The sequence below is a fragment of the Bradyrhizobium sp. genome, assembly GCF_036009065.1.
Classification (GTDB): domain Bacteria; phylum Pseudomonadota; class Alphaproteobacteria; order Rhizobiales; family Xanthobacteraceae; genus Bradyrhizobium.
Genome location: NZ_DASYMN010000102.1, coordinates 1 through 57,185 on the forward strand (window position 1 = coordinate 1; position 57,185 = coordinate 57,185).

The 57,185-nt window shown below is 62.3% G+C and carries 54 protein-coding genes, 1 tRNA gene and 1 pseudogene; 14 read left to right on the top strand and 42 right to left on the bottom strand.

Annotated elements, in window-relative coordinates; all coding sequences use genetic code 11:
* On the bottom strand, positions 1-656 hold a 656-nt coding region (locus VGP39_RS05925), incomplete at its 3' end, for an ABC transporter ATP-binding protein (RefSeq protein ID WP_327567172.1).
* A 248-nt stretch (positions 657-904) separates the two neighbouring features.
* The gene (locus VGP39_RS05930; RefSeq protein WP_327567173.1) at positions 905-1,795 is read right to left on the bottom strand and encodes a PhzF family phenazine biosynthesis protein; all 891 of its coding nucleotides are present in this window, start codon (positions 1,793-1,795) and stop codon (positions 905-907) included.
* A gap of 49 nt (positions 1,796-1,844) precedes the next feature.
* On the opposite strand from VGP39_RS05930, the gene VGP39_RS05935 reads away from it, so the two are divergent.
* The 7 genes from VGP39_RS05935 (at position 1,845) to VGP39_RS05965 (ending at position 8,608) form a co-directional block, all read left to right on the top strand.
* Positions 1,845-3,653 carry an IlvD/Edd family dehydratase gene (locus VGP39_RS05935; protein WP_327567174.1) on the top strand — a complete coding sequence of 603 codons (1,809 nt, stop codon included), beginning with the start codon at positions 1,845-1,847 and terminating at the stop codon, positions 3,651-3,653.
* Positions 3,654-3,775: 122 nt separating this feature from the next.
* Positions 3,776-4,510, top strand: a complete 735-nt coding sequence (locus VGP39_RS05940) for an SDR family oxidoreductase (protein ID WP_327567175.1) — start codon at positions 3,776-3,778, stop codon at positions 4,508-4,510.
* A gap of 201 nt (positions 4,511-4,711) precedes the next feature.
* The gene (locus VGP39_RS05945) at positions 4,712-5,458 is read left to right on the top strand and encodes an SDR family NAD(P)-dependent oxidoreductase (protein WP_327567176.1); all 747 of its coding nucleotides are present in this window, start codon (positions 4,712-4,714) and stop codon (positions 5,456-5,458) included.
* 260 nt (positions 5,459-5,718) lie between these two features.
* Positions 5,719-6,402 carry a site-2 protease family protein gene (locus tag VGP39_RS05950; protein WP_327567177.1) on the top strand — a complete coding sequence of 228 codons (684 nt, stop codon included), beginning with the start codon at positions 5,719-5,721 and terminating at the stop codon, positions 6,400-6,402.
* A gap of 63 nt (positions 6,403-6,465) precedes the next feature.
* Positions 6,466-6,870, top strand: coding sequence for a hypothetical protein (locus VGP39_RS05955; RefSeq protein ID WP_327567178.1), 405 nt, complete (start codon positions 6,466-6,468; stop codon positions 6,868-6,870).
* 5 nt (positions 6,871-6,875) lie between these two features.
* Positions 6,876-7,268, top strand: a complete 393-nt coding sequence (locus VGP39_RS05960; RefSeq protein WP_327567179.1) for a GFA family protein — start codon at positions 6,876-6,878, stop codon at positions 7,266-7,268.
* Positions 7,269-7,384: 116 nt separating this feature from the next.
* Positions 7,385-8,608 carry an ABC transporter substrate-binding protein gene (locus VGP39_RS05965; RefSeq protein ID WP_327567180.1) on the top strand — a complete coding sequence of 408 codons (1,224 nt, stop codon included), beginning with the start codon at positions 7,385-7,387 and terminating at the stop codon, positions 8,606-8,608.
* 395 nt (positions 8,609-9,003) lie between these two features.
* Here the strand turns inward: VGP39_RS05965 and VGP39_RS05970 are convergent, their stop codons facing one another.
* The 13 genes and pseudogenes from VGP39_RS05970 to VGP39_RS06030 all read right to left on the bottom strand — a co-directional run bounded on the left by VGP39_RS05970 (position 9,004) and on the right by VGP39_RS06030 (position 20,734).
* Positions 9,004-9,798 (bottom strand): energy transducer TonB, encoded by a 795-nt coding sequence (locus tag VGP39_RS05970; RefSeq protein WP_327567181.1) that lies wholly within the window; start codon positions 9,796-9,798, stop codon positions 9,004-9,006.
* 15 nt (positions 9,799-9,813) lie between these two features.
* Positions 9,814-10,290 carry a TonB system transport protein ExbD gene (gene exbD, locus VGP39_RS05975; RefSeq protein ID WP_327567182.1) on the bottom strand — a complete coding sequence of 159 codons (477 nt, stop codon included), beginning with the start codon at positions 10,288-10,290 and terminating at the stop codon, positions 9,814-9,816.
* A gap of 3 nt (positions 10,291-10,293) precedes the next feature.
* Entirely contained in the window at positions 10,294-11,262 is a 969-nt protein-coding gene (exbB, locus tag VGP39_RS05980; protein WP_327567183.1) for a tonB-system energizer ExbB, read from the bottom strand.
* Positions 11,259-11,447: pseudogene (locus tag VGP39_RS05985) on the bottom strand (PKHD-type hydroxylase); the annotation flags it as partial. The pseudogene VGP39_RS05985 and the gene exbB, both read right to left, overlap by 4 nt.
* Before the next feature lie 250 nt (positions 11,448-11,697).
* The gene (locus VGP39_RS05990; protein WP_327567184.1) at positions 11,698-14,061 is read right to left on the bottom strand and encodes a TonB-dependent siderophore receptor; all 2,364 of its coding nucleotides are present in this window, start codon (positions 14,059-14,061) and stop codon (positions 11,698-11,700) included.
* A 456-nt stretch (positions 14,062-14,517) separates the two neighbouring features.
* A complete protein-coding gene (locus tag VGP39_RS05995; RefSeq protein ID WP_327567185.1) occupies positions 14,518-15,690 on the bottom strand; it encodes a sensor histidine kinase in 1,173 nt (390 codons plus the stop codon).
* Positions 15,690-16,754 (bottom strand): cobalamin-independent methionine synthase II family protein, encoded by a 1,065-nt coding sequence (locus tag VGP39_RS06000; protein ID WP_327567186.1) that lies wholly within the window; start codon positions 16,752-16,754, stop codon positions 15,690-15,692. Before VGP39_RS06000 ends, VGP39_RS05995 begins: the two co-directional genes overlap by 1 nt.
* Before the next feature lie 96 nt (positions 16,755-16,850).
* A complete protein-coding gene (locus tag VGP39_RS06005) occupies positions 16,851-17,831 on the bottom strand; it encodes an alpha-hydroxy acid oxidase (RefSeq protein ID WP_327567187.1) in 981 nt (326 codons plus the stop codon).
* The gene (locus VGP39_RS06010) at positions 17,747-18,172 is read right to left on the bottom strand and encodes a hypothetical protein (RefSeq protein ID WP_327567188.1); all 426 of its coding nucleotides are present in this window, start codon (positions 18,170-18,172) and stop codon (positions 17,747-17,749) included. The genes VGP39_RS06005 and VGP39_RS06010 overlap by 85 nt, the downstream gene beginning before the upstream one ends.
* Before the next feature lie 65 nt (positions 18,173-18,237).
* Positions 18,238-19,050: a class I SAM-dependent methyltransferase gene (locus tag VGP39_RS06015; RefSeq protein WP_327567189.1), complete on the bottom strand. Its 813-nt coding sequence runs from the start codon at positions 19,048-19,050 to the stop codon at positions 18,238-18,240.
* Between the two features lie 237 nt (positions 19,051-19,287).
* Positions 19,288-19,503, bottom strand: a complete 216-nt coding sequence (locus tag VGP39_RS06020) for a hypothetical protein (RefSeq protein ID WP_327567190.1) — start codon at positions 19,501-19,503, stop codon at positions 19,288-19,290.
* 10 nt (positions 19,504-19,513) lie between these two features.
* Complete coding sequence (locus VGP39_RS06025; RefSeq protein WP_327567191.1) at positions 19,514-19,705, bottom strand: hypothetical protein; 192 nt, start codon at positions 19,703-19,705, stop codon at positions 19,514-19,516.
* Positions 19,706-19,954: 249 nt separating this feature from the next.
* Positions 19,955-20,734, bottom strand: coding sequence for a hydratase (locus VGP39_RS06030; protein WP_327567192.1), 780 nt, complete (start codon positions 20,732-20,734; stop codon positions 19,955-19,957).
* Positions 20,735-20,817: 83 nt separating this feature from the next.
* Between VGP39_RS06030 and VGP39_RS06035 the strand changes: the two genes are divergently transcribed.
* On the top strand, positions 20,818-21,783 hold the full coding sequence (locus tag VGP39_RS06035) for a glyoxylate/hydroxypyruvate reductase A (protein ID WP_327567193.1): 966 nt from the start codon (positions 20,818-20,820) through the stop codon (positions 21,781-21,783).
* Positions 21,784-21,839: 56 nt separating this feature from the next.
* Here VGP39_RS06035 and VGP39_RS28120 read toward each other — a convergent pair whose 3' ends face one another.
* The 3 genes from VGP39_RS28120 to VGP39_RS06045 are packed head-to-tail and all read right to left on the bottom strand — an operon-like array spanning position 21,840 to position 22,790.
* Entirely contained in the window at positions 21,840-22,169 is a 330-nt protein-coding gene (locus tag VGP39_RS28120; RefSeq protein WP_414644577.1) for a formylglycine-generating enzyme family protein, read from the bottom strand.
* Entirely contained in the window at positions 22,105-22,458 is a 354-nt protein-coding gene (locus VGP39_RS06040; RefSeq protein ID WP_327567230.1) for a formylglycine-generating enzyme family protein, read from the bottom strand. Before VGP39_RS06040 ends, VGP39_RS28120 begins: the two co-directional genes overlap by 65 nt.
* Entirely contained in the window at positions 22,395-22,790 is a 396-nt protein-coding gene (locus VGP39_RS06045; RefSeq protein ID WP_327567194.1) for a formylglycine-generating enzyme family protein, read from the bottom strand. The genes VGP39_RS06040 and VGP39_RS06045 overlap by 64 nt, the downstream gene beginning before the upstream one ends.
* 195 nt (positions 22,791-22,985) lie before the next feature.
* Here VGP39_RS06045 and VGP39_RS06050 point away from each other — a divergent pair, with 195 nt between their 5' ends.
* The gene (locus tag VGP39_RS06050; RefSeq protein ID WP_327567195.1) at positions 22,986-25,421 is read left to right on the top strand and encodes a hypothetical protein; all 2,436 of its coding nucleotides are present in this window, start codon (positions 22,986-22,988) and stop codon (positions 25,419-25,421) included.
* Positions 25,422-25,428: 7 nt separating this feature from the next.
* Here VGP39_RS06050 and VGP39_RS06055 read toward each other — a convergent pair whose 3' ends face one another.
* Positions 25,429-25,887 carry a MarR family transcriptional regulator gene (locus tag VGP39_RS06055; protein ID WP_327567196.1) on the bottom strand — a complete coding sequence of 153 codons (459 nt, stop codon included), beginning with the start codon at positions 25,885-25,887 and terminating at the stop codon, positions 25,429-25,431.
* Positions 25,888-26,052: 165 nt separating this feature from the next.
* Between VGP39_RS06055 and VGP39_RS06060 the strand changes: the two genes are divergently transcribed.
* Positions 26,053-27,234, top strand: coding sequence for an efflux RND transporter periplasmic adaptor subunit (locus VGP39_RS06060; RefSeq protein WP_327567197.1), 1,182 nt, complete (start codon positions 26,053-26,055; stop codon positions 27,232-27,234).
* Positions 27,231-30,389 carry a multidrug efflux RND transporter permease subunit gene (locus VGP39_RS06065; protein ID WP_327567198.1) on the top strand — a complete coding sequence of 1,053 codons (3,159 nt, stop codon included), beginning with the start codon at positions 27,231-27,233 and terminating at the stop codon, positions 30,387-30,389. The genes VGP39_RS06060 and VGP39_RS06065 overlap by 4 nt, the downstream gene beginning before the upstream one ends.
* A 40-nt stretch (positions 30,390-30,429) precedes the next feature.
* Here the strand turns inward: VGP39_RS06065 and VGP39_RS06070 are convergent, their stop codons facing one another.
* On the bottom strand, positions 30,430-31,659 hold the full coding sequence (locus tag VGP39_RS06070) for a Fic family protein (RefSeq protein ID WP_327567199.1): 1,230 nt from the start codon (positions 31,657-31,659) through the stop codon (positions 30,430-30,432).
* A 173-nt stretch (positions 31,660-31,832) separates the two neighbouring features.
* Here VGP39_RS06070 and VGP39_RS06075 point away from each other — a divergent pair, with 173 nt between their 5' ends.
* Both VGP39_RS06075 and VGP39_RS06080 read left to right on the top strand, forming a co-directional pair.
* On the top strand, positions 31,833-32,420 hold the full coding sequence (locus tag VGP39_RS06075) for an invasion associated locus B family protein (protein ID WP_327567231.1): 588 nt from the start codon (positions 31,833-31,835) through the stop codon (positions 32,418-32,420).
* A 240-nt stretch (positions 32,421-32,660) separates the two neighbouring features.
* Positions 32,661-33,134, top strand: a complete 474-nt coding sequence (locus VGP39_RS06080; protein WP_327567200.1) for a VOC family protein — start codon at positions 32,661-32,663, stop codon at positions 33,132-33,134.
* A 34-nt stretch (positions 33,135-33,168) separates the two neighbouring features.
* Here the strand turns inward: VGP39_RS06080 and VGP39_RS06085 are convergent, their stop codons facing one another.
* The 9 genes from VGP39_RS06085 to VGP39_RS06120 form a co-directional block, all read right to left on the bottom strand.
* The gene (locus tag VGP39_RS06085; protein WP_327567201.1) at positions 33,169-34,719 is read right to left on the bottom strand and encodes a L,D-transpeptidase; all 1,551 of its coding nucleotides are present in this window, start codon (positions 34,717-34,719) and stop codon (positions 33,169-33,171) included.
* Between the two features lie 111 nt (positions 34,720-34,830).
* Entirely contained in the window at positions 34,831-35,028 is a 198-nt protein-coding gene (locus VGP39_RS28065) for a BrnA antitoxin family protein (RefSeq protein ID WP_349256803.1), read from the bottom strand.
* Positions 35,029-35,681: 653 nt separating this feature from the next.
* Positions 35,682-36,227 (bottom strand): hypothetical protein, encoded by a 546-nt coding sequence (locus VGP39_RS06090; RefSeq protein WP_327567202.1) that lies wholly within the window; start codon positions 36,225-36,227, stop codon positions 35,682-35,684.
* A gap of 368 nt (positions 36,228-36,595) precedes the next feature.
* A complete protein-coding gene (locus tag VGP39_RS06095; protein WP_327567203.1) occupies positions 36,596-37,315 on the bottom strand; it encodes an ABC transporter ATP-binding protein in 720 nt (239 codons plus the stop codon).
* A complete protein-coding gene (locus tag VGP39_RS06100) occupies positions 37,312-38,079 on the bottom strand; it encodes an ABC transporter ATP-binding protein (protein WP_327567204.1) in 768 nt (255 codons plus the stop codon). Before VGP39_RS06100 ends, VGP39_RS06095 begins: the two co-directional genes overlap by 4 nt.
* A complete protein-coding gene (locus VGP39_RS06105) occupies positions 38,069-39,070 on the bottom strand; it encodes a branched-chain amino acid ABC transporter permease (protein WP_327567205.1) in 1,002 nt (333 codons plus the stop codon). The genes VGP39_RS06100 and VGP39_RS06105 overlap by 11 nt, the downstream gene beginning before the upstream one ends.
* The gene (locus tag VGP39_RS06110) at positions 39,070-39,933 is read right to left on the bottom strand and encodes a branched-chain amino acid ABC transporter permease (protein WP_327567206.1); all 864 of its coding nucleotides are present in this window, start codon (positions 39,931-39,933) and stop codon (positions 39,070-39,072) included. Before VGP39_RS06110 ends, VGP39_RS06105 begins: the two co-directional genes overlap by 1 nt.
* A gap of 97 nt (positions 39,934-40,030) precedes the next feature.
* Entirely contained in the window at positions 40,031-41,284 is a 1,254-nt protein-coding gene (locus tag VGP39_RS06115; protein ID WP_327567207.1) for an ABC transporter substrate-binding protein, read from the bottom strand.
* 115 nt (positions 41,285-41,399) lie between these two features.
* Positions 41,400-42,122, bottom strand: a complete 723-nt coding sequence (locus VGP39_RS06120; protein ID WP_327567208.1) for a spermidine synthase — start codon at positions 42,120-42,122, stop codon at positions 41,400-41,402.
* Positions 42,123-42,349: 227 nt separating this feature from the next.
* On the opposite strand from VGP39_RS06120, the gene VGP39_RS06125 reads away from it, so the two are divergent.
* Positions 42,350-42,423 (top strand) — tRNA-Gln (locus VGP39_RS06125).
* A gap of 36 nt (positions 42,424-42,459) precedes the next feature.
* Here VGP39_RS06125 and qhpG read toward each other — a convergent pair.
* The 13 genes from qhpG to VGP39_RS06190 form a co-directional block, all read right to left on the bottom strand.
* The gene (gene qhpG, locus VGP39_RS06130; protein WP_327567209.1) at positions 42,460-43,890 is read right to left on the bottom strand and encodes a flavin-dependent monooxygenase QhpG; all 1,431 of its coding nucleotides are present in this window, start codon (positions 43,888-43,890) and stop codon (positions 42,460-42,462) included.
* A gap of 7 nt (positions 43,891-43,897) precedes the next feature.
* Complete coding sequence (locus VGP39_RS06135; protein WP_327567210.1) at positions 43,898-45,169, bottom strand: radical SAM/SPASM domain-containing protein; 1,272 nt, start codon at positions 45,167-45,169, stop codon at positions 43,898-43,900.
* A gap of 141 nt (positions 45,170-45,310) precedes the next feature.
* The gene (locus VGP39_RS06140; protein WP_327567211.1) at positions 45,311-46,522 is read right to left on the bottom strand and encodes a LodA/GoxA family CTQ-dependent oxidase; all 1,212 of its coding nucleotides are present in this window, start codon (positions 46,520-46,522) and stop codon (positions 45,311-45,313) included.
* Positions 46,523-46,579: 57 nt separating this feature from the next.
* A complete protein-coding gene (locus tag VGP39_RS06145; RefSeq protein WP_327567212.1) occupies positions 46,580-47,590 on the bottom strand; it encodes a ferritin-like protein in 1,011 nt (336 codons plus the stop codon).
* Between the two features lie 493 nt (positions 47,591-48,083).
* Positions 48,084-49,040, bottom strand: a complete 957-nt coding sequence (locus VGP39_RS06150; protein ID WP_327567213.1) for a catechol 2,3-dioxygenase — start codon at positions 49,038-49,040, stop codon at positions 48,084-48,086.
* Positions 49,041-49,056: 16 nt separating this feature from the next.
* Entirely contained in the window at positions 49,057-49,947 is an 891-nt protein-coding gene (locus VGP39_RS06155; RefSeq protein WP_327567214.1) for a hypothetical protein, read from the bottom strand.
* Between the two features lie 22 nt (positions 49,948-49,969).
* The gene (locus VGP39_RS06160; protein WP_327567215.1) at positions 49,970-51,229 is read right to left on the bottom strand and encodes an MFS transporter; all 1,260 of its coding nucleotides are present in this window, start codon (positions 51,227-51,229) and stop codon (positions 49,970-49,972) included.
* A gap of 234 nt (positions 51,230-51,463) precedes the next feature.
* On the bottom strand, positions 51,464-52,519 hold the full coding sequence (locus tag VGP39_RS06165) for a HupE/UreJ family protein (RefSeq protein ID WP_327567216.1): 1,056 nt from the start codon (positions 52,517-52,519) through the stop codon (positions 51,464-51,466).
* Positions 52,516-53,037, bottom strand: a complete 522-nt coding sequence (locus tag VGP39_RS06170; RefSeq protein WP_327567217.1) for a hypothetical protein — start codon at positions 53,035-53,037, stop codon at positions 52,516-52,518. Before VGP39_RS06170 ends, VGP39_RS06165 begins: the two co-directional genes overlap by 4 nt.
* A complete protein-coding gene (locus tag VGP39_RS06175; RefSeq protein ID WP_327567218.1) occupies positions 53,034-54,596 on the bottom strand; it encodes a Gldg family protein in 1,563 nt (520 codons plus the stop codon). Before VGP39_RS06175 ends, VGP39_RS06170 begins: the two co-directional genes overlap by 4 nt.
* Complete coding sequence (locus tag VGP39_RS06180; protein ID WP_327567219.1) at positions 54,593-55,294, bottom strand: ABC transporter permease; 702 nt, start codon at positions 55,292-55,294, stop codon at positions 54,593-54,595. The genes VGP39_RS06175 and VGP39_RS06180 overlap by 4 nt, the downstream gene beginning before the upstream one ends.
* The gene (locus VGP39_RS06185; protein ID WP_327567220.1) at positions 55,291-56,046 is read right to left on the bottom strand and encodes an ABC transporter ATP-binding protein; all 756 of its coding nucleotides are present in this window, start codon (positions 56,044-56,046) and stop codon (positions 55,291-55,293) included. Before VGP39_RS06185 ends, VGP39_RS06180 begins: the two co-directional genes overlap by 4 nt.
* 121 nt (positions 56,047-56,167) lie before the next feature.
* Complete coding sequence (locus VGP39_RS06190; protein WP_327567221.1) at positions 56,168-57,034, bottom strand: N-acyl homoserine lactonase family protein; 867 nt, start codon at positions 57,032-57,034, stop codon at positions 56,168-56,170.
* Positions 57,035-57,185 lie beyond the last annotated feature (151 nt).

Consider the following 57,185-nt stretch of genomic DNA (forward strand, 5'->3'; position numbering starts at 1 on the left):
AGCGGCGTGCCGATCTGCTCGACGATGCCGTCATGCATCACCACGATCTTGTCGGCCATGGTCATGGCCTCGATCTGGTCGTGGGTGACGTAGACCGTGGTGGTCTTCAGCCGCTGGTGCAGTTCCTTGATCTCGGTGCGCATCGCAACCCGCAGCTTGGCGTCGAGGTTGGAGAGCGGCTCGTCGAACAAAAACACCTGCGGATCGCGGACAATGGCGCGGCCCATGGCGACGCGCTGGCGCTGGCCGCCTGACAATTGCCGGGGATAGCGGTCCAGCAGCGGCGTCAAAGCGAGGATTTCGGCGGCGCGCTTGACGCCTCTGTCGATTTCTTCCTTGCTGGCGCCGCGCAGTTTCAACGAAAATCCCATATTGTCGGCGACCGTCATATGCGGATAGAGCGCATAATTCTGGAACACCATGGCGATGTCGCGCTCTTTGGGCTGGACGTTGTTGACCACGCGGTCGCCGATCGAAATCGTCCCGGAGGTGATGTTTTCCAGTCCCGCCAGCATCCGCAGCAAGGTCGACTTGCCGCAGCCGGACGGGCCCACCAGCACGACGAACGCGCCGTCCTCGATCGGGACGCTCACGCCATGCAGGACCTCAAACCCCCCGAACGATTTCCGCACGTCGTGAATCTGCACTGACGCCATACAATTCGCCTCCCAAGCGCTCGCGACCATCCGGCTAAAAGCCATGGCCCTTTTTTATTTGACCGGGTCATATCAGACTTTTTGGAAAATGTCGTTGGATCAAAGTCGTAGGGGGTTACCTCCGCCGCCGTTGCGAAGGCGGCGGTGATGCAAACATCGGCCGCCTCCACGAACATTACGCACAAAAACAAGGCATGTGCGCTGCGGGAGAAACAATCAACAAGCCGATAACCCGGTATCCCCCGCGCTCAGGCCAGCAGCTCTCCTCTGAGGACCGTTACGGCGCTGCCGCTGATGAGAACGCGATCGCCATCCAGCCGCACATTGACGAAACCACCTCGGGGCGAGGCTTGAAACGCTACAAAGCGAGTCTTGCCCGGGAGCTTGTCGCGCCAGTAAGGACCGAGCGCGCAATGCGCCGTACCGGTCACCATGTCTTCGGCAACGCCAACTCTCGGACCAAAAAACCGCAGCACGTAGTCGTAGCCGTCCTGCTCAGGGCGAGCGGCACGCGCAGTGACCACAAATCCTCGGGTTTCGATTTCGGCGAGAGTCGCAAGATTTGGCTTCAGCGCGCGGAGCGCTTCCTCGCTGCCGACCTCAACGACGTAATCAAGGCGGTTGCGTCCCACCCAGACCAGGTCGGTGCCGAGCCCGGCAGTGAGCGCAGGGGGAATCTCATTGAGCGGCGCGGCAATTTCCAGCGGAAAGTTCATCTCGATTGAGCCGTCAGGTTGGCGTACGGCCGTCAGTTTTCCACTTTGCGTGTGAAACAGCGCCGGAGCGCCCTCGGCGATTTGCCCGGTTTCAAAGAGAACATGGGCAGTCGCAAGCGTCGCATGGCCGCATAGGGCTACCTCATTGCCCCCAGCGGTAAACCAGCGCAGATCGTAGCCATCCCGATCCGTGCGCGGCTGGGCAAAAGCTGTATTGGGGCAGGCCATCTCGCGCGAGACGCGCGCCATCCATGTCTCATCCGGCGCGGTTGAACTGATGCAGACCGCGGCCGGCGCGCCAGCATAAGGGGTTGTCGTGAAGACATCGACCTTAACGACCGGTTGCGATGGGGAACTCATGGCCGACCTCCGTTTCGGGACCCAGTTGTTCCGTTGCGAACCGGGCGGCGGCATGGCAAACATCTTCCGCCAATACAATCAAAAATAAGGCGCGTGCGCTGCGGGAGAAACAATGAACAAGCCGATAACCGGGCTCACCCGGCGCAAACTCCGTTCCAGCGAGTGGTTCAACAATCCCCATAATCCGGGAATGACCGCGCTCTATCTGGAACGCTACCTGAATTACGGGCTGACCCGTCACGAATTGCAGTCCGGCAAACCGATCATCGGCATCGCGCAGACCGGCAACGACCTGTCGCCATGCAACCGCCACCACATCGAGCTCGCGCACCGGGTGCGTGAAGGCATCCGCGAGGCCGGCGGCATCGCGATGGAATTCCCCACCCATCCCATTCAGGAAACCGGCAAGCGCCCCACCGCGGCGCTGGACCGCAACCTCGCCTATCTCGGCCTGGTCGAAATCCTGTTCGGCTATCCGCTGGATGGCGTGGTGCTGACCACCGGCTGCGACAAGACCACCCCCGCCTGCATGATGGCGGCGGCGACGGTCAACATTCCCGCGATCGTGCTGTCGGGCGGGCCGATGCTGAATGGCTGGTTCAACGGCGAACGCACCGGCTCGGGCACCGTGGTCTGGAAATCGCGCGAGGAAATGGCCGCCGGCAAGATCGACTATGATGAATTCATGGACATCGTCGCATCCTCGGCGCCGTCGGTCGGCCACTGCAACACCATGGGCACGGCTTCGACCATGAACTCGCTGGCCGAGGCGCTCGGCTTTTCGCTGCCCGGGTGTGCTGCGATCCCCGCGCCCTATCGCGAGCGCGGCCAGATCGCCTACGAGACCGGAAAACGCGCCGTCGAGATGGTGTGGGAGGATCTGAAACCGTCCGACTTCCTCACCCGCAAGGCGTTCGAGAACTGCATCGTGGTCAATTCGGCGATCGGCGGTTCCACCAACGCGCCGATCCACATCAACGCGCTGGCGCGGCATATCGGCGTCGAGCTTTCCATCGAGGACTGGCAGAAGGTCGGCCACGACGTTCCGCTGCTGGTCAACATGCAGCCCGCCGGCTTCTATCTCGGCGAGGAGTACCACCGCGCCGGCGGCGTTCCGTCCGTGGTGCGCGAATTGATGAAGCACCATCGCATCCATGAGGACGCGCTGACCGTCAACGGCAAGACCATGGGCGACAATTGCCGCGGAGCGCACGTCCCCGACGATGACGTGATCCACAACTACGACAAGCCTTTGGTGAAGGACGCCGGGTTCATTGTGCTGCGCGGCAACCTGTTCGACTCGGCGATCATGAAGACCAGCGTGATCTCCAAGGAATTCCGCGATCGCTACCTTTCCAACCCAAAGGACCCTGAAGCCTTCGAGGGCCGCGCCATCGTGTTTGAGGGGCCGGAGGATTACCACCATCGCATCGACGATGAATCGCTCAACATCGACGAACACTGCATGCTGTTCGTGCGCGGCGTCGGGCCGATCGGCTATCCCGGCGGCGCGGAGGTGGTCAACATGCAGCCGCCCGCCGCGCTGATAAAAAAAGGCATCACCGCGTTGCCGTGTATCGGCGACGGCCGTCAATCCGGCACCTCGGGATCGCCGTCGATCCTCAACGCTTCGCCCGAAGCCGCCGCGAACGGCGGTCTCGCTGTGCTCAAAACCGGCGACCGCGTCCGCGTCGACCTTACAAAGGGCGAAGCCAACATTCTGATCTCCGCCGAGGAGCTGAAGCAGCGCTTCGCCGACCTGAAAGCGATGGGCGGGTTTCCGTATCCGAAGAACCAGACGCCGTGGCAGGAGCTGTACCGCGGCAACGTCGGCCAGCAATCCACTGGCGCCTGCCTCGAATTCGCAACCCGCTACCGCGACATCGCCGGCACCGTCGGCGTGGCGCGGGATAATCACTAGGCAACTTCGTCATTGCCGGGCTTGACCCGGCAATCCATCCTCTTCGAAGACTCTTGCGAAGATTGATGGATACGCGGGTCAAGCCCGCGTATGACGCATCGAACAATAAACGGAGGAAATAGATGTCCAACCGCCTGAAAGGCAAACGCGCATTCGTGACTGCGGGCGCGGTGGGGATCGGCCGCGCCTGCGCCACAGCCTTTGCGCGCGAGGGCGCGGAAGTGTTCGCCACCGACATCGACGAGGAAAAACTGGCGCTGCTGAAAAAGGACGGCATCTCCGATGTCGCAAAGCTCGACGTGCGCGACAGCACCGCGGTCGAGGCCATGGCCAAGCGCGTCGGCAAGGTCGACATCCTGCTCAATGCCGCCGGCTTCGTGCATCACGGCACCGTGCTGGAATGCTCCGATGCCGACTGGGATTTTTCCTTCGACCTCAACGTCAAATCGATGCACCGGACCATCCGCGCGTTCCTGCCGGGCATGCTGGAGGCCGGCCGCGGCTCGATCGTCAACATCTCCTCCGCCGCCGGCGTCTTCAAGGCCGCACCCAACCGCTACGTCTACGGCGCGACCAAGGCCGCGGTCGCGGCGCTGACCCGGGCGGTCGCCGCCGATTTCATCACCAAGGGCATCCGTTGCAACGCCATCTGCCCCGGCACCATCGAGACACCGTCGATGCTGGACCGCGCGGCCGCCACAGGGCCTGGCGGGCGCGAAATGTTCGTCAGCCGGCAGCCGATGGGACGGCTCGGGACCGCGGACGAGATCGGATCGCTCGCAGTGTACCTCGCGAGCGACGAGAGCGCATTCACCACGGGCGTCGCCCACATCATCGACGGCGGCTGGACGCTGTGATTGAGGCACGTGCCCCGGACGCAGCGCAGCGCGCAGCCCTTGCGAAGCGGTGCGCTGCAGAGCCATAAGCGCGTTTACGCGCGTCTTCGACGCGCTATGGCCCAGCTTGCCTAACCGGGGTCCCGGTTCTGCGGAGCGGCATCAGGAATGCCGCACCGCGTCCGGGACAGGAGAATTGAATGCAACAATAAGGACTTCACCATGAACAAAATCGACCTCAACAACCGCTGCGCCGTCGTCACCGGCGGTGCTCAAGGGTTTGGGCGCGCCATCACCGAGCGTTTCGTGGCGTCCGGAGCCAAAGTCGCGATCTGGGATCATGACCAGCCATTTGCGGAGAAGACCGCGAAAGAAATCGGCGCCGGCGTGACGGCGTTCAAGGTCGACGTCTCCGATCTCGCCGCTGTCGAAAAAGCCCGCGACGCCACCCTTGCCACCCTCGGCAAGATCGACATCCTGGTCAACAACGCCGGTATCGCCGGCATCAACAAGACGGTGTGGGAAACCGACCTCGACGAATGGCGCAAGGTGCTGCGCATCAACCTCGACGGCCCCTTCATCTGCTGCAAGGCGATCGTGCCGTCGATGGTGAAACAGAATTACGGCCGCATCGTCAACATCGCCTCGATCGCCGGCAAGGAGGGTAACCCCAACGCCGCGCACTACTCGGCCTCCAAGGCCGGACTGATCGCATTGACGAAATCGCTGGGCAAGGAGCTCGCCGGCCACGAGATCGCCGTCAATGCGGTCACGCCGGCTGCGGCAAAAACCGCGATCTTCGACCAGATGACGCAAGAGCATATCAATTTCATGCTCTCCAAGATTCCGAAGGGCCGCTTCGTGCTGGTGGAAGAGCTGGCGGCGATGGTAGCGTGGCTGGCATCGGAGGATTGCGCCTTCTCCACCGGCGCGGTGTTCGACATTTCCGGCGGCCGCGCAACGTACTGATCCGGTTCGAAAGCCTGAAGAACCGGGGATTCCCGAGGCTTGAAGCGGTGCAACGACGAACAGCATGACGAACAGCAGCCGGTCAGCGCCGTCAGAAGCGGATCACTCCAGCGTTCCCGCAAAACAGCGATGCGATCATTCGTATGGCGGCCGGCCCGATTTCATCGTTGAATACAGTCACACAGCGCGTTGGCCGGGTCAATTCGTGCTAACCTTGCCGCGGTGCACCTACCCGCCAATTGAACTGAACGGACAATCGATTGCCTGACATCAGCATCTACGACGTATCGGTTTGGGTATTGCCGCTGGTCATCGCCATCACCTTTCACGAGGCCGCCCACGGTTTCGTCGCGCACCGCCTCGGCGACAACACGGCCCTTGAACTCGGCCGCGTCAGTTTCAATCCGCTCAAGCACATCGACCCGTTCGGCACCCTTATATTGCCGGCTGTGCTGTTGCTGTCGCACTCGCCGTTTCTGTTCGGCTATGCCAAGCCGGTGCCGGTGAATTTTCGCGCCCTGCGCCATCCGCGGCTCGACATGGTCTGGGTGGCCCTCGCCGGGCCGGCGACGAACATCCTGCTGGCTGCACTGGCGGCATCGGCATTTCATCTCTTGAACCTGGTGCCCGACGGCGCCGCGCGGTGGGTTGCCGACAATCTCAAAAATGCGCTGGTCATCAATGTCGTCCTGGCGGTTTTCAACATGCTGCCGATCCCGCCGCTGGACGGCGGGCGGGTCGCGGTCGGATTGCTGCCGAACGTGCTGGCGGTCCCGCTTTCCCGGCTGGAGCCGTACGGAATGCTGATCCTGATTGGAATTCTGATCGTTCTTCCGCTCGCCGGTACGCAGTTCGGTCTAAATCTTGATGTTATTTCAGCGACACTTCGCACGTCGACCGGCTATGTCCTGAGGCTGTTGCTACTGCTGACCGGCAACACGTGAGTCCCATCATCTCCATGCCGCCCGAAAGAATTTGAGGCCGTTTTGATCAAAGCACCGGATAAAATGATCGCACGCCGCGCCGACACCAAGGCGCGCGCGGATTTTGCGACCTGGAAAATGATGGCCAAGCTGAATGGCGCCTCGGCGCTTCCTGCCGAAGCCCAGCGATTCCTGGGCAGATACAACACGTTTCTCACCGAGATGACGGAATCCGAAGCGACCGACGCCACCATCAACCTTGTTTACAAAAGCTATTATGCGGAAATGGGCGGCGTCGGCACGCCGCCGGATGTTCGAGCCGGCCCGAACGATCCCGTGACCGACAACGTCACGGCCTTCAAACGGCCGCCCGCTTCGTGGCCAAAGCCGGCAAGCGCCGCTGCGCAAGCAAGGCCCCGGCTCCCGGTCGCGCTGATCTTCGCTTGCCTTGCCGCCGTCTATGTCGGATTTCGATATTTTTGGCGGTGACGCGAATGATCCGGGAAGGCGGTTGTCTGTGTGGAGCGGTTCGGTTCAAGGCCGAAGGTGAGCCGGTCAACGTCCGCATCTGCCATTGCCGCTTGTGCCAGAAGGCGATGGGCTCGCCGTTCTTTGCGCGCGCGCTGTTCGATCAGAAAATGCTGACGGTTGAAGGCGACACCGCCCGCTATGCCTCGTCGGAAGCTCTCGACCGGGTTTTTTGCAAAATCTGCGGCACCCGGCTGTTTGGCTGGCGAAAAAACGGAACGGTCGCGGGCGTCGCGCTTGCTGTTTTCGACGACCGCAACGCATTCGTGCCAACCGAGCATATCTGGGTCGCGGAAAAGATCGATTGGGTCAGGCTCGAGGATGGGCTGCCGCAATATCCGGGAACGGTCCCCTCTTAAAGCGTGACGCCTCCCAACCTTCAGTTCGGGCAATTTGCCGCAATGACTGTACCGGCTGCCTGATGTTGGGCATGATGGCTGCCGGGACAAACATTCATCAGATCATTGGAGAGAACATGAAACGATCGATCGCAGCTTTGGTACTGACCACGAGTCTTGTGGTCGCCGGCAGCGCGCTGGCGCAAGGCAAGCTCGACAAGGTGGTAAAAGTCGGAAGCCTCGGCGACCAGTCCAGCCTTTATGCGGATATCGGCGGGCCGGGCTCGGCCGTTACCGCCCAGATGGCGATCGAGGATTCCGGATTGCTGGCCAAGGGCTGGAAGATCGACCTGATCACGGCCGATCACCAGAACAAGCCCGACATCGGCACCAACATCGCCAAGCAATGGATCGACGTCGAGAAGGTCGATGTCGTGGTCGATCTTGCCAGCTCCGGCGTCGGGCTGGCAGTCGCCAACGTCGCGAAGGAGAAAAACATTGTCAATCTGAATTCCGGCTCGGCATCGTCCGATCTCACCGGCCTGCAGTGTTCGCCGAACACCGTGCACTGGGTTTACGACACCTACATGCTGGCGAACGGCACCGGCAAGGCGCTGGTCAAATCGGGCGGCGACAGCTGGTTCTTCCTGACCGCGGATTACGCGTTCGGCATGGCGCTGGAGCGCGACACCGCGGCGGTGGTCAAGGCCAATGGCGGACAGGTGCTCGGCGGCGTTAAGCATCCGCTCAATAACTCCGACTTCTCCTCGTTTCTGCTGCAGGCGCAAAGCTCGAAGGCGAAGATCGTCGGCCTCGCCAATGCCGGCGGCGATACCACCAACGCGATCAAGCAGGCCGCGGAGTTCGGCATCGTTGCTGGCGGGCAGAAGCTTGCCGGAATGCTGATGTTCATCACCGACGTGCACGCGCTCGGGCTGAACGTCTCGCAGGGCCTGAATTTTACGGAAACGTTCTACTGGGACATGAACGACAAGACCCGGGCCTTCACCAGGCGCTTCAATGAGAAGTACAAGAAGAGCCCGCCGACCATGGTCCACGCCGGCGTGTATTCCTCGCTGATCCATTACTTCAAGGCGCTCGAAGCGCTCGGCGGCAATCCGCATGACGGCGCAGCGGTGGTCGCCAAGATGAAGGAAATGCCGACCGACGATCCGTTGTTCGGCGCAGGCTCTATCCGCGCCGACGGCCGCAAGATTCACCCCGCCTATCTGTTTGAGGTAAAGAAGCCCGCGGAATCGAAATACCCGTGGGATTACTACAAGCTGGTCGCTACCATCCCGGCCGACGAAGCGTTCATCCCGCTGGAGAAGAGTGTCTGCCCGATGGTCAAGAAGAGCTGAGGCTCGTCCGGCTGTCGTTGAAATCCGTCATGGCCGACGCAAATATGCGTCGGCCATTGCGTTCGAATCGGGCCTCGTTGCCACGGAGCAACATGATGGATCAATCGCCGCGGATTGAAGCCGTCTCGGTAGCACAACCCGCCACATTGCGGTTGCGATGGCGGGGAAGACGCGCCGGCGACAGCGTCGATCTTACCGGCTGGATAGCTACCAGCGGACCGACGCTTGCTCCTCTGCGCGAGGCCCCGGTCTTTGCCAAGGCATCGGTCGGAATTACGGGGCCGCGGTGGTGTGGGAGGATGGCGACCTGGCTATTGATGCTGCGCATCTGAAGTTGCTGGCCGATGAAGAAAAAACCTCCGTCCACGACGGATGAACCGGTTAGGCTGCGCCGCTCAACTCTTTCCCTTGACCCTGAAGATCACCGGCAGGGTGAAATTCAGGCCTTCGTCGGCGACCAGCGGCGGGGGCTGCGGCACCGGGTCGGAGCGTTTGACCATGGCCAGCGCTGCCTCGTCGAACGCGGTATCGCCCGATCCTTTGACGATGCTGGTCGAGAGCACGCGGCCGGTGCGATCGAGCACGAAGGCGATCAGGATCTCGGCGGTCTTTTGCTGGCGCTGCGCGGGGTAACGCTTGTGCTTGTCGAGATGGGCGATCAATTCCTTGGTCCAGGTCGCGCGCATGCGCCGCGCGCTTTCGCCGGTGCCTGAGGCGGGCGCGACCGAGCGCGGGCCCTCGGGAATGGCTTCGGAGCTTGGCGTTGCCGTGGCTTCGGCCGCGACCGATTCCTGTGAGGCCTGGGTCTGCACCGCGGCGACCTCCTGCTCTTCCTTCTCCGGCTCCTTGATGTCGTTGGTGGTGACGACGCGGTCCGGTTCTTCGGTCTCGGTCGGCACCGCCTTGGGCAGATCGGTATCCGTGACCACCGCCTGCTGCTCGGCGAGCGCCGGGGAAGCGACGGAAGCGTCGGTATCCGGACCCGGCGGCAGATCGGTCGCCTCCTGCCGCGGCGCCATCATCTCCAGCCCGATCTCGATTGCCGGCGCGCCGAGCGAGTCGTCGGGATCGTCGGTCTGCAAATGCGCGATCGCAAGCGCGGCGCAGCCGACATGGAGCGCGAGCGCGGCAACGCCTGCGAAAATCCAGAGCCGCCGGGACGGCCTTTGTTCGGTGTCGAGGTCAGGCATCTAGGTCGGCGCCATTCAAGGCTTTGGATTTTCGGCAGCCGGAGGCGGTTGCGGCGCGCCGTCGGGTAGGCCTTCGAGCGCCACCAGCTTGATCTTGGAATACCCCCCCGCGCGCAGGATTTCCAGCACGTCCATCATCTCGCCGTAAGGAACCGCGCGGTCGGCGCGGAGAAAGATAAAGCGGTCCTTGCTGGCGTCGGCCGCGGCGTCCAGGGTGCGGACCAGATCGACCCGCTTGACCATGGTCTCGCCGATCGCAACCGCGAGATCGGATTTGATCGAGACGTAGGTCGGCTTGTCCGGTTTCTTCTGCGGGGTTGCGGTCGACGACGGCAGATCGACGGGCAGGTCGACGGTGGACAGCGGCGCCGCCACCATGAAGATGATCAGCAGCACCAGCATGACGTCGATGAACGGCGTCACGTTGATCTCGTGCGCCTCGGCGAACTCCTCGTCGTCGTCAAAACCGCCTTCTGCGATCGATGCACCCATTGGCTACTCCGCCGCCCGCGAATGCGTGCCGGAACTGACATGGGTACGGTCGAGATCGCGCGACAACAGCCGCCCGGCGGCGCCGGAGGCCCGGCTCACCAGTTCGAGATAGGTTTTGGTCACCCGCGCAAAGTGATTGTAGATGATGACGGCCGGGATCGCCGCGACCAGGCCGATCGCGGTGGCCAGCAGCGCCTCGGCGATGCCCGGCGCCACCACCGCGAGGTTGGTGGTCTGCGCCTTCGAAATCCCGATAAAGCTGTTCATGATGCCCCAAACCGTGCCGAACAGCCCGACGAAGGGCGAGGTCGCGCCGATGGTGGCGAGCAATCCCATCCCCAAGCGAATCCGCCGCGCCTCGGCGCGCATGATCTCGGCAAAACTCGACGCCGCGCGTTCCTTGATGCCGGTGTCGGACGAAATTCCCGCCGACAGCCGCGCCTCGCGCATTGCGGCAGCAAGAAACGATGACAGCACGCCCCGCTTGGCGCCGAGCGCGAATTGCGCCTCGGCCAGCGAACGGGAGTCGCTGATCTTGCCGAGCGCGGTCCTGAGCTTGCGCCGCGCCACCGCAAGCTCGATCATTTTGGCGATGAAGATCGTCCAGGTCAGCAGCGATGCGAAGGCAAGACCGATCATCACCGCCTTGACCAGGATGTCCGCCGACAGGAACATCGACCACGGCGACAATTCGCGCAGCGCTGCCGCCTCGGCTTTCAGCGGTCTGCTGCCGCTGTTGGTGAGAGATGCTGCGGATTCGCTCGCCGAAGGTGCCGGCGCCGGCTGAGCGACCGCGGGAGCTGGCTCCTGCGCCGCCGGCGCGGCGGGCGCCTGAATGGCGGGTTGGGTGACCGCGGGCATTTGCGCTGCCGGCGCGGGCGCCGTCCGCTGCGCAACCGATGGCGGCGCGAGCGACAGCATTGCAAGCGCGAGAATCACACCACAGGTCGCTCGAAAAACTGACACATTCATGCTTCGGCCCAGGTGCGGGATAGGTTATGATAGATACCGGTCAATTTGACCGTTTCAGGGTCATCTCGCCCAGGCCGCTCTACAACCGGCTCTTCGATGTCGACATCGAAGAGAACGCTGCGGGCGTGAGCATTCGATACCATGCTCTGCACCCTGAAAAAAGCCGCAACACGTAACCCTCGCGTGAACACCTGCAAACCGGAACCTGGACCAGGTATGAGATGACGCGCCGGCGATTTGGTTCCTTAAGACCTAAATACCCCGCAACCCGGTCGGCACCAACTGCATTGCTCCGCGGCCTTTCTAGAACTCCTAAAATCTGGCGATCGCCGAAAGCCGCACGGGTCAGCGGCTGGCCGGGCACCATGCTGTTGTCGCCGCCCGGCCGCCGCCCGATAGCTCTTGTCGAGTTCGTGGAAATCGTAATGATCCTCGCTAGAAATTGGCTGTTGCGGACAGGCGAAACACGCGCGGCGACCCGGGGGTGATATTGTTGTTGCCGTCCGCGGTCGCAATGTAGCGGCGATCGAAGACGTTCTCGATGTTCAATTGTGCGCGCCACATCGCGTTGAAGCGATAATAGACGGCCGCGTCGACGCGGGTGAACTCCGGCAAGATGACCGTATCATCCGATGAAGCGAAGAAATTGGTGTAATGAATGACGCCGACGCCGGCTCCCCAGGCCGGGTTGAACTGATATCTGTTCCACAGCGCGAAGGTGTTGAAAGGCACCAGCCCGACACGGTTGCCCGCGACGATCGTCGGCGAGGTGCTGCCGACGATCCGCGCATCGGTATAGGCATAGCCGCCCGTGATCTGCCAGGCATCCGTGACATACCCGGTCAGCGACGCCTCGAAGCCGCGCGTTCTTGTTGCGCCGCTCAGGATAAAGAAGCCGGCGTTGTTGGGGTCCGGAAGGCGCTGATTGGTGCGGTTCAGCTCGTACACGGCGGCGGCAAATTGAAGCCGGGGGAAGATGTCATATTTCAGTCCGACTTCCTTGTTCGCAAACTTTTCCGGCTCGGCAAGGACCAGGCCCGGAGAAAGCGCGCTGAACTGGTCGCCGGCGCTCGGCAGGTAGGAGACGCTGTAGCTGGTGTAGACGGCGAGATTTTCCATCGGTTTCAGCACCACGCCGGCGCGCGGGGAAACCAAATTGTCATCGCGGCCGAGGCTGATGCCGGTTCGGCGGTCGCGCGACTCCAGCCCAAAATGATCGAAGCGGACGCCGCCGATCAACTGCAGGTACCGGGTAATTTCTATCTGGTCCTGCACATAGACGGCGCCCAGATCGAGTTTGTAAGTGTTGTTGGCGCCGGTCGCGATGTTGCGGAAGCTCACCGGCACCAAGGACACCGGATTTCGCGGGTCGACCGTGATGGTGTTTGTCAAATTGTTGAAGAATCCGTCTTGCCGGAAATTCAAGCCATTCTGCCGTCCGACCTCGCCGCCGAACACGACGGTATGACGAATCGGGCCGGTGCCGAACCTGTAGGTAAGATCGGTCTGGTTGAACAGATTCTGCCGGTCGGTTTCGTTGTTGTACGCGGTCAGGTTGCTCGAAGTGCCCGCGACATTGACGGCGCCTGCATCGGCGCCGCCGCCGGGAAAGATGTTCTGGTAGAACTTGTCGTATCTGGCAAACTGGGACGCGTTCCTGATCGTCAGTCCGTTCTCGAAATCGTGCTCGACCACGGCATTTGCTATGTCGACGTCGGCAAGCGCGTAGTTGAGATCCGGATTGCCGAAGAACGTCGACGGCGACGTATTGTAAGGCATACGGGGGGAAACCCCGCCCGGCAGAATCTGCGAAGGAATGCCGCGGTCGGTGACCCGGCGGTCGTGCAGGTGCTCGTAGCTCAGTTTGACCACCGTGGTGTCGTTCGGTGCGAAGGTCGCGGTGGGATTGATTGCCCAGCGTTCCAGATTGACGAAATCCCGGTAGCTTTGGGTGTTCTCGTACATGGCGTTGAGCCGGAATGCCCAGTTCTCGTTGACCGCCTGACCGACGTCCGTCGTGACGCGGCCGCCGGGATAGGAGTTGCGGCCGACCGTTACCTCGCGAATGGTGGTGCCGTCGGCTTCCTTGAGCACGCGATTCACCACGCCGCCGCCACCGCCCCGACCGAAGATCAGCGCGTTCGGCCCCTTCAGGACTTCAAGGCGCTGCAGATTATAGAAGTCGCGGAAATACTGAACGTCGTCGCGAATCCCGTTGGTGTAGAAGTCGGCGTTGCTGCGTTGACCGCGGATGACCAGGTCGTCGCGGTTCGATTCGCCTTGATGGTAGATCACGCCGGGGACGTAGCGGACGGCCTCGCCGATCGACGTGAAGGCCTGGTCCTTGATGAATTCCTTGGTCAGCACCGAAACCGACGCCGGTATGTTGAGCAGCGCGGTGTTGGTCTTGGTTGCGCTCGACGTGCTCCCGGTGACGTAGCCGGTCTGTCCTGTCCGGGCGTCCTGCGGATTGACGCTGGGTTGCCGCGGCGCCTGCACCTGCTGCTGCACGGCAGGTCGCGTGGTCCGCGCCGCCCTCCGCGCACTGACTGGACGATGCTGCCGGGCGCGGCGCACACGCGGAGCGTCCGGAGCACCTACATACACCGGCGGCAGCGATGAGACTCGGGGCTTGGCGTCTTGCGCGGCCGTCGGCGTCACGCCGAGCGCTGCTGCGACTCCGAAGGCGACGATGCTTGTGGAGACGGATAGCGTCGCCCGCGAACACGCCGCCAAAACCTTGCCGGAATAGCCGGCGGCAACCGGCCGCGACGACCTCGTTATTTTTGCTGTGCTCATGACGCGCCCCTGAATTCAATTCGCTCACACCGTCACTTAGTGGTGACGCCCCAGGGTTTGGTATCGAGCGCGAAATTTCGGGTCAACGCGAATTGGTCCAATAACGGCGCGGGTTTGTTTGAATCTCTCCAGATCAAAACGGTTCTAATATTGATTCTAGAGCATGCGCCTCGTGGCGCAAATGATTGTGCTTTGACGTGATTTTATGGACACAGATTGAAACCATTCTAAGCCATTTCAGGACAATTTCGTGCGCGCAGAATCAATCGCCGCTCAACGGCTTCACGGGAGACGAGCATTCGTCATTGCCGGCCGTGACCGGCAATCCATCCTCGTTGACCTCGTCATTCCGGGATGCGCCCGCTTGGGCGCAGACCTGGGAAATCCAGCACCATGCACTGTTCTGAATTCCGGATTCGTCCGCGCATGACGCAGAATTGGTTGCGATGCTCCCCTTCAATCGCCGGCTTGCACTTCGCTCACCACATTGGCTGCAGGAATCGAGGCGCTCCAGTTCAGCCCTTCCGCTGCAAACTCCATGGCGACCCTGGCGCCCAGCGAGCGCTCGACCATTTCGCCGATGACGACGTGGCCGAAACCTTTGCGCTGGGGTGGCGTGACCTGCGGCCCGCCCTGCTCGACCCAGTTCAACAATAGCGGTCCCGCCGCGCCGGCATCGCCGTCGAACGTCCAGGATACGCTTACCTTGCCTGCCGGCACCGATAGCGCCCCGTATTTGATGGCGTTGGTCGCCAGCTCATGAATCGCAAGGCCGAGCGCTTGGGCTGCCTCCGCCGTAACCACAATTTCGGGCCCCGCAAGTTCAATGCGCGAACCTTTAATCTCGGCAAACGCAACCAGTTGCTGGCGCACCAGCTCTGCGAGCGGCGCGCCCTGCCAGTTCTTGGCTACCAGTACGTCGTGCGACGCGGCGAGGCCCTGCAGCCGCCGTTCGAAACGGCGTTCGAACTCTTCCATGGAGCCTGCGGTGCGCGCGGTGCGGCGGGCGATCGACTGAATCACCATCAACAGGTTTTTCGAGCGATGCGATATTTCGTGCATCAGGAACTGGATGTGGTCCTCGGCCGCCTTGCGGTCGGTGACATCGGTCACGATGCTCACCATGCGCTGCGCTTTGCCGTCGGGCCCACGCGCGATCACCTGGCCGCGCCCGCGCAACCAGAGCACGGTGCCGTCTGGGTGAACCGTGCGGTATTCGGACGTAAACGTATCTTGCTTGTCTGCCAATTGGTGGAACGTGTGCATCAGGTGACGGTCCTCGGGATGCAGCGCTCGTTGATACTCGTCGTTCTCGCCGCCCACCTGACCGCGGCCATCGGGCAGTGAAATTCCAAACAGCGCCATGCCCTCTTCGGTCCAGAGCCGCGTCCGGTTGACCAGGTCGGTTTCCCAGGTGCCCATCCGGCCAGCCGCCAATGCCGTGCGGTACCGCGCCTCGCTTTCGCGCAGACTCCGGTTGGCTTCGGACAATTCCGCGGTCTTGCGTTCCAGCGCCTCCTTCGACTCCAGCAGGTCCCGGTCGGCGCGCTGCCGCGCCAGCAGAATGCTCTGGGCGTTCTGCAGCGCCACCGAACGAAGCAGCTTTTCCTCGTCGTCGTCCGATGGCATCAGCGGCCCGCAATCCTGTCCGCAGCAAGCTGCGTTCCAAGCACGCGCGAGCGGATTTTCGCGAACGCGGTGTCGCGGCTGGTGGAGGTGTCGTCGCTGAACGGCGAGAAGCCGCAATCGTCCGTGGTGCCCAGTTGCTCGACTGGAATGTACTCCGCGGCCTGCAAGATCCGGCCGCAGACCTGTTCGGCGGTCTCGAGTTGCGGGTCGATCGGCGCGACCACGCCGACGAATATTCGTTGATCTGATTTCATGTGCTTGCGGATGATCTTCAGAACCCCCGGACGATCCGGCTCGCCCGCCAGCGCAATATAAAAATTTTTGGCGCGCAGTTCGAACAGGCTCGGCAGCAACTCGGCATAGTTGACATCGCTGCTATGGGTAGAGTCGCGGTCGCCGCCGGGGCAAGTATGAATACCGATGCGCCGGCGTTCTTCGGCGGAAAACCGCGACAGCGCCAGGTTGTTCAGATCGATAAAACTGTTGAGCAGGTGTCCGGTGGGATCGAGCTTGATCGCCAGGCGTGCTTCGGTGAAATCGATCTGAACCTTGTGCGCGCCCTTGGATAGGCAGGCGCGCACCTCGGTCTCGTGCTCGCGCAGCAGATCGTCGATAAATTCCTCGCGCGTATAGCCGGGGATGCCTTGCGCCGGATACATCAGGCTCAAGGCCGACGGCGAGATCACCGCCTGCTTGACCGGGACATGGGCGTAACGCTGGGCCACGTCGAGGAAGCGGTCGGCCGATACCTTGTAGCGAAACGGCCCCGAGGTCAGGCGCGGCATATGGCGCGTATGACCCGCGGCGAAGGGAATCCTAAAACCGTCCGGTGCGGTGTTGCCTAGACCGTCCACGCAGTAGGTCCAGAAATTGTGATATTTGCGCTGCTCGCCGTCGGTGATAACGGGCGAGCCCGTGGCCTCGAACCGCGCGATGGTGTCGGCAATGGCGTCCTCGTAGAGCGGGTCTAGCCCAGGGTCGGTATGGTTTCCCGCCGCTGCAATCGCCTCGATCAGGCGCGGCGGCCGCGGAATACTGCCGATCGGTTCGGTAGGAATGCTCATCAGCCCCCCTGCTGGCGCGGACAATGCGATGCCGACCGCAACCCAGCCTTTTTTAGATTACACCGATTAAGTCAAGATAAGCAGGAAATTTCAGAGTTACCGCGTCGCAGCAGGTTGCGGCGATGAGGCGCGAAAAGCCACGCGACTTACCAGACCCGCCTCACCATCGCAGGCGTCAGATCCTTGAGCGATGGCGCACCGACCTGCGCCATCGTCGCGCGCATCTCGGCGCGCAGGATGGTGAGCACGCGCTCGACGCCGGGCTGGCCGAAGGCGCCCAGTCCCCACAGATGAGGCCGGCCGATGCATACCGCCCTGGCGCCGATCGCCAGCGCCTGACGATGTCGCTGCCGCGTCGAAAACCGCTGTCGACCAGAACCGGCATGCGGCCGGCGGCCGCAACGATATCCGGCAGCACGTCGATGGTGGCGCCGACGCCGTCCCCACCCGACCGCCGTGGTTGGAAACGATGATGGCGTCGATCCCCGCCTCCGTTGCGAGCCTTGTATCCTCATGTGTGAGAATGCCCTTGAGCACGATTTTTGTCTTCACCGTGTCGCGCAAGCGCTTGATCGACTCCCAGGTGATGTTGGTGACGGCGGTGCCGCCGACGCCGCCGAGCGCGATGCCGGCAAAATTCGGCTTGCGGCTGAGATAATCGTTGCCGCCATGGCAGCTTCCGCAGTCCCGCGTATCGGTGCGCCGCAGCCGGGTAAAGGTCTCCCACTTCGCTGAGGATCGCACATCCAGCGTCACCACGATCACCGGCGCGCCCGCGCGCTCGGCACGCCTGGCGAGCGCCTCGCCGATCTCCCAGCGCTGCGTCGTATAAAGCTGAAACCACACCGGCGCGCCGCGCGCGGCAATCGCATCCTCGATCGATGTGGTCGCCACCGTGGAAAGAATTTGCAAATGGTTGCCGGTCCTCGCCGCCTTGGCGACGGCGACCTCCGCATCGGGATGAAAGGCGCGGTTGCTGCCCGTCGGTGCAATCACGATCGGACTGTCGTAGCTGATGCCGAGGATGTCGGCGCTGGTGTCGATCTTGCTGACATCGGTGAGTCGCCGCGGTCGCAACTCGAATCTCGAAAACCCTGGCGGTTGGCGCGCAACGTCAGTTCATCGTCGACGCCGGTGGCCATGTAGCCGAAATGCGCCGGCGGAACGTTCTTCTTCATGACCGGCTCGAAGTCGAAGACGTCGAGCGCCTGGGCGGGATCGGCGATCAGCTTGTCGAGTTCGCGCGGCGCCCAGTCCACCGGATCCTCCGGCCGCTGCCCCTGCGCCAGTGCGCCGTGCGCGATCAGCGGACTCGCCGCCAAAAATTGCAGCAGCGGCGCCGGCTGGCGATCTGAAGGTTTGGCCGCGACATCGTGAACCTCAGCAATGCGAGGAGAGCGCGTTGCCGAGCCTGCCACACACCGACGCCGGTACAAACCGGTATTTGACTGCAGCAGCGCGCGCGAACTTCGCGCAAGACCGTTCAGCGGACCGCCGTGATCACGTGCGCCCTGATCCGCCCTTCAACGGGGCCGCTGCCAAACCTGAGCGCCTGCGCCTCGGCGCAGGCTTGCGTGGCCGCCTCCAGGCCAGATGGATCACGCGCCTCGATTTCATTTCGCAGTGGCGTTCCCTGGCAATAGGCGATCGCCGGATCGCGCGGCGATGGAGCCCTGCTGATGGCGCCACGCGTCTCGATCGAGACCGGCGCAAAACCGGCCATGGTCAGCTCTTCGCGGAGCCTTGCCACATCGTGATAGCCGTGCGGGGTGCGGGTCATGAAGCGCGGCGGGTCATTTGGAAAGATCGTCGCCAGTGTTTCGGTGACGACATCGGCGAATTCGTTTTCGGCGATCCGGTCCCACACATTGAAGAAAAAGTGGCCCCCCGGTTTCAGCACGCGGCGCGCCTGCCCGTAGCCCAAAACCTTGTCGGGAAAGAACATCGCGCCGAACTGGCACGCCACCGCATCAAAGGTTTGATCTTCAAACGGCAGCGCCAGCGCATCGGCCTGCCGCCATGTGACCCTGCCCGAGGCCTGTTGTCGCGCCGCAGCGTGATCCAGCATCGGTTGGTTCAGATCGGTCGCCACGATGCGGGCCTGCGCGGGCAGCGTCGATGCAATCGCCCGGGTGAGAACGCCAGTCCCCGCAGCGGTTTCCAGCACGTCCTGCGGCTCGACATTAGCGAGCCGCCCGGCGAGGTCGCGCGCATAGGATTCAAAGATCAGGGGAACCAGGAATCGATCGTAAATCTCCGGGATCGATCCCGCGAACAGCTTGTCCGCCGCTGCCATCGTGCTGCTCCAGTTCGACTGACACAGAGTACCGGTCTACTTCCGCTGAAGATGCCACGAACCATGCCGGCCGTCACCGGGAGCAATATCGCGCAATTCGGCCTACGCGGCGGTCGCGCCACGACCTCCGACACAGGATACGCTCCCCATACCTGTTGGCCCGGCTGCGCCTTTTGGCGCTTCCTGCGTTGCCGAGCAGGAGCCGTAACGGAGCGCGGCACTTGTAACGGTCCACGGTCACCGCGGCGAGATCTGCAGTTCCAGCAGCGCCATCCGTTCGAGCGTTTTCGGATCGGTTTCGCCCTGCTGGGCGGTTCGCAGGATGGTCTCGGCAATCGACTGCACGCTGGCGGAGGAGACCGGGTGCGGAAGGGTCGCGACGGCGCCGTCCATCGCCGTTTTCATGATGCCTATGGTTTCGGGCGGGAAAGATGCGTTGGCGAAGTCTTTCATGGGGTCAGCCTCAATGTTGTTTCGGACGCGGCTCGCGGCGATCTTCCGCTGCCAGCCGTTCCAGCAATGTCTGCAAGCCGGGCATCACCGGGGTGCGCTCGGCGTTCAGCGAGATGCGAAGTCTGTCGCCGATCTCCCTGCGGATGGCGGCGTTATGGGCGCGGTCGATTTGAACGTCGCCTGGATGAGCGAAAATTGCCATGTGCGTTTCGTTTCAATGTTTCGCCGGCAAAATAGCCGGTCCGCGGTCGACGCGTTCGCCGGATGCGCCTTCAACCGCAAAAACTTCAACCGAACGCCATGCCACCGGCTTGAGATGTCGCTTAAACACGCACTCGGGAATCGATTGACAACGGTCGACGTGGCGAAGCGTTCCTCACAACGCCTGCTATTCGCCCGCAGGTTCCCCTATGGAACAAGCACCATGGCGCTCCAGTTCAAATGTCATCGCTCAAGCGAGCGCGACCGAAACTTTACCGAAGGCGCCGAAGTCGGCTTCGATCAGGTCGCCCGATTGAATTGGAAGCGGCGCGTGGCACGTGCCTGTTGTCACCACCTCGCCCGCCTTCAGCGTGACGCCGAGCGTTCGCAGCTCATTGGCCAGCCAGGTCAGCGCGACGCGCGGGTCGCCGAGCACATTGCCCCCGTAGCCGGCAAAACGCTGGCCGCGCAGCGTGACCACCGGCTTTTCCCTGACGAGGTCGACCGAGCGCCAGTCCGCGGTCGATGGCGCGCCAAGCACGAACAGGTGCGCGCAGGCGTTGTCCGCGATGAGTTGCGCTTCGCCGGCGCTGGCGAAATCGGCGAAGCGGGAATCCGGCAGTTCGATCGCGGGATGAAGGGTTTCGACTGCGCCCAAGACATCTTCGATCGAATAGGGAGTCGATCGGGGCGGCAGGCTGCGTCCCATCCGAAACGCAAATTCCGGTTCCCCTACCCGCATGTCGTTGCCGGCCATCGATGCAGTGCCGCCGTTGGCAACCACCCGCTCGGCAAAGATACCGCCGGCCAGCGGGCCGGCGACATTGATGTGCCTTTGGCCGGCTTCGCTGGTGGCCGCGATTTTCCAGCCGAACAAGCTTCCGTAGCCCTGCATCGCGGCCTGAATGGCGTAACCATCGGCGCGATCGCGAGGGCGTTGCGACGGCGAGAGATCGCGTATCTTTGTGCCGGCCTGCCAATGATCGTACAGGGTCCTTGCCGCACCCGCCGTCTGAGTTTTATCGAGCATGCCTTCAAAACTCCGAATGATTGGCGGGATGCGAAGTTATCTGCGATTATATTCGCTTCGGTCGGAAAAGCGGAAGTTTTTGAATGAGCAAGGGCGCGCTGGCTTTATTGATCCACGGCGGCAGCGAGAACTGGTCGCCGCCGCGGTGGAGGGAGCGTTTCCGCAGCGTCTGCGGCGACCGGCGCGTCGCTTTGTTGCCCGGCGATGCGATCGATCCGGTCGACGTCCGCTACGCGGCGGTATGGAAACCGGCGCCGGGCGCGCTTGCGGCATTCCCCAACCTGCGGGTGATTTTCAATCTCGGCGCCGGCGTCGATGCCTTGGTCGCGGACCGCAGCCTGCCGAAGGTGCCGCTGGTGCGCGTTGCGATCGGCGATCTGACCAAGCGAATGACCGAATACGTTGTGCTGCACGTGCTGATGCATCACCGGCAGCAATTGTATCTGTTGGACTGCCAGCGGCAAAGGCGGTGGCAGCCGCGGGCGCAATGGCCGGCCCGCGAAATCCGGGTCGGAATCATGGGGCTTGGAACGCTCGGGCTGGATGCCGCTGCGGTGCTTGCCGGGCTGGGCTTTCGGGTGGCCGGATGGAGCGCCACCGCCAAGCGAATCGAAGGCATCGACAGCTATCATGGCGGTGACGGTCTTGAGCCGTTTCTGAAGCGCACCAGCATTCTGGTCTGCCTGCTGCCGCTGACGCCGCAGACCCGGCATATCATCAACCGGCGCACGCTCTCGATGCTCGATTGCACCGGTCCGCTGGGCGCGCCGGTGCTGATCAATGCCGGCCGCGGCGGCCTGCAGGACGAGGCCGATATTCTTGCCTGCCTGAACGACGGCACGCTCGGTGCGGCCACGCTCGACGTATTCGAAGCCGAACCGCTGCCGGCGGACAGTCCGTTGTGGCAGCACCCCAATGTCATCGTGACGCCGCACAACGCCGCCGATACCGATCCGGAGGAAATATCGAAATATGTGGCCGCGCAAATCGCGCGGTTCGAGGCCGGCGGCGAGTTGGAGAATGTGGTCGATTTGAGCAGGGGGTATTGAGGCGCTGCTTCGAAATCAGAGATTACCCGTCACGAGGCAACAACGAGCGCAAGACCTCAGCGGGGTAACAGCGTTCTGGCAACACGAAAGCCGAACGTATCGACGCGATTGTCCGGAGGATCCCTTTCGCGCCTGGCCGAGCGAAGGGTGTGAGGCGCGTTGTTGAAGGCAGCGCCGCGCAGAACGCGAAGACTGCAGTCTCCCGTCGTCCTTGCCGTGCCATCCCCGGGGTTTTCGGCATTTTTTTCGTTCCAGCAATCCTCCGTCCATTCCCAGACGTTGCCATGCACGTTGTAGAGTCCCCACGGATTGGCGCTGAAACTATCGACCGGAACCGTCGCCTTTCGCCGCCCGCCTTTGGCCGCCGGCATAGACGAAGTTGCCATTGTAGTTGGCTTGGTCGGTTGAAATCGCCGCGCCCCACCAGAACGGGCCAGTCGATCCTGCCCGGGCGACGTATTCGCGCTCGGCCTCGGACAGCAGCCCATAATTTTTCCCCGTGAGCGACGACATCCAGGCGGCATAAGCCTTCGCATCGTTCCAGTTGACACAGACGACGGGGTGGCGGTCGTGCTGCAAAAAGCCGGGCGAGCGCCAATTGCGGTCAGCGTTCAGCTTACGCTCGGACAGCGATAACAGCCGCCGTCGGTGTTGTGACCTGTCGCTGCAACAAATGCCGCGAACTCGCCGCGCGTCACGGCAAAGCGCCCGACCGCAAACGGCTTGGCAATGCTCACCGGCATTTGGTCTTCGCGTCCGGTCGCCACTTCCTCGTCCGGCCGTGCGCCCATCCTGAAGCTGCCGGCGGGGATGACGACCATTTCCGGACAGTCGGGACAATCCCTGTAGGATTGGCCTGCGCCGGGCTTGAGGCAACGTCGTTCGCTTGCTCCGATCTCGACTTCGACTCCATCGCAGCGCTGCGCTGCGGCGGCACCGATCGAAAGCACCCCGATCACCCAGGCAACGGTCAAGCGCGCTAAAGCCAGGTTCGCCTTTTGCTCCATCGCATTTTCTCCATGGATGCGATCTCGACATGCATGCTACCTCGATTCATGCGAGCTCAACCCGGCTATTTGATCGCAATGTCGCCGGGGCTTGCCCAAAACCTTGTTTCACGCCAACACAACGGGATATTAGGAAGTTTCCGTCAGCGTTCGCCGGGAGCGGCATCGCGCGAAAAATTCATTGAGGACAGTCTCTTGCAAACATCGCCCCGAATTCCAGGCCGCTATTATTTCGCGATTTTCGTGCTGGCCTCCGCCACGCTGTCCTACCAGATCCTGATCACCCGCTTCTTCAGCGTCATGCTGTATTATCACTTTGCGTTCGCCGCCATCTCGCTGGCGATGCTCGGGCTGACGCGCGGCGCGATGGAGGTGTACGGCAAACCAGCGCGCTACGCGCCCGAACGCGTAAGCGTGGAATTCGCACACCACGCATCGTGGTTCGCGATGTCGGGCGTTGGCGCGATGATTGGCTTTCTGTGCGTGCCGCTGGTGATGCCCGCGGATTACGTGCCGGCGGCGCTGGCGATCGCGACCTTCGCCTTCGTCATGCCGTTCACCGAAAGCGGCGTCTGTATCACGCTGCTGCTGACGCGCCTGCCCTATGGCGGCGGATGGCTTTATGCGGCCGACCTTGCAGGCGCCGCACTCGGATGCCTCGGGGTCATCTTCGTGTTGCTCGCCGTCGATCCGGTGAGCGCCACGCTGTGGATCGGAGCCTTTGCCGCCGCCGCGGGCTGGATGGTGGTGCGCAACAGGGACGATCTCCGCACCCTGCGCTTAAGCGGCGCGGTGGCGCTGACGCTGGCTGCCGCAGCCACGGTACATACCGGACTTGACGTCGCCGGCAAAAGCCATCTCGGCGTGTTCTGGGCCAAGGGCACCGAGCAAAAAGGAACGCTGTTCGAGCGCTGGAACACCTATTCGCGCGTCAGGGTCACGCCGTACGGCAACAGCACGCCGTTCGGCTGGGGCCTCGCTCGCACGCCGGAAACGAAGATCGAACAGAAACATCTCGACATCGACGCGGATGCGGGCACGGTGATCACCCGGTACGACGGCGACCTTGGCAAGCTCTCCTACCTGAAGGACGACGTCATCAATGCCGCCTATCTGGTGCAGCCGCCGGCCGACGTCGCGGTCGTCGGCGTGGGCGGCGGACGCGACATTCTTTCCGGACTCTATTTCGGCGCCAAGCGCATCCGAGGCATTGAGATCAACCCCGCGATCTTCGAAGTCCTCACCGACAAGTTCGCCGATTTTTCCGGCCATCTCGACCGTGTGCCGGGCGTGTCGTTGGTCAATGCCGAAGCCCGCAGCTACATCAACCATTCGAAGGACCGCTACGACCTGGTGCAGATTTCGCTGATCGACACCTGGGCCGCAACGGCCGCCGGCGGGCTGACGCTCACGGAAAACCGGCTTTACACCGTGGAGGCGTGGGAGGATTTCTACCGGGCGCTGAAGCCCGGCGGGATGCTGTCGGTATCGCGCTGGTTCGATCCGGACGGCCACCGCGGCGAGTTCTATCGCCTGGTGGCGATCGCTGCGAGCGCGCTGCAGCGCACAGGCGTGCCGGCGGCCGAACTGCCTCGCCATGTCGTCGCCCTGAACGTCGGCGGCATCGTGACGGTGATTACCCGTCCCGACGCTTTCACCGATGCCCTGTGGCACCGTGCGCGAACCGCGCTGCTGGGCCAAGGCTTCAAGATCCTGCTGGGGCCGGATGTCGCCTTCGACACCGTCACGTCGACGTTGCTGTCCGGCAAGGCGGACGCGGCATTCTTCGCGTCCCTGCCGGAAAATATCGCGCCCTCGACCGACGACAATCCGTTTTTCTTTTATACCGCGCGCTTCGGCGAATTTGTCGCGCAGCCCGCACTGGCTTTCACCTACAACAACGCGGCGATCAACATGACGCTGCTGCTGATCATGGTGGCGCTTTGCGCGTGCGGCGTTTACATCGCCCTTCCCTTCATCCGTCTCGCGCGGCGGATGCCCTTGTCGGTGCTGACGCCGCCGGTGGCGTATTTCAGCGCGATCGGCATGGGCTTCATGCTGATCGAAATATCGCAGATGCAGCGGCTGATGGTGTTCCTGGGACATCCCGTCTACGGACTGAGTGTCGTGCTGTTCACGATTCTGCTGTTCAGCGGGATCGGCAGCGCCACGGTCGGCGCGCGCGCCCCGCGGCGCAGCGCGATCATCACCAGAATTGCCGCCCTGCTGACAACGCTGGTGGCGGCGGGGCTGCTCACGCCCCCGCTCACCGATTGGGCGCGGTCGGAATCGACCGACATGCGCATTCTGTTGTCCGTAACTCTGCTGGCGCCGCCTGCGTTCTGCATGGGGATGATGTTCCCGCTCGGCCTGAGTATCTGGCGCCGTCATTCCGAACTGCTTCCGTTCTTCTGGAGTGCCAATGGAATTACGTCGATGTTCGCATCGGTACTGGGCATGGCTCTGTCCATCGAATTCGGCATCGCCAGGACATACGCGCTGGGCGTCTGCTTCTATGTCGTCTGTGCGGTCATGATCGTCGCAAGCCGCCAGGCGAGCCGGTTGGGCGTGTCAGGACTCGCGCGCCCGCGTGACGTCGCCGCCGATCCAGGCGCATCGTCGGCGACGTAGATCGCACCTACTTGACCGCGATATCGGGACTCTCGGCAAATCCCTTGATGCGGTCCTTGATGTCGACGAGCGTCTTGAGACTGGTCTCGATCGCAGCGTCGGGAATTTCCCGCAGCACATCGGTCGCGATGGCGTCGCGCAAACTGTCGAGATCGTCCACCAGCTGACGGCCGGCGCCGGTCAGGAACAGGCGGTTGGTCCTTCGGTCTTTGGGGTCCGGACGCCTCTCCAGCAGACCGTGCTCGACCAGGCGGTCGAGCAGACGGACCAGCGAGATCGGTTGCAGTTCGAGGACATCGGCGAGATCGACCTGCGACAATCCTTCCTGCTGCCGCAATCGGAACAGTACGATCCACTGCGCGCGGGTGGTGCCGCGGCCTTTGGCGCGATGGTCGATATAGTTGCGCAGCAGGCGCGAGCTTTCGACCAGTTGCGCGATCAGCTGCCGTTTCAGGTCGAGCGACATATCGGCGGAAGTCCTTCTGGGCCGTGCGGCCTTCCCCAAGCTTTCCAAATGTTCACAATTTTCAAGTTATAGTGTGTGTACACATTAAGTGCACGCGTATTATATTTGCAAGCATCAGGAACCGGTCTGCAGAGCCATTTACTTATTTCCGAACCCCGAGTTGACATGACCAGGTCGCGGACGATGCGTTGGGTTTTGCTGGCCGCCATACTGGCGGCGGCGGGCGTTTTCGGCTGGCAGCGATTTTACGGCATGGACCAGGCGGCGCAGGCGGAGAACGCCCAGAAATCCGCCGTTACCGCGCGCAATGCCGCCGTTCCGGTCACTGTTGCCACCGTCGAGAAGACCGATTTTCCGGTGTGGCTGACCGGACTCGGCACCGTGCAGGGTTTCAATACCGTCGTGGTGCGCACCCGGGTCGACGGCCAGATCCACGCGATTGCCTTCAAGGAAGGCGATCTCGTGAAACAGGGCGACCTGCTTGTCCAGATCGATCCGCGGCCGTTCCAGGCAGCGCTCGACCAAGCCAAGGCCAAGAAGCAGCAGGACGATGCCAACCTCGCCAACGCCAATCTCGATTTGCAGCGCTTCACCAAACTCGGCGAGTTCGCCACCCGGCAACAGACCGACACCCAGCGCTCCACCGTGGCGCAACTCACCGCGCAGATCGCGGCTGACGATGCCGCCATCTTCAATGCGCAAACCCAGCTCGACTATGCCACCGTCAAGGCGCCGATCTCCGGCGTCGCCAGCCTGCGTCTGGTCGACGTCGGCAACATCGTCAATGCCTCGACGCAAACCGGCATCGTGACCATCGCGCAGATCGAACCGATCGCGGTGATTTTCACGGCGCCCGAAGACCAGTTGCCCACCATCAACGAAGCGCAGGCGGCGCAGCCGTTGAAAGTGACCGCGCTCACGACCGACGGCAAGAAGCCGCTGTCGGATGGCGTGCTGGCGGTGATCAACAATCAGGTCGACACGTCAAGCGGCACCATCCGTCTCAAGGCGGTGTTCGACAACAAGAACCACGCGCTGTGGCCGGGCCAGTCGGTGTCGACGCGCCTCCTGGTGACGACGCTGAAGGACGCCACGGTGATACCGGACGACGCGGTTCAGCACGGAACGGACGGCCTCTACGCCTTCGCCGTCAACCAGGACAACAAGGCTGAACTGCGCAAGATCAAGGTTTCGAAATCGATCGACGGACGTTCGGTGGTCGATGATGGGCTGAAGCCCGGCGAGCGCGTCATCGTGTCCGGTCAGTACAAGGTGCGGCCCGGCTCCGCGGTCGCGACCAAGGTCGCAGCTTCCGATGCCGCCCCGGCCAAGGCCGACCAGCCATGACCGAACAAACCCGCGAGAGCATCTCCTCGCCCTTCATCCGCTATCCCATTGCAACGTCGTTGCTGATGGCGGGGATTCTGTTCGTCGGCCTCGTTGCCTATCCCCTGCTCCCGGTGGCGCCGCTGCCGCAGGTCGACTTCCCGACCATCCAGGTCGCGGCGTCCCTGCCGGGCGGCAGCCCCGAAACCATGGCGTCGTCGGTGGCGCAACCGCTGGAACGGCAGCTGGCGCAAATCCCCGGCGTGGCGCAGATGACCTCGACGAGCTCGCTCGGCACCACCGCGGTCACCATCCAGTTCGACCTCAACCGGAACATCGACGGCGCCGCCAACGACGTGCAGGCGGCGATCAATGCCGCCGGCGGTCAACTGCCGAAGAATCTCCCCTCGCCGCCGACCTACCGCAAGGTCAATCCTGCGGATTCGCCGATCCTGCTGCTGTCGGCCACATCGGACACGCTGCCGCTGACCACGGTGAGCGACGCCGTCGATGCCCAGCTCGCGCAGCAGATCAGCCAGATCTCCGGCGTCGCCCAGGTCAGCATTGGCGGCCAGCAGAAGCCCGCGGTGCGCGTCCAGATCGACCCGGCAAAACTGGTGGCCAAGGGCCTGCAACTCGAGGATGTCCGCGCCCAGATCGCGATTGCCACGGTCGACAGCCCGAAGGGCAACATCGACGGCGCCACCAAGAGCTTCACCATCTACGCCAACGACCAGTTGCAGGAATCCAAGGACTGGAACAACGTCATCATCGCCTATCGCAACGGCGGTCCGTTGCGGATCCGCGATATCGGTCAGGCCGTCACCGGTCCTGAAGATGCCAAACAGGCCGCTTGGGCCAACGGCAAGCGCGGCGTGTTCCTCGTCGTCTTCAAGCAGCCCGGCGCCAACGTCATCGACACCGTCGACAAGATCAAGGCGCAACTGCCGCGGCTGGTCGCAGCGATCCCGCCCGCGATCAAGGTCGATGTCATCAGCGATCGTACCCAGACCATCCGCGCCGCCGTCGAGGACGTGCAGTTCACGCTGCTCCTGACCATCGCATTGGTGGTCATGGTGATCTTCATCTTCCTGCGCAGTGTATGGGCGACCATTATCCCAAGCGTCACCGTTCCATTGGCCCTGCTCGGCGCCTGTTCTCTGATGTGGGTGTTCGGCTACACGCTCGACAATCTGTCGCTGATGGCGCTGACGATTTCGGTCGGCTTCGTGGTCGACGACGCCATCGTCATGCTGGAGAACATCACCCGCTATATCGAGGAAGGCGAAAAGCCGTTTGCCGCGGCGCTGAAGGGCGCCGGCGAGATCGGGTTCACCATCGTCTCGATCGGCGTATCGCTGGTGGCGGTGCAGATTCCGCTGCTGCTGATGGGCGGCATCATCGGACGGCTGTTCCGCGAATTCGCGGTCACGCTGACGATGGCGATTTTTGTGTCGCTCGTGGTGTCGCTGACGCTGACCCCGATGATGGCCTCGCGCTTCCTGCGCGCGCACAAGGAAACAAGGCACGGCCGCTTCTATCAGTGGAGCGAGCGCGGCTTTGAGGCGATGCTGCATGCCTATGAGCGCGGCCTCGACCTCGCCTTGAGATGGCGCCTGACAACGCTCGGTATTTTCTTCGCGACGCTGGCGCTGTCCATCTACCTGTTCGTGATCATTCCGAAGGGTTTTTTCCCGCAACAGGATACCGGCCTGATCACGGCCACCTCGGAAGCGGCGCAGGACATCTCCTTCGCCGACATGAAACGCCATCAGGAAGAACTCGGCGCCATCGTGCAGGCCGATCCCGATGTCGCCACCATCGCGATGTCCGTCGGCGGCAGCGGCAGCGCGCTTAACACCGGCCGCATGTACATCACGCTGAAACCGCGCGACCATCGCAGCGCCAGCGCGCAGCAGATCATCGCACGGCTGCGGCCGAAGCTGGAACAGGTCCAGGGCGCCCGGCTGTTCATGCAGGCCGCCCAGGACGTGCGGCTCGGCGGCCGCGCCACCCGGACCCAGTTCGAATACACGCTGCAGGATGCCAACCTTGCCGAATTGAACGAGTGGGCGCCGAAAATCCTGGACAAGATGAAGACGCTGCCGCAGTTGCGCGACGTCGCGACCGACCAGCAGACGCAGGGAACGACGCTGACGCTGACCATCGATCGCGACACCGCCTCGCGCTTCGGCATCCAGCCGCAATTGATCGACGACACGCTCTATGACGCGTTCGGCCAGCGCCAGGTCGCCCAGTATTTTACCCAACTCAACAGCTACCACGTGATCCTGGAAATCTTGCCCGAACTGCAGGGCAATTTCGATACGCTCAACAAGATCTACATCAAGTCGCCGACCACCGGCGATCAGGTGCCGCTGTCGGCATTTGCAAAATGGACCAGCGTGCCGGTGCGGCCGTTGTCGATCAGCCACCAGGGCCAGTTTCCGGCGATCACCATCAGCTTCAACCTCGCGCAGGGCGTGGCGCTTGGACAGGCGACCGAGGCGATCCAGAGCGCGATGGTCGAACTCGGCGCGCCGTCGACGCTCAATTCGAGCTTCCAGGGCACGGCCCAGGCGTTCCAGCAGTCGCTCGGCACCGTGCCGCTGCTGATCATGGCCGCCCTGGTCGTCGTGTACCTGATCCTCGGCATTCTCTACGAAAGCTACATCCACCCGCTGACGATTCTGTCGACATTGCCCTCGGCCGGGGTCGGCGCGCTCGCGATCCTGATGGCGTTCGGATACGACTTCAGCCTGATCGCGCTGATCGGCATCATCTTGCTGATCGGCATCGTCAAAAAGAACGGCATCATGATGGTCGATTTTGCAATCTCGGCCGAACGCGACGAGCATCTCACCGCGGAAGCAGCGATCCGCAAGGCCGCCATATTGCGCTTCCGTCCCATCATGATGACGACGATGGCGGCGATGCTCGGCGGCGTGCCGCTGATGCTGGGCACCGGCACCGGATCGGAAATCCGCCAGCCGCTGGGCTATGCGATGGTCGGCGGCCTGATCGTCAGCCAGGCGCTGACGCTGTTCACCACGCCGGTGGTGTATCTCTATCTCGACAGGGTCTCCGACTTTTTCTCGGGCTGGGGCCGCTCACATGATGACGACAGCGACGAGCCGGTGACGGAGCGTGGCCGGGTCAGGCAAGCCGCCGAGTGACGACTCGTCATGCGCGGGCTTGGCCCCCGCGCGCTTCAATTCAGGTTTCCGGGAACAGCCGGGGAAACAGCACGTCGAGGGCGTCAGCCGGAAAGCGGAGGGACACCGCCGTCTTGGGTGTGTCGGAATCGAGCAGTCCAGCGGCGATGACGTCGGCCAGAACTCGGCGTGCCGTACGGTCGGGCAGGCCGGTGATGCGTGCGATGTCGCCGCGCTCGAACTCGCCGCGTATCAGTGCCTCTTCCAATAGCCGGAACGCGTCCGCCTTGAGGGACAAACGCTCGACGTGGGTTCTCAGCCTCGGCGCCAGACTGCCGATCTCGAAAAGGCTGCCCATGAATTTCACCTGGTCGAGACTTATCTGAAGAAACCACAAAACGAATTCGCCAAGCGCTTTCTGCGAAAGATTGCCTCGTCCATCGAGATCTCCTTGCCGCGGCATATCGGCAAGATCCATCATGGCCTTGTATTCGCTCGGTCCCTTTAGTCCCCGCGCCAGCCCACGCGAGATCGACCAGAGACCGTGCGCGCCGATATCCGCCAATTGCGCCATGGCGTGGCTCATCAGGCGGCTGACGCGTCCATTTCCGTCGGGAAACGGATGGATGTAGTTGAAACGGTGATGGGCGGCGGCCATGGCCATGATGCGGCCTGCCTGTTTGAGCGGTTTGAAGTCATAACGCTGTTCAAAATAGTGCATGAAATCCTGCACGCGGCCGCTCGATGGCGGAACGTGGCGGCCCACAGCTACATCGTGTTCGTCGCGGGAGCGCCATGCACCAGGCTCCATGAGAAATTCGCGTTCAGTACCGCGGATGGTGAGCATCTCCTTTGAGGCGTCGCGATAAAATTCCCGATGAAGCCACTGGATGAATTCTACCGATGCCGGTTCGGGCAATTTTCCTTGCGTAGCCATGTGGTCGAGCTGACGCTGCACGCGCACATGCGCGGCTGCTTCGATCTGTAAGTTACGGCGTGCCGTGTCCTGATCGAACTTTCCTTCAAGTGCGCGGGCAATTTCTCTCGGACGCGTGTTATGCCCCTCGATGAGGTTGCTGTAATACGTATTCATGAGCCGCACGAGATCGGCAAGATTGGATGCCGTACGCGGATGCAGCCCGGCACCGAGGATTGCCGAAGCCGAAGACAGCTCGGCAATGACGTCGGCAATCGCTTCCGACGTTTCTTCAAGCCGGGCGGGCTCGATCCGTTGCGGAGTTTCAATTGGCGACATTTGGCCGATCTTGATCTGATTTAAGATATTGATCACACATATGAATTATTAAGCAACTGCCAAAATTGGCCGATCCCTTGGCCGATCTTCCTCTCCCAAAACTTGGCCGAAATTGGTTATATTCAACCCATTGATCGATATAGATTATTTTGCAAAGCTAGCAAAACTTGGCCGATCTGCTGGCCGATCTTCTGATTGATGGCTCGACCATGAAAAACCCCGCAAAACTCGTAGTTCTGGTCGCGGCCATCCTGGCATCAGACGCAACTCCACCCAGCTACGCCCAGCAAGCCAAATCCAAGGCCCCGCCCAAATCGGCGCAACCGGCGCCGAACGATACTCCGGCGCCTGCACCGGCCGACAACGCGAACGCGGCCAACACCCCGCCCCCGCCCGGCTGGGCCGCGCGCTGCGGCAGCGCCAGCCGCGACGCGCCGCTGGAATGCGCCATCGAGCAAAGCGCCTTGATGCCGCGCACCGGACAGCTGGTGATCGCCGTGAATATCCGCGTACCGGCCGATACCCGCACGCCGTCGGCCCTGATCCAGTTGCCACTCGGACTTAATCTGCCGAGCGGCGTCAAACTGCAGGTCGACGATGGCACCGCGACCGAGATGCAGATCGAGACCTGCGAAGCCCGCGGCTGCTACGCCGGAACGGCGATAGCACCCGACCTGCTCGCGGCCATGAAATCCGGCAAGCAGTTGAAGATATCGTTCCAGAACCTGAACAAGGAAATCCTGACTGTGCCGTTGCCGCTCGCGGATTTCGCGGCGGCGTATGACAAGATAAAGTAGTGTATTTTGTAGGGTGGGCAAACCGCCCGGCGCGCGAGCGCGCGTCGGGTGGTGTGCCCACCACTTCCAAATGCACAGGCGGACAAGTGGCACGGCGCAAGAGCGCCTTTGCCCACCCTACGACTTCTGTCATTCCGAAAAGCGCTCGCGACGAAGCAAATCCAGCCTTTCTTTCAGCCCTCTGGATTGCTTCGCTTCGCTCGCAACGACCGCGCGCAAGCCTAACGAAAAGGACAAGCAATGGCCAAAAACACGATTTGCCTGTGGTACGACAAGGACGCGGAGGCTGCTGCCCGCTTCTATGCCGCAACCTTTCCCGACAGCGCCGTGGGCGCCGTCCGCCGTGCACCCAGTGACTTTCCATCCGGCAAGAAGGGCGACGTGCTGACGGTGGAATTCACGGTCGCCGGCGTCCCCTGTCTCGGCCTCAACGGCGGTCCCGCGTTCAAGCATAACGAAGCTTTCTCGTTTCAGATCGCCACCGACGATCAGCAGGAGACCGACCGCTACTGGAACGCCATTGTCGGCAATTCAGGCCAGGAGAGTGCGTGCGGCTGGTGCAAGGACAGATGGGGCATCTCCTGGCAAATCACGCCGCGCGTGCTGACCGAGGCGATGGCGGCCGGCGGCGACGAAGCAAAGCGCGCATTCGAAGCCATGATGGGCATGAAGAAAATCGACGTCGCCGCGATCAAGGCGGCGCGGCGCGGCTGATATTCACACTGGATAGCCGGCCTGTCGCGTCCTATCACCAGCCCGGTTGCGACGGCTGCCAGCCCGGTCGCACCTGCGGATAGTACTGGCCGCCGCGCCGGCGCGTATCGCCGGTTGGGGAATCCCAACTGCGCTGAAAAAAGGAGCCGAAGCCGAAACCGTCATCACTCGCGACCTCGACATTGACCGTAGGCTTGCGCGTTATGAATCCACCCTGGGGCTGATTGCTCAGCACCGCGACAAACTCGGTACGATAATTGGTCTCGGCGCTCAGCGGCTCGTCCGAGATGACGATCGAGGATCGCGGCAATGCGGTCGGCGCGATGCGATCGAGCACATCCTGCGGGATAATGATGCGGTCGAGCGCACCCTTGGCGTCGTCGGCATCGTCGATCGTGACCGCGGTCCAGCGCAGGCCGGCGTCCGTGCGCGCCATCGCGGTGAATACATGCGTGCCGATCGGCTTGTCGGGATTGCGGATCGTGACCGGAACCTCAATGGAGAAATCGAACACCTCGCCGCCCCCGTCCGGCGCCGGCCTGTGCGTGTTACGCCGCACGTAAAGCTTCTGCGTCGCGCGGCTGATGTAGATCGACGCCGGCTCGAGCGCGAGGCTCGCTTCGCGCGCCACCTTGGCGGTATCGATCTTCCTGGTCTGGGCCGCCTTGGCAGCGTCCTTTGCGGCGGCGGTTGCGTCGAGCTTCGGTTTCGCGTCGGCCTTGGCGGTGTCGAACTGCGTGCCTAAGTCCGCGTCCTTGGCGGCGGCCTTCTGCTTGCGGTCCTCGGCTCGCGCCTTGGCCTCGTCCGTCCTGGCCGCGGCGAGCGCCTTTTCGGCGGTGGCGAGTTCGGCGTCGGCGCGGGCCTTGAGCCCCTGCAGCTTGCGCAGCGACAACGTCAGCGACGCCGTCTCGCGCGGCGCCTTCGCGGCGGTTTTCTTCGCCTCGTCGGCCGCCTTGGCAGCCTCGACCGCTTCGCGGGCGAGCGTCTCGGCCTTGGCCGGGGCGGCCGCGATGGCCTCCGCCTTCGGCATGAACAGCGCGGGATGGGAAAACTCGACCGGGGCCGCGTCGTTCGGCGAAATGATCACCCGCATCCCGATCCGCGTCTTGTCGAACAGCTTCTCCGCCAAGCCGAAGGGCATCCGCACGCAGCCATGCGAGGCCGCATATCCGGGCAGCGGACCGCCGTGCAGCGCGACGCCGTTCCAGGTGATGCGCTGCAGGTGCGGCATATGGGCATCGTCATACATGTTCGAGCGGTGGTCCTCTTTCCTCTCGACGACGGCGAAGACGCCAGCCGGCGTCTCGCGTCCCTTGGTGCCGGTCGACACCGGCGCGCGCAGAATCCAGCCATCGGCGTCGTAGAAAGTGACCTGCTGGGTCTTGATCGATACGATCGCCATGATCGGCTCGCCTGCGTCGCGCGGAGCCGTCGCCTCGACGGGGGGCGCGGGGCGCGCCTGTCTCGGCGCGGCGTCGGCGGTCAGCGCCGTCAGTGCGGCCATCGCCGCGAGCGTCACCATGGCCGGAGGACCCCAGCGCCGCGTCGCCACGCTCGATCGCGCCGTCGTAAATCGATTTACCATGCCATGTCCCGGTTGAAATGCTCGTCGGCGCTTGCATCGATCAAGTGTCAGATCGGCGATTTTTTGGATTAACTAACCGCCGCCACCGTCCGTGTTGCGCTAGCAATTCTCTCATATACGACAGCTCTCGCAGGAGGAAGGGTTGGTTCGCGCGACACTTCGCGTCGGGGCACGATACCCTCCGGCGCGCCGGCGTTTCGGCTTGCCGTTATCTTTTTGCAATGGCTTCCGTACAAGCAAAATCGCAGCCCGAAGAATTCCATTCATCCGGGTCTGCCAGCCCTCGCCGCTGCATTTGAATGCATCCAAATATCCGCGTCCACGCGGAGGCTGATAGCCGCTTTCCTGGTTTCGGACTTCGACCGGCCCCCGGGCCGGATTCCAATCGAGACCGGGGCACGCGCTATTTGTGCATCGGTCAATTCCGGCGCGTCGTCGTATTCGTCCGGCCGGATGACATGAGCATCAACCTTCTTCAAATCGCTTCTAATAGCGGGCTTGTTCTTTGTCATTGCATTTTCTCATGTACGGCTTTGCAACGCGGGGTCTCTATGGGGAAATTATCGTATATACGATAATGTGGTGCCGGTCGAGACGTACTACTGCCGCATCGTTCCCACATGCAGCGCGACGCTCTTGCGGCGCGCTGCTAAGCCGGGGCCGCGTTCTTAGCGGTCCCGGCTCTGCGGTGCATTGTGAAGAACGCTGCGCCGCGTCCGGCACACGAAATCGCCGTTGCGTAACTCCTCTTCCAATCGTACGAACCAAGTTTACACTGGCTGTGTAAACTTGCGATGCGGGCCGACCTCTCTACGACTGAATACTACCCGTCCCCTGCTTTACCAAGGCCGTCCCGACTGCACCCAATTCATGAATGCCGATAGGATAGGTCAGCCTGAACGTCAGTTCGCCTCAGTGGCCGTGCGAATGACAATCCTGAAATATCCAAGCAAGCAAAGATTCTATGCAGCGGCCGATTCGAGAGCCGCTGCATCGTCTTGAGCTCGTTTCTTTAATCGCTTCGCAAGATGCGTTTCGCCTGCGGCGATGGCTATGTTCGCTTCTTTAATCACACCTGCTGAAATCGCGACTTCTGCCGAAACCTTCTTGTGGAGCGCCATCCAGGAAGCAACTTCGGCCCAGTCGTAGAGCGGTGTGTCCGAGGTTACACGGGCGACCGGAGCTGGAAAGTTTTTTGCGCGATCGCCCTTGGCATAATTGGAAATCGCCGCGCGCGTCAGGTCGGCGCGCGACGCAATCTCGGAAAGGTTGACCAGAGGATCCGGTTCTATACGATCAATCTTCGCGCCGGCAGCGCAAACATTCTCGACCGCGGAAGCAATCGCCTCGTCAATTGTTATAGCCTCTCGAGCAAAGTCGATGATCGTACGGCCCTTCTGAAAAGCCACCAAAGCATCGTCACAGCCCGCGTCATAGAAGCCGTCACCAAAATCATCCGCGGTGGGGTCAACGCCAGATGCGACGATGCTGAACTCAAACGTCTTCATTCTTGACCTCCTTCCGCTTTGTGGGGACACCTGTCGACGGCCCTGATGATCTGTTTAGCGTGATTGCCAGCATTGGCCGGCGTACCGTTTACCTGTTGAGCGCATCCATCCCGATCGGCGTGCGGACAAAAATAAGCGTCCGAAATGGCCCATTTTTCGGAAGGTCCAACCTTCAGCTTCGGCATACTTAACTGCTGCCTCGACCTCTTTCTTTGATGTGTCGGCCTTGTTGCCATTGTCAGTATCACCAATTTAGTGTGGTGTTGACACTTGTCAACGGACCCCTACCAAAAACAGCCTCAATACGTCGTGTTTCGGTAAATAGCTCTTATTTGGTAAATTGCAGCCCTTATAGCTTGCTCGAGCCCTCACCCCGTCCCCAGATACACCTTCTGTACCTGCGGATCGTTGGCGAGATCGGCCGCCGTCCCGGACAGCACGCTCTTCCCCACCTGCAGGACGGTAGCGAAATCCGAAACTTCGAGCGCGAGTTCGATCGACTGTTCGGCGAGCAGGATGGTGAGGCCCTGCTTGTGCAGCCGGCCAAATGTCTCGTACATCGATTCCACCACCGTCGGCGCAAGGCCGAGCGAGGGTTCGTCCAGCATCAGCAGTTTGGGGTCGCTCATCAGGGCGCGGCCGACCGCCAGCATCTGCCGCTCGCCGCCGGACATGGTGCCGGCGCGCTGGCTGCGCCGCTCGGCGAGCTTTGGAAAGAGTTCATAGACGCGATCGAGCAGCACAGTGATGCGCGCCTTGTCGTGCAGCGGCGTGGCGCCGAGTCTGAGATTGTTCTCCACGCTTTGCTGCACGAACAGCCGCCAGCCTTCCGGCGACAGCGCGAGACCTTTGCGGACAATCGCGAAGGCGGTCTGCCCGGCAATCGGCTCGCCGCGAAAAATGATCGATCCGGAATGCACCGGGATCAAGCCGGCGATGGCATTGAGCGTCGTGGTCTTGCCGCCGCCGTTGGAGCCGAGCAGCGCCACCACGCTTCCCTGCGGCACTTCCAGCGACACGTCGAAGACGCCGATCAGGTCGCCGTAGCGGACCTCCAGATGCTCGATCTTGAGCAGCGGCGCGGTCATGGGATGGGTCCGCCCATCAATTCGATCGGCGTGTGGCCCGCGGCGGCCTTAGCGGCGCGGGTGCCAAGATAGGCGGCGATCACGGCCGGATTGCCGGTGACCTCGCGCGGGCTGCCGCGCGCGATCTCGCGGCCCTGGTGAAACACCACCACGCGCGTCGCCAGCGACATGATGACTTCCATGATGTGCTCGACAATGACCAGCGTAATGCCGGAGTGATGGATATCGCGGACGAGATCGATCGCGAGTTGCACCTCGCGCTGCGTCAGGCCCGCCATCGCCTCATCGAGCAGCAGGATTTTCGGCTCGGTGGCGAGCGCGCGCGCGATTTCGAGCCGCTTGCGGCCGGGCGTGCCGAGCGACCGCGCCGGCGCGTTGGCCAATGCGTTGAGGCCCACGCGCTCCAGCACCGCGCGGGCCTTGATCTCGGCCTCGGAACGATGCGGCGTACGCAAAAATGCGCCGATCATGACATTCTCGAGCACCGACATGCCTTCAAAGGTCTGCGGCACCTGAAAGGTGCGCGCGAGTCCGAGATGCGCGCGCGCTTCGGGCGTCAGGTTGGTGATGTCGTGACCCTCCAGCAAAACCGTGCCGGAGGTCGACAACAGATCGCCGGTCAGACAATTGAACAGCGTGGATTTGCCGGCGCCGTTGGGCCCGATCAGGCCGAGGATGTCGCCCTGCTCCAGCGTCACCGAGGCTCTATCGACGGCCTTGAAGCTGCCGAAGGCCTTTGTGACGTCGCGCGCCTCAAGGAGCATGGGCCGCTCCTTTCTGCGCAACGGGCTCGGCCGCCTTGCTGCGCCTGGCCCACAGCCGGTTGATCAAGGTCAGAATGCCGCCGGGCTGGAAACGCGCGATCAAGACGATGATGGCGCCGTAGACGACGAACGTCAGTCCCGCGCCCTTGCCGCCGAGCAGATTGTTGGAAATCTCCTCCAGCGGCACCAGGATGGCCGCGCCGATCAGCGGTCCGAACAGCAGGCCGGCGCCGCCGAGTGCCGCCATGATCAGCATTTTTACCGAGATCAGGATGCCGAGCCCGGACTCCGGATCGACAAAGCCGAACATCATTGCATAGAGCGCACCGGCGACGCTGGTCAGCCCGGCGCTCAGCATGAAAGCGTAGAGTTTTGTGCGGCTCGCCGGCGCGCCGAGCGAGCGCGCGGCGCGTTCGGAGTCCTTGATGGCGCGCAGATAAAAGCCCATCCGGCTATTCGCCATCCACCAGGTGATTCCAAGCGTGATCGCGAGCACGATGAGGAACAGATAGTAATAAGGCAATGCCGACGTGAAGGAGAGATCTAGTACGGTTCGCGGCACAGTGGGACCGCTGAGGCCCACGGCCGCGCCGAGAAACTCGGTGTTGGTGACGATCAGCCGCACCAGTTCGGCAACCGCAATGGTCGCCATGCTGAAATAATGCCCGGACAGCCGCAGCGTCGGCACGCCGATCACCGCCGCAATCAGCACGGCGGCGGCGACCCCGACGGGAATTCCGACCAGCGGCGGCAGCGCGAAGTGGGAATACGCCGCCATCGAAGCATAGGCGCCGCATCCGAAGAACACCACGTGCCCAACCGACACCTGGCCGGCATAGCCGCCGACGATATTCCACGCCGAGGCGGCGATGGCATAGAGCAGAATCAGCGCGCCGAGCCGCTGCTGAAACGGTGTCGAGAAAAACAGCGGATACGCAATGATCAGCGCCAGTGCCACCGAAGGCCACAGGAAACGCCGCATCGTGCTCATTAGTTCTTGCCCATCAAGCCTTGCGGCCGGAACCAGAGGAAACACAGGAACAGCGAATAGACCACGATGTCCTTGTAGACCGCGCCGATCCAGTAGGCCGACACCGACTCGATGACGCCGATCAGCAGTCCCGCCACCAGCGCGCCGGGCACGCTACCGAAGCCGCCCAGCGACACCGTGACAAAGGCGACGATGCCCAGCGTCTCGCCGACCGTCGGCGCGATATAGAAGAAGGTTGCGATCAGCGCACCGGCGATGCCGGTGGCCGCCGCGGCAATCGCCCAGGCGATGGCCTGCATGGTGTCCGGGCGGATGCCCATCAGCTGCGCCGCCGTGGAATCCTCGGCGACCGCAAGCATCTTCGAGCCAAGCGAGGTACGGGTAAGCAACACGTGCAGGCCAAGCGTGACCAGCAACGCGACCACGCCAGCCAGCAGGCGCGAGGCCTGGATACGGATGCCGAACACATCAAACGTGCCGCCGACGATATTTTCCGGCAGCGTCAAAAAATTGGCCCCAAAGCCCCAGAACACCGAATAGCGCAGCAGCAGCGCGAGGCCGAAGGTGCCGAGGATTTGCGCCAGCATCGGCCCCTTCATCACGCTGCGGATCAGGCCGAAATAGACGACGATGCCTAGCGTCGCCAACACCAATGCTGCGACCGGCGCGCCGAGGAAGGGACCTACGCCGAACAGCGTCCACACCACGAACGCCACATACATGCCGAGCATGACGAAATCGCCATGGGCGAAATTGACGATGTTCATCATGCCCCAGATCAGCGTGAGGCCGGAGGAAAACAGCGCATAAACCGCGCCGAGCAACAGGCCGCCGACGATCACCTGAACGAGGATGGAGGACATGCCGGCTTAAAAATTCTTGCGGGGTTAAATCTCATCGATGGCATCGTTGCCGGTCGAGAAGGCGGGAGCAATGCCCCGCCTTCGGTCGCTCGATTTATTACCAGCCCTTGTAGGGCATCACCGGCGCCGTCTTGGCCTGGTTCTTCGGCCAGACCGCGACGTAGTTCTCGCCGTCCTGCAGCTGGATCACCAGTCCCGCCGCCAGGATGTTCTGGCCCTTGTCGTCGAATTTTACCCCTTTGTAGCCCATGATCAGCTGATCGGGTTTTAGGTCGGTAGCCTTCAATGCCGCCTGGATCTTGTCGGGCTCGGTCGACTTGGCGCGGTCGATCGCATCCATCAGGACAAAGAAACCCTGCATCTGACGCGCCGCGGTATCGTCCATGTCGTCGCCGCTCTTCTTCTTGTACATCTCGTTGATCAGGAACGACGGCGATCCCGGAGGTCCGATCGCGAAGGAGGAACGGTTGAACACGCCCTGCGCCAGCTTGCCGACCGCCTTGATGAAGGAGGGATCGGAGAAGCCTGCGTTGTCGGCCACCATCATCGGCGGCTTGTAGTCCAGCGCCTGCATGGTCTTGGCGTAGAGGATCGCATCGGACTGGTAGCAGACCATGATCACAACATCAGGCTTCTTGTCCTTGAGCTGCAGCACCTGGCTCTGCACGTCGGTGGTGTTGGCGGAGTACGCAATGTCCTGCGCGATGCTTAAGCCGTTCTCCTTGAACACGCTGGTGATGACGCTCGCAACCGAGGTGCCGTATTCGGTGTTCTCATGAACGATGGCGATGTTGTCGGTCTTGGCGCCGGCGGCCTTCATGTCCTTGAGGAAGTCGAGATAGATTTTTGCGAAATCGGATGCGACCGGCGTGGTGCGGAAGAACCATTTGAAACCACGCTCGGTCAGGCTTGCCGCCACCGACTCGCCATTCAGATAAGGAATGCCGTATTTTTCGGCGATCGCACTGGTCGTCAGCGTGATCCCGGACTGATAGGCGCCGCTGAGCGCAACCACCTTCTCTTCGGTGATCAGCCGCAACGCCTGGTTCTGTCCGGTGGCGGGGCTGCCCTGGTTGTCGGCGAATACCACCTCGACTTTTGCCCCGCCGAGACCGGCGAGACCGGGACCCTTCGTCACCGGCAGGTTGCCGAGACCGGGATGTCCGTTGTTGATGATGTCGACGGCGGTTTCGATCGCGGCCTTGGCGTGAACACCGGCGCTGGCGGCATTGCCGCTCAGCGGATAGATCGCGCCGATCTTGACGGTTTTTTGCTGCGCCAGCGCTGATCCCGTCAGGCAGAAGGAAATCGAGGCGGCGCAAAGCAGCCCGACGACGTGTTTGAATTTCATGCTGATAATCTCCGAAAGCGTTCCCACCCAATGCCGGGCTCTGAGGCCGAGATGCGCCGGGCGCTGGCGCCCGTCGCTCTGTTTTGTTTGGCATGACAAGCATGGCATGCCCGCTTCACAGGGGCAAGCTGGCCTTGACGCCGATGTAGACGGTGTTGCTCGCATCGCGGTCCTGCAGCGGATTGTCGAAGGTCACGACATGCGCATCGGACGTTGCAAAGACATTGGCCAGCACCGCCTTGAATGCCGCATCCGGCGGGTCGTTCGACCACAGCGCGAACACGCCGCCGGGATGCAGATGTCCGGCAAGTTTTCGCAAGCCCTCCGGCCGGTACAGCGCCGCGTGGTTCGGATGCAGCAGGTTTTGCGGCGAGTGGTCGATGTCCACCAGCACCGCATCGAAGCGGCGACCGGGTGACTGCGGATCAAGGGCGGATGCCGACATCGCGAAGAAGTCGCCGGCGACGAAGCGGCAGCGCGAATCGGCCATCAGCTGCCTGCCGAGCGGCAGCAGTCCCCGCTCGTGCCACTCGATCACCTCGGCCAGTGCATCGACCACGATCAGCGACCGCACCCGTCGATCTTCCAGCACGGCCTGCGCAGTGTAACCAAGCCCGAGCCCGCCAACGACCACATCGAGGTCCGCCCTCTCCAGCGCCGCCAATCCGAGCCGCGCCAGCGCAATTTCCGCAACCGTGAACAGGCTCGACATCAAAAATTCGTCGCCGAGTTTTATTTCGTAGACGTCGATTCCGGTCGATAGCTGTCTTCGCCGCCGCAGGCTGAGCGCGCCCATCGGCGTCGGGCGAAAATCCATCTCCTCGAAGTACACGCTCATGCGCCGACGGCTCCGGATGTCATGCAAACGCCGTCCCAGAACGGCCGCGGGTTCGCCCAAGCGGGCCGCAAGACCTCAGGCAGCGCGGCAACCCTTGTAACCCCCTCGTCTTGCTTGCCAAAGCCGTTACGTAACGAGTAGAAGGACGCTCAGCCGCGGGATCAAGCAAAGTCCCCTCGCCAGCGATTTCCGGCGCAGACTTTAAGCTTTTGAGACTGCTCAGCTTTTGGGGAATGGTGTAACGGTAGCACAACAGACTCTGACTCTGTTTGTCTAGGTTCGAATCCTAGTTCCCCAGCCACGTGAAGATTTATAATATCAATCTTGCAAAGCTGCGCTACGTGCGTGGAGAATCCGCCACGGCCACGACGATTCTTCGATCCCAAAGCCACTGCAGCATGTTCCGGCCGAGATCGGGCGACATGCGGTCAGACCAGGCCTGCACGATGGAACCGGCGGTCTCGTCAGAGCGTATCTGCCGCAACAACGGGACCAGTTCGACTTCGCTCAGAAAGGCGACGGGACGATCCAGCGCCGCATGACAGAGCGCCGGCGTGGACGCGATCATGTCGCCCTGCATGACCGGCATCGACTCGATCCGCGATAGCTTCGAAAGCTCGATCCTGCACGCCGGTTCTAGCCGTCTCGTTTCCAGCGGCGGCGGAGCGATATCGCGCACGGCGGCAGCGGCGCGCTGCTGCCAGAACGGCCCCCCGGTTACGGCGGCGCGCTCCTGATAGAAGGCCGCCGCGCTGGCGGTGTGCTGTGAAACCTTTTCGGTTTGACGGTCCTTGTAGAATGTGATCGCGTCTGCCGCATGCGCCGGATGTTTTGCCAGCGTGTTGATGACCACGGCCGCCTGCAGTCCCGAGACCACGGCGCTTTGAATGCCCTGCGCAGACAACGGGTCAAGGGTCAGATTGGCGTCGCCGACCCGCACAAAATCCGGCCCGGCGGCGTGCTCGGCATGCCGGCTCGATGCGTCGCACGCGGCGACCTCTCCCGCGATGCGGCCGGCCTCGTCCTCGCGAAACAATCTGAACCGGCGGAGGAGGTCGAAGTAAATGCCTTCGATGTTCGTCCGCGACCTGCCCGACAGGAGCTTCGGATCGATGAATACGGCGGCGACCGACTTGCCGCTGCCGAGCGGCGCGTACCAGAGCCACATATTGTCACCGGCCTCCACGCATCCCTCGACCTGCTTGCGGTCCGGCGCGTGCCAGTGCGCGAACAGGCTGAGCAATGGAGCGGAGCTTCGGATTCGCCGGCCGGGCAGCAATGCCCGGCTTCCGGCGGCATCGACGAGGAACGTCGCCACGATCTCCTTTCGGCTTCCGTCATGCCGAACCGGGATTTGCCAGCCGCCGCCGTGCAGCCGCTGGGGGCTCATCGCATGCGCAGGCCGCAGCACCATGACGCCGCCGGCTTCGGCGTTGCGCAGCAGGATGTCATCGAACCGGCAGCGGTCCACATGGAAGCCGGGAAGCCCGGGCAACGACCGAACAGAAGGCCGCGCGTCCGCCCACCACACCACGATTCGTTCGGGACGCAGGAAGCCGGCACGCTCCAGGCGATCGCGGACCCCGATGACCTCAAGCAACGGCAGGATGCTGGACGGGAGTGATGCGCCGCTGCGCGCTTCAGGTACCGCATCGCGCTCAAGCAGACAGACCCGATAGCCGAACGAGGCGAGCCGGCAGGCGGCGGTTGAGCCGGCAGGGCCGCCGCCGATCACGCAAATGTCCGCCGTGATCCTTGCGATTTCCATCTGGCAATTAAGGGTGCGCCTGCGAATTCAGGACCTGGTGAAGCAGCGGAGGCTTCGCTTCCATCAGTCGCGCGTACACGCCGAGACAATAGTGCAGCCAGCCGCGAATGTAGTCGCAGGCGGGACGGCCACGATGAATGACCTCGTGATGGCAACCGCCACCGCACTGATGGCGCGCCCAACAGGTTCGGCAGGGCTCCTGCCTCTGCACGTTCCGGTCCGATAGCCAGCGCTGCTGCTTTTCGCCGTCCACGCCATCGCTGACGTTGCCCATCGCGCCGAGATCGTCGTCGACGAAGCGATGACAGGCGAACAAGTCTCCCTTGGAGGAAACGCCGAGATAGCCCCCACCCGCGCCGCACGGATAGGCGTCGCGGTTTGGCTTGTGGATGCGGCGGAGCGTGTTGATGATATTCAGGAATGGATAGATTTCGTTGTTCATCAGACGCTGCTCGAACGTCTCAGCGCATGCGATCATGCGCGCGAGCATGGCGTCGAACTCGCCCCTGCCCATCTGGTCGGAACCCGCCGGGGATTTCAGCACCGGCGAGAAGGACACGCCGTCGAAACCAAGGCGCGCGAGTTCGTCCAGCGTTTCCGGCAGGCCGAGGTTTCGCGGGGTGACGCTCACGCGCGCGATGACCTGCGAGCGGCGATGTGGGCGCAACAGCAGCAGTTTCGACCGTTCGATAATGCGGTCATAGCTGCCCCGGCCGGACTTGAACGGCCGCAGCGCATCATGGGCCGCGCCGACCCCATCGATGCTGACCGTCACGGTGAACCCGTGGCGGTCGAAGAACGCCGCATCGTCGGCCGTCAGCAGCGTCGCATTGGTGGTCAGCGCAAACGCGACGTTGATACCCAACGATGCCGCCCTGTCGGCGGCATAGCGCGTTGCTTCCTGCAAGACCGTCCGGTTGACCAACGGTTCACCGCCCAGATACGCAATCGTGATATTTTCGCCGGGCTCCGCGTCCGCCAGCAGCCGGTCGACGGACGCCTTCGCGACCTCAATCGGCATGCTGCTGTCGGCGCCGCCGAAATTGCCCTGCTGCGCGTAGCAATAGGTGCAGCCGAGATTGCACTTCTGCGCCACCGCGAGCGACAGCGCGCGGACCGGGACCGACACAGGCGCCTGCTCGGGAGCCCTCGTCTCGCCAAGTCCGGCGGCCGACATGATGAAGCCGACCCGCTCCGCGTCGCCATACTGCATGGCTCGATCGAGCACTTCGGCCATCGCGTCATCGATCTCATGGATAAGTCCGTCGTCGATCGACAACAGCATGGTGCGCGCGTCCGCGCCGAACAGATGTGCGTTCGGAACTCGGGGAGCGCTCGCGTAACGGGCGCGGCGGTCCGGTGCCGGCAAGTCAACGCCGATTGCTTCCATTGCGACCCACCGTGGTTCGAGCGCGTTACCCTAGGCTATCAAGTCCTCGATGTCGTCGCCGGGCCCGCGTTCGGTTTCTACCTTCTTGCCAGACACCACCCGCATCACGCCGATCTTGTCCACATGGCGGTCCATCCCATTCGGATCGAATTCCAGCGTTGGTCCATTGTCTGACGTGTCCGCATACTGTTTTCGGAAGAACTGGACCAACGTAGACGTCTCCTCATCAAGGTATGCCTCTTGCGGAAGGTGCTGCGCCCAGTAACCGACACATGCAGCGAAGTCGCCCTGCCACGGCGAGCACAGCCCGCTCGTCAGTTGCCCCGGCACCGCGCCGGGCCCGGTGTCGGTCAGTGACGCCTTGTATCGAACACGCGCTTCCCGGGGATCGACTTTCGGATCCTGGCTGCTCAGATAGAAGACGCTCTTGATATCGATTACTTCCGTTCCCGGACCCGCGGAACCGAATGATGTCTCCATGCCCGGTTGAAATCTTCGCGTTGTCGATTCAAGCGCTCCCTCGTCCAAGGCTCTCGCGGCCTGGTTGTGAAGATTGCCGGGCGGGAGATTGTCGGGAATTTGAAGTCTTTCCTGGAAAAATTCGATCAGGCTTTCAGGTTCATTCGTATCGGGTGAGAAGTCCTGCGGAGCAACCACGATGCAGGCTGGCAGCACGTCCGGCGTCTGGCCGCCGCCGGTCAGTTTCACGGTGACCGATCCATCGCTGGCGTTGTCGGTAATTTCCTCGGAATACATACCGGGAATTTCCTGGCCCTTGGTCTTGCGCACCGCTCGCGCTATCGGCGGAATGAACAGGCCGTCCGAGGTGATCTGTCCCATAGCGACATCTTTTCCTTCATCGAATCCCGGCAGAGAGCCGACCAGCATTCCACCACTCGCGTCATCGGAGGAGGCCTGTGCCGAGATTACGAAGTCGGTGCTGCTTAAGGGGATGTCTTTCCGATTGGCGATCTTGCGATTGGCGACCCTCGCCGACCACACCGCCTGAATTTTCAGGGCGCCCATCAATTTCGGGGTGAGTTCGCCCAGCCCGGCGTGATTTTCCCCATAGGCGTAAATCCTGAACTGCACGGCTTGCCGCTTGATCAGACCATTGGATTTGTAGGTGCCCGGATCTTTGCCAAAAACGTAATGATCATCATTGCGCGACAGCCGTGCAATTCCGATTGCGGGATGAATCTTGAAGACGACAACATTGCTCAGGTCATACGGAAATGCCATGTTTGTTTTCTCCTCATCAGCTCTCGCGGCCGAAGCCGCAGGTACGCACCTTCTCCGCTATGGAACATACTCGAACGGTAACCCCAGCTGTTTTCCGGTGTGGGAGTCCGGCGTCGACACCACGCTCTCAGCGAGTTCTCGAAGGGACGACATGGCGCCGACCGCGCCGGTAATCCCTCCCGGCGAACCGTCGAAAACATTCTGCAACCCGCGAAGCATGTTCGAGTACGCTTTGTTGAATCCATCCACTTTCGTCCGTTCTGCCGAGCCCACCGGATAGTCTGCCGCCTTCGGGTTATCGGGAATGTCCCAGACGCCTGTCGGATCGAAAATCAGCGGATTGCCTGTATATGAGTACCCGTTTTGCGCGGCCGGATTTACGACCAACTCCGCGCCACGATAAATCCCCTCGAACAGGTAAAAGTGAGCGAACTTGCCGTCCACATCGAGCGGAGTTAAAGTTGTTCCCTCTCCATCCTCGACGACGCGTTTGAGAGCCTTTACGGCCGTTGCTGCATCGGTGATTGCGTAAAGCTGATCCGAAGGAAACGAGTCTTCGTCGACGACCTGACGGCCCGGGTCTCCGGTGAAGATGGCGTCGCCGAGCTGGTCGATCTTCTCGATAATCGACCGGTAGAATTCTCCGATCGTCGCGAACGAGGCGCTAAAGGGAATAATCGTTTCGGGTGCTTCGATCTTCATGAAGACATCGTGAACGAGTTCCACGGAAAACTTCTTGAGACCGACCTGCAAGCTGCCTCCTATGTTCATCGGCAGCGGCCCCGGGTAGACAGGCGCGGCCTTCGGATCGGCAATGAGAGGGCGGCCATCAACCGCATTGAGAACGTTCGCAACGATCGTCATGTGCAGCATCTCTTCCTTGGCTACCTTAAAGATTGTTCTTTTGATTTCTTTATTGGTGCCCGGCATGATGCTGTACACAGCTGTCAAATAAGGCGGGATCGTTGACAGTTCGAGTTCAATGGCTTTTTGCAGCGGTTCATGCAGATCGGCGCCGCTCTTGGCGTTGCGCGCAGCTGCTACATAGACGGGATCGATGCGAAGCATGATTGCCGTGCCCATGGCTGGAGGACCGCTCGGCACATATCCACGAGCTATCGCTCGCGATAGGCGGCCCCTCGCGTTTCGGAACGTGGTCTGAGGTCTGCAACTATATTTTTATGGTGACGATTATAACTTGGCTGTAATTTCTTGCTTTTGAGAATTACCGGAAGGTTCACATAAATCTGCTTTCTCGTCAACCGCAACGCGAACAATAGCGTTAGCTCTCGTGGTCGAGTCCCGGCCTGAGCGCCCATCCGTCAGTTGTGAATGTATCTAAACTTTCTCAGCACTTTGTGCGCTTGGATCCGAGATCGACCGCTTCGTATCTCACTCGCGTTCGCGGGTGCGTACAAATGCCACATCTGAGCACGGGTGCGGCTCGATGCCGACGTCAGCAGCAAACGGGTGGCCACGCGAAGCGATGCAGTAGCGACGAACCCGCCACCAAGATTGCCGGCCTCCACGTGCGGCGGGCTGTTCATCGCACCGCGCTGCCTCACCCCCTCACCGGCGGCGTGCCGTGCGTATGAAACGACTCGATCGTCTTCAGCCCCCACGCCTGCCCCTTCTTGCGCTCTTCCTCGGTCCAGACGATCGGCTTCCAGTCCGGCGCCAGGATGAGACGGGCGCCGGCATTGGCGACTTCGACGCGGTTGCCGCCGGGTTCGTAGACGTAGAGGAAGAAGGTCTGCTGGATAGCGTGCTTGTGCGGGCCGGTCTCGATGTAGACGCCGTTTTCCAGAAAAATGTCGGCGGCGCGCAGGATGTCCTCGCGGCTGTCGAGGGCGTAGGTGACGTGATGGAAACGGCCCGGCGTTTTGAAGTGATCGCGTGAGTAGGCGAAGTCGTAGCTCTTGTTCGACATCGTCATCCACATTGCGGCTTCCGTGCCGTCGTCGAGCACGATCTGCTCGGTCAGGCGGCAGCCGAGATAATTCTGGAAGAAGATGCGGTTGGCCTTGATGTCCACGGCGAGGCAATTGAGGTGATCGAGGCGGCGGACGTTGACGCCGCGCGCAGGAAAACGCTGCGCCTGGTTTTTCAGCGCGGGTTTTAGGTCAGGCGGCGCCTCGTACCATTCGGTCTCATAATACAGCTCGATGATATGGCCGTCCGGGTCGCGGCAACGGAACGCCGGACCATGGCCGATGTCGCCGTCGGTCCAGCCGATCTCGAACTCCGAGCCTTTGAGCGCCGCGACGCGGCGTTGCAGCGCCTGCGGACTGCGCGCACGCAGCGCCATGTGCTCCATGCCTGATGTGTTGGACGCGGTCAGCTTGAGCGAATAGCGCTCGTAGTCGTCCCAGCCACGCAGATAGATCGAGTCTCCCTTGCGGCCGCTGATGGTCATGCCCATCACGTCGACGAAGAATTTGAGGCTCTCGTCCGGTTTCGGCGTCAGCAGCTCCATGTGGCCGAGATGGGCGAGATCGAAAATCGGCTCCGGCTTCATCCGTCCCCCCCTTAAGCTACCGCAGCGTCGGCGTCAGATCGCCGAACAATTCGTCTACCGCCAATTCGCGGGGAATGAGTCCCTGCTGCGCGGTATAGCGAATGATCATCTCCAGCGAGCGGCGCATTTCTTCAACGCTGAACCGCGGCGACGCAGCGGGCGCACGGGCCGCGCTTTGTTGCAGCAGCCGGAACACCTCCTGCACCACATCCGGATGGCTAGTCGAAAGCGCCTCGCTGACCACCACCATATGGTTGATCGGCATCACCTGATGCTTTGCAAACCATGATTTTTCTTCCCTCGCCACATCTGGAAACAGCGGCTTCAGATCCGGATGTTCCAATTTCTCGCCGAGCACCGCGTCGAGTTCGCCCTCCACCAGCATCTGGACGATCTGTTTACCCGGTGGCGCGCGCACCGTAGTGTCACGAAATTCGGCGACATGGGCGTCCTCGAACGTGACCCAGTCGATCGAGTCCAGATCGACGCCATGATCATTGGCAAGGATTCCGCGCAGCCACGCGCCAGTCGTGGTCGTGAACGAGCGGATGCCGATGCGCTTGTTGTTGAGGTCGGCAGGCATCAGAGTTCCCGATTTCGCATTGTAGAGCGCGAACGCATGCTGAAACCGCGCCATCACCACGCTCGGCAGCAGCACCATCGGCTTGCCAAAACTCTTCGCCATCAGATAGGTGACGATCGCCATCTCCGCGACATCGAAGGCCTGCTCGCGGACCATCGGCTTAAAACCCTTGTAGGTCGGTGAATAATCCGCGAAATCCAGCGTTACGGAATCCGACTTGATCGATCCGTTCTTCAGCGCGGCGGTGCCGGGATGATCGCCAAGCAATGTCCTTAGCCGCATCGGCACCTGCGGCGTGAAATTGCGCAAAGCGGTCTTTGACATGGCATTCCCTTCTTGCAGGACGCTACCTCATATTCGCCGGCGCGTGTATATGCCACAAGTCGGTGCGCCAATGCAGCGCGATAGTCAGCATCAGCAGCAGCCCGGTGGCCCCATAGAGCGTCGCGGTGGCGACGAATCCGATCTCGCCGATCAGGTTGCCGGCCGCCAGCAGGCCGAGCGGCAGGCTGTAGATCGCCAGCATGCGCACGCCCATCACCCGGCCGCGGAAATGCTCGCTCGCGGTGCGCATCAGGATCACCGCGATCGAGATCATGGCGAGACTCTGCGAGAAGCCGGCCATCATCAGGCACGCGACCGCGGCCGGCATGTTCTGCACATGTGCGAATACCAGCAGCGTCACATACCACAGGATCGTCGCACCGATCATGAGACGGGCGATGCGGATGCCGCCGACCAGGCTCAAGGCAATCGACCCGATCAGCGAGCCGACTGCGAAACTAGCGGACAGATATCCAAGCCCGGTCTGGTTGGTGCCGTAGATGTCGCGCGCGATGTACGGCAGCAACCCGTTGGACAACGGATAGGCGGTCAGGTTGGCGAGGAACGCGATCCAGATCGCAGCCTGCATCCGCGGCGTGGTCCAGACATAGGCGATGCCCTCTTTCAAATCGCGCATCGGCGAACGTCGTATTGCTTCGCTCGCCACCTCATCGATGGGATGCGGTTTTGAGGGTGCAATCACGCGGAGGGTGAGCAACGTGCTTGCGATATAAAGACTGACGATCGCCACGTAGGCCGGTCCCATGCCGAGCGCCGCGAACAATCCGGCGCCGCTCAGCGCGCCGGCGATCCGCGCGGTATCCATCGTGGTGCGGGAGATGCTGATCGCGCCGATCAATTGATGGTGCGGCATGATGGTGGCGACCAGCGCGCCGCGGACGCCAAGATCGGACGGACGAACGAGACCCATCACCGCCACGATGATAAAGACATATAGCGGGGTCAAATAGCCCGCGAACGCGAGCGTCATCAGCGTAATGGCGAGCACGGCATAGGTCGCGCGCATGATCGCGAGCAGATCGCGGTGGCCGATGCGGTCGCCAACCACGCCGAACATCGGCGCGATCAGCGTGCCTATGAAATTGAGCGCCGCGAACAACGTGAGCAGCAGCACCGAGCCGGTCTCGACCAGCACGTACCAACCGAGAATCAGCGTCTCCATCTCGAATGCCCATGACGTGAGCAGATCCGCCGGCCACTGAAAACGGTAGTTGCGTATCCGGAAGGGCGCCAGCGCCGAAGGGCGCGCGAGCTCGCTCAAAACCCAAAGCCGCGATTCATCGCGTTCCACCCTTAGCTGTTTCTTGTTGTTCCAAGAACGGATTTGCCCGCGATGGAAGTTGTTTCCTGAAAGTGGATACAGCGCTGATATCGCTTATGTCAATTACGATAGGCGGTCACGATCAATCGCGTCGTTACCTGCGGTGCTATCTATTCAGGTCGAGATACAGCGCCAGCTGACGTCAGGAACCGCGCTGACCACAGCCTGATGCCCTCAGCCAACAAAGATGCGTTCAACTAACCAGTAGGTGCCGACCAGAGCGACAGCCAGCGAGACGAAGCGCGGGGTCAGCTGCGCGCCGCGTCCGCGTGACAGCCACATCAGCGCTGGCAGGAAGACGGCGACGAAGAGTAGCTGCCCGATCTCGACACCCAGATTAAAACCCACCAGTCCGCGTACCAGCGCGGCCCCCTTCAGGCCGAGTTCGCCAAGTGCGGAAGCAAACCCCAGGCCATGCACAAGGCCGAAACCGAAGCTCCAAATCCACCGCCTCCGGTCTGGCTCGGACCCGAAAAGATTTTCCAGCGCGACCCAGACGATCGTCGCCGCGATCAGCGGTTCGATGATGCGGTCAGGTATCGTCACGATGCCCAGCGCGCCCACGGTCAGCGTCACGCTGTGAGCCAGGGTGAATGCCGTGACGATGCGCACCACCGACCACAGGCCTCGCGCAGTAGCGAGCAGCACCGCCAGGAATAGCAGATGGTCATAGCCGGTGAGGATGTGCTCGACACCGAGCCTGACGAAGTCGAGCCAGCTCGTCGCGGCCGTGCGGTCGATGTCCACGCTTGCGGTCTTCGACGCCTCCCCGAAGGTCACTTGGCGCTCGCCGCTGGTCGTGCGGAGATTGCCGAGGGTCTGGTAATGCTCGCCCAGAAAGGCGCTCCAGTCTTCGGCGATGTCGAGGCGGCCATGTGTGGCGTCGCAGGTAAAGTCGATCTCGATCGTTGAACGCGTCTCGTTTGCGCCGGCGCCGCCGATGCGCACCCGCCCCGTGCGACAGCGGACGCCGGCGAGGCCGATCGTGACGCTGCTGCGCGCCGCTTCGGCAATCGTCTCCGCCGCTGCGCGGTCGCCGTTGGCTGCAGCGATGAGGATGCTCGCCGACGCGGCCGGAAGCTCGGGCAAGGCGACAGAAAGCGCATAGCGCACGCGACCGGCTGCGACTTCGATGCGCAGCAATCCCGTCGTGGTCACATGTGCAAGCGCGCCGCCGCAGCAAATGAGCGCCAGCCAGACTGCCGCCCATTGCATGAGCCTCGCCGTCACGGCGCTCCTCCCGTCCGCTCCCATTCTTCAGCCACGAAGGCCGGCAGCAGCACGATCTGCAAACTTCCGTCAATCCTCGCATAGTGCGACAAGCCCATCAGATTGGTGACGCCGAACGAAATGGCGAACACCGAAGCGTCGGGTCCGCTCAGGGTAATGCGCAGCCGGGGCGGAGCGAGGCCGAATTGCGCGGCGCCGGCCCGATCGACGTCCGCCTCGGTCAGGACGCGGTCGGGCCCCGAATTGCGCAGCAGCTTGAGCGCGCTGTCGAGGCGCGCCTCGAAACCCGCGGTGGCTGTCCCCTGCGTCGGGCGCCAGCCGTCCTGCGTGCGCACGAAATGCCAATGGCCGCGCGGGGTGGCGAGATCGACCTCCCGCACCTCCTCGATCGGGATCGTCATCAGTCCCTTCGGTACGAACGGCTCAAGCCCCGGGCCGCTGCGACCGCCGGTAAACGCCAGCGTCACCAGAAAGGCCGTGGCGCCGAGCGCAGCAGCGGCCCAGGCCAGCCTGTTCATCGGCGCCACCACCACATCGCGCTGCCGGCGAGCGCTATCAGTCCGGGCATTAGCAGGACCGTGATGAAGAAAATGCCGCGCATCTGTTCGCCGGTGAGCGATACGGTGGGAAGCACTTCGACAGGCGGTTTCATGGACGGCGCCCTTTCCTCACGCGCGAGCCACGCGAGTTCCGCCAGCACGGCGTCGGAATTGGCCAAATAGGGAAAGAAGGAATTGGAGGCGAAATCGGCGTCGCCCGCGACAATGATGCGGAAGGGCGTTGCCACCGACTCGTTCAACCGTCCCTCCGCGGCGACAGCGATGATCTGCGATGCGCGCGGCCCGGACTTCGCCTTCGATTGGTCCCCGAGACGATTTGCGATGACGTAACTGTCGGCACTGCTGCTGGCGAGCGGCATCACCTGCACGCCCGGCGCGGGTAAGACCTCCAGCGGACGCGCGCCGGGATAGAACGAGAGCGCCAGTCCCCGGGTGGCAGGATGAGGGCCGTAGCGCGCTACGGCGATCATCTGCTCGTCGGTGAAATAGTGCTCCATCGGATCGACGATCACACCGTCGCGCGCGGCGATGCCGGCGCCGGCAAGCAGGGCCGCGAGGCTGTCGTCGACCGCGTAGTCGGGCTCGATCAAGAACATTGCAGAGCCACCGCGCTCCAGATAGCCGCGCAGCACGTCGGTCTCGCCAGGGCTGTAGCGGGTCCGCGGATTAGCTTCGACAATCACGGCGCAATCATCCGGGATCGGCTGCCCGGTGGCGAAAGCGACCTTGCGGGCGACCAGGCCCAGCTTCTCAATGGCGCGTCGCAGACGGCCGAGACCGTGCTGCTCCATCTGCACGACACCGGTGCTGGAGACGTCGTGGCTATGATTGTGCGCGCCTTCGAAATGCGTGTGAAATTCGAAATTGTCGATGTCGTATTCGCCGTGACCCGCCGCAAAGCAGACCACGACCTGGCGTCTCCGCAGCAGCCGCAACAAGCCGAGCGCGATCTCGCGATCGTCCGTGGTGATCACTTCAACACGGCGGTCACCGAGGCGTAGCACGGCGGAATTGTAGGTCCGTACGCCCAGGCTGCTGGCCAGTGCCGGGTTCTGGTCGGCGTCAATCAGCTGCACGCGGAAATTCAGATTCTGTCGCTCCAATTGCCGCAGCATTGCGCCGAGTGCGCGCGCAGCCAGGTTCTGCTTCTGGTAGAAATAGGCGATCTCGACCTGTTCGCTGAGCCCGCGCACGACCTCGCGCACCTCCACCGACGGAGTGAAGGCTTTTTCGTGCGTGAGGTCGAGGTGCGCGTCGTGGCGAAACAGCGCCAGATTGGCGAGAATCGCGACCGTCAGGGCGGCGGCGGCAACAAGTGTGGCGGACGCGACGCGGCTGGCGAAGGCCAGCCTCGCCGGCACTTTCAATCCGGCCACAAAGAGCAGCACAAGCGCGAATACGACTCCGGCAAACCAGCCGAGATTGATCCAGTCGAGCGATTGCAGCGACTGCAGGAGAGAGTGAAGAAAGCTGGCGTCCTCGGCCGGCAGGTCCTTGAAACCTTGCTGGTCGGTCATCGCTGCGCAAGTCCCCAAGTGGTTAGGAAAAGCGCCAGCATGCTCGCGGTGACGAAATAGCCGATGTCCGACAGGAACACCGAACCGCTGACCATCGGTTTGAAGTGGCCGATCAAAGAGAGGTTGATAGCCAAGCTATCGAATGGGGGCGGCAGAAGATAGGACACCGAATCCGCGAACCAAAGCATCAGGAAGGTGCCGATCGACAGCGCCGCGGCGACCACCTGGTTCTCGGTGATGCTCGACATCAGAAGGCCGACCGCGACCAGCAGCGAGGCGTGAAGTACCAGCGCCAGATAGCCCGCATAGATCGGCCCCCAGTCCGGCTCGCCGTAGCGGTCGAGGATGACGGCGTAGACCAGCGTCAGCGCGAAAATTCCGATCACCAGCGTCAGCGTAGCGGCGTATTTCGCCAGCACGACCGAAAGTTCCCGAACCGGCGCGGTGAGCAGCAGTTCGAGCGTCTCCGATCGCCGCTCTTCGGCGAAGGTGCGCATCGTCAGCACCGGCACCAGGAGGATCGACAGCACGTACATCTGGTGAAAGATGTATTGGAGGTTCGCGACCTTGGTGACGAATAGCGTCAGGCTGAACGTATAGCCGAGCACAAGCAGGAATACCGCCGCAACCGTATAGCCGATCGGCGACGTCAGCGTCGCGTTCAGCTCCTTGGCGAAGAGGATGCGCAGCGTTCTCATGTCAGCGACAAAAACCAGCCTTCGAGATCCGGGGTGTCGGCCATTGCCCGGACGCCGAGCAACCGACCGTTAAGCAGCACCGCCACCCGGTCGCAGGTCTTCTCCATCTCGCTGAGTATATGCGAACTCATGAGCACCGTGTGGCGCCCGGCAAGCGAGCGGATCAGCTCCCTCATTTCGATGATCTGGCGCGGATCAAGCCCGTTGGTCGGCTCATCGAGGATAAGGATGTCGGGATCGTGGATCAGCGCCTGGGCAAGGGCAGCCCGCTGACGGTAGCCGCGCGACAGGGCGCGCGTAGGCTTGTCCACGACAGCGCCCAACGCGAGTCGGTCGACGACCCGCTCCACGGCGGTGGCGACCGCCGGTTCAGGCAGCCCGCGAAGCCGCGCCATGAATGCGAGGAATTCGCCGACGCGCATCTGCCGATAGAGAGGGGCTGATTCGGGCACATATCCGATACGCCGGCGCACCGCGAGCGAATCGCGCACAGCGTCCAGCCCTGCCACCGTGAGCCGCCCCGCGGAAGGCAACAGATAGCCGGCGAGCAGCCGCATGAAAGTGGTCTTGCCGGAGCCGTTCGGCCCCAAGAGGCCGAATACCTCACCGCAGCGAATGTCGAGCGAGAGTCGGTCGAGCGCCGTCACCGAGCCGTAGCGTTTGCTTACGTTGACAGCCGAGATGGCCGGAGCGTCCGTCGTTCGGGCCCGGGCATCGTCCGGCGGCGCCGCGTCGATTGACGAGATGATCATGCAGCGCCCCAAAAAAGCAGCACCGGCCCCTGCAAGACAAGCTTCCTGCTACATCGCCCCGGCGGGCTCGCCTGGAGATCTGGTGCGGGCGCCCCTCGGAGAGCCCGCGCCGGTTCAGCTCTCAATCATAGAAATCGGGCGCTTGCTTCGTCGCTTTGAAGATCTCCGGATCGTGTCCGTAGAAAATCTGCGCATTGTTGGCGTCGCGCACCAGCCGAATGCGCTGGTAGCTGCGATAGGCGTCGCCCGGATTCTGTGTTCCCGGCATGGGCGGAATGAGATTCTTGTCGAGGTTTTCCTTGAGATAGACAACGTCGCTGGTGAGGATTACCGAGCCGGTCTTGGGCAGCTTCACGGTCACGAACTGGCTGCCAGGGGTATGGCCAGGACCACGCATAATGCGCACCGAGCCGTCGTCGAACAAGTCCAGGTCGCCATTGAGGCGGATGATGTTCATCTTCTTCGTGTCGGCAAAATCGCCCGGAATGTAATAGACGGAGAAGCCGACATCGGGCCACCAGGCAGCCTTCAGCTCATCTTCCTGGACGACGAGGGTCGAATTCGGAAACTGACCAACATTTCCGCCGTGATCGAGGTGCAAGTGACCGGCGACCACGTATTTAATGTCATCGGTCTTGAGGCCAATCTTGGCCAGCTGCGCCGGGATCGCGTCATCCTTCGTCATCTTGAGGCCAAAGCCCTTGGCGAGCGGTCCCCACCATCCCTCGGCGTCGGTTATCGTCTTGTCGTTGTTTCCGGTGTCGATAATGACGTTGCCCTTGGGATGTTTGAGCACGTAGAAGCTCACCGGCGCCCAGTCGATATTGCCTTGCCCGCCCATCTGCAGGGCGGCCTTCGGGAACCCCCCCAACGAGCCGGATGTGAAGACATAAAGTTTCGGCCCTTCTTGTGCGGCGGCCGGCGCAGTGGCGCTCGCCGCAAGGCCGAGCGCGATAGCTAGACTCACGGCAATATGCTTCGTCGTCATAGCGTTTTCCTTCCTTCGCCTTCGTTTTTCCGGGCTCTCTGTAGGCACAAAGCCCCGCCCGACGCGGTCGAGGCCAAGTACCCAAGAATAGATTGAGCGCCCCGGCAAATGCAAGTTGTGAATGGTCTTCTACGTGGAACGGCTTGGCCAT

Bases quoted from the DNA above. Each gene is read 5' to 3' on its own strand.
- VGP39_RS05945 (WP_327567176.1), top strand. From the start codon at position 4,712: ATGAACAAAATCGACCTCAACAACCGCTGCGCCGTCGTCACCGGCGGT.
- VGP39_RS06035 (WP_327567193.1), top strand. From the start codon at position 20,818: ATGAGCAAGGGCGCGCTGGCTTTATTGATCCACGGCGGCAGCGAGAAC.
- VGP39_RS06115 (WP_327567207.1), bottom strand. From the start codon at position 41,284: ATGAAATTCAAACACGTCGTCGGGCTGCTTTGCGCCGCCTCGATTTCC.
- VGP39_RS06180 (WP_327567219.1), bottom strand. From the start codon at position 55,294: ATGAGAACGCTGCGCATCCTCTTCGCCAAGGAGCTGAACGCGACGCTG.
- VGP39_RS06075 (WP_327567231.1), top strand. From the start codon at position 31,833: ATGAAAAACCCCGCAAAACTCGTAGTTCTGGTCGCGGCCATCCTGGCA.
- VGP39_RS06030 (WP_327567192.1), bottom strand. From the start codon at position 20,734: ATGCTCGATAAAACTCAGACGGCGGGTGCGGCAAGGACCCTGTACGAT.
- VGP39_RS06000 (WP_327567186.1), bottom strand. From the start codon at position 16,754: ATGAGCATTCCTACCGAACCGATCGGCAGTATTCCGCGGCCGCCGCGC.
- VGP39_RS06150 (WP_327567213.1), bottom strand. From the start codon at position 49,040: ATGAAGCCGGAGCCGATTTTCGATCTCGCCCATCTCGGCCACATGGAG.
- exbB (WP_327567183.1), bottom strand. From the start codon at position 11,262: ATGAATGTGTCAGTTTTTCGAGCGACCTGTGGTGTGATTCTCGCGCTT.
- VGP39_RS28120 (WP_414644577.1), bottom strand. From the start codon at position 22,169: ATGGCAACTTCGTCTATGCCGGCGGCCAAAGGCGGGCGGCGAAAGGCG.
- VGP39_RS06145 (WP_327567212.1), bottom strand. From the start codon at position 47,590: ATGCTTCGCATCGATCCCGTCTATGTAGCAGCTGCGCGCAACGCCAAG.
- VGP39_RS06190 (WP_327567221.1), bottom strand. From the start codon at position 57,034: ATGACGACGAAGCATATTGCCGTGAGTCTAGCTATCGCGCTCGGCCTT.
- exbD (WP_327567182.1), bottom strand. From the start codon at position 10,290: ATGGGTGCATCGATCGCAGAAGGCGGTTTTGACGACGACGAGGAGTTC.
- VGP39_RS06090 (WP_327567202.1), bottom strand. From the start codon at position 36,227: ATGAAGACGTTTGAGTTCAGCATCGTCGCATCTGGCGTTGACCCCACC.
- VGP39_RS05940 (WP_327567175.1), top strand. From the start codon at position 3,776: ATGTCCAACCGCCTGAAAGGCAAACGCGCATTCGTGACTGCGGGCGCG.
- VGP39_RS06095 (WP_327567203.1), bottom strand. From the start codon at position 37,315: ATGACCGCGCCGCTGCTCAAGATCGAGCATCTGGAGGTCCGCTACGGC.
- VGP39_RS06105 (WP_327567205.1), bottom strand. From the start codon at position 39,070: ATGAGCACGATGCGGCGTTTCCTGTGGCCTTCGGTGGCACTGGCGCTG.
- VGP39_RS06175 (WP_327567218.1), bottom strand. From the start codon at position 54,596: ATGACCGACCAGCAAGGTTTCAAGGACCTGCCGGCCGAGGACGCCAGC.
- VGP39_RS06185 (WP_327567220.1), bottom strand. From the start codon at position 56,046: ATGATCATCTCGTCAATCGACGCGGCGCCGCCGGACGATGCCCGGGCC.
- VGP39_RS05995 (WP_327567185.1), bottom strand. From the start codon at position 15,690: ATGCCATCGGACGACGACGAGGAAAAGCTGCTTCGTTCGGTGGCGCTG.
- VGP39_RS05990 (WP_327567184.1), bottom strand. From the start codon at position 14,061: ATGAGCACAGCAAAAATAACGAGGTCGTCGCGGCCGGTTGCCGCCGGC.
- VGP39_RS06025 (WP_327567191.1), bottom strand. From the start codon at position 19,705: ATGGCAATTTTCGCTCATCCAGGCGACGTTCAAATCGACCGCGCCCAT.
- VGP39_RS06110 (WP_327567206.1), bottom strand. From the start codon at position 39,933: ATGTCCTCCATCCTCGTTCAGGTGATCGTCGGCGGCCTGTTGCTCGGC.
- VGP39_RS06055 (WP_327567196.1), bottom strand. From the start codon at position 25,887: ATGTCGCTCGACCTGAAACGGCAGCTGATCGCGCAACTGGTCGAAAGC.
- qhpG (WP_327567209.1), bottom strand. From the start codon at position 43,890: ATGGAAATCGCAAGGATCACGGCGGACATTTGCGTGATCGGCGGCGGC.
- VGP39_RS06020 (WP_327567190.1), bottom strand. From the start codon at position 19,503: ATGAAAGACTTCGCCAACGCATCTTTCCCGCCCGAAACCATAGGCATC.
- VGP39_RS06155 (WP_327567214.1), bottom strand. From the start codon at position 49,947: ATGTCAAAGACCGCTTTGCGCAATTTCACGCCGCAGGTGCCGATGCGG.
- VGP39_RS06085 (WP_327567201.1), bottom strand. From the start codon at position 34,719: ATGGTAAATCGATTTACGACGGCGCGATCGAGCGTGGCGACGCGGCGC.
- VGP39_RS06170 (WP_327567217.1), bottom strand. From the start codon at position 53,037: ATGAACAGGCTGGCCTGGGCCGCTGCTGCGCTCGGCGCCACGGCCTTT.
- VGP39_RS06065 (WP_327567198.1), top strand. From the start codon at position 27,231: ATGACCGAACAAACCCGCGAGAGCATCTCCTCGCCCTTCATCCGCTAT.
- VGP39_RS05970 (WP_327567181.1), bottom strand. From the start codon at position 9,798: ATGCCTGACCTCGACACCGAACAAAGGCCGTCCCGGCGGCTCTGGATT.
- VGP39_RS05935 (WP_327567174.1), top strand. From the start codon at position 1,845: ATGAACAAGCCGATAACCGGGCTCACCCGGCGCAAACTCCGTTCCAGC.
- VGP39_RS06060 (WP_327567197.1), top strand. From the start codon at position 26,053: ATGACCAGGTCGCGGACGATGCGTTGGGTTTTGCTGGCCGCCATACTG.
- VGP39_RS06140 (WP_327567211.1), bottom strand. From the start codon at position 46,522: ATGGCATTTCCGTATGACCTGAGCAATGTTGTCGTCTTCAAGATTCAT.
- VGP39_RS05965 (WP_327567180.1), top strand. From the start codon at position 7,385: ATGAAACGATCGATCGCAGCTTTGGTACTGACCACGAGTCTTGTGGTC.
- VGP39_RS05930 (WP_327567173.1), bottom strand. From the start codon at position 1,795: ATGTTTGCCATGCCGCCGCCCGGTTCGCAACGGAACAACTGGGTCCCG.
- VGP39_RS06015 (WP_327567189.1), bottom strand. From the start codon at position 19,050: ATGGCAGCGGCGGACAAGCTGTTCGCGGGATCGATCCCGGAGATTTAC.
- VGP39_RS05960 (WP_327567179.1), top strand. From the start codon at position 6,876: ATGATCCGGGAAGGCGGTTGTCTGTGTGGAGCGGTTCGGTTCAAGGCC.
- VGP39_RS06100 (WP_327567204.1), bottom strand. From the start codon at position 38,079: ATGCTCCTTGAGGCGCGCGACGTCACAAAGGCCTTCGGCAGCTTCAAG.
- VGP39_RS06045 (WP_327567194.1), bottom strand. From the start codon at position 22,790: ATGGAGCAAAAGGCGAACCTGGCTTTAGCGCGCTTGACCGTTGCCTGG.
- VGP39_RS06120 (WP_327567208.1), bottom strand. From the start codon at position 42,122: ATGAGCGTGTACTTCGAGGAGATGGATTTTCGCCCGACGCCGATGGGC.
- VGP39_RS05955 (WP_327567178.1), top strand. From the start codon at position 6,466: ATGATCGCACGCCGCGCCGACACCAAGGCGCGCGCGGATTTTGCGACC.
- VGP39_RS06080 (WP_327567200.1), top strand. From the start codon at position 32,661: ATGGCCAAAAACACGATTTGCCTGTGGTACGACAAGGACGCGGAGGCT.